The organism is Nostoc sp. (assembly GCF_036919895.1).
Lineage (GTDB): Bacteria > Cyanobacteriota > Cyanobacteriia > Cyanobacteriales > Nostocaceae > Nostoc.
Genome location: NZ_JBALBW010000115.1, coordinates 1 through 57671, shown reverse-complemented (window position 1 = coordinate 57671; position 57671 = coordinate 1). Strand labels below are relative to the sequence as shown.

Genomic DNA, 57671 nt, shown 5'->3' with positions numbered 1-57671 from the left:
CCACTAAATTATTCCTACCGTCCATCGATTGACGTTTTCTTCAAGAGTGTGGCTAAAAATTGGACTGGAAAGGGAGTTGGGGCGTTGCTGACGGGGATGGGTCGAGATGGCGCTCAAGGCTTAAAACGATTGCGTGAAGCAGGTTGGCACACTATTGCCCAAGACCGCAAAACTTGCGTTGTCTATGGTATGCCGAAAGTAGCAGTGGAATTAAAAGCTGCGGTGCAGGTTTTACCAGTTGAGGCGATCGCACCAGCCTGTATCAAGTTTTTATCATAGCATATTTACGGATAAATACTTAGATATCTAATTACTTGATTATACTATCTAGTTTCCTTGGTATTCACCTTGAATATCTTAGAGTAATCAGTCGCTCCAAACTGGACTAAATTATTAAAATACCTTTACGAAGTATTTCAAATTACCATCTATATCGTTCTACTAGTATATAATTGCAACATCATAAGTTAATTGACTTTATTTATTAGTTTGTCACTTTTTAAACAAACACCACTTAGAGGTGCTAAATGAACCTGCAAGAAACAGCACTCTTACAAATATCTCCAAAGACAGGAATATCATCACCAAAGTGGAGTGAACCACAAACCCCACAAAATGTGCCATTTATTCCAGATTCCAAAATATCCGCAGTCAGACTTTTGCTAATTGACGATCAGGTAATTATCAGCGAAGCCTTTCGTCGGATGATTGCGACAGAAACAGATATATCCCTTCACTACACAAGTAATCCAGCTAAAGCCATTCAAGATGCGATCGCCATAGAACCAACGACGATCTTTTTGGATATGATCATGCCAGATATCGATGGATTAATGCTACTGCGTTGGTTTCGCTCTCATCCAGTAACTCGTGATATTCCTATCGTCATGCTATCCAGTAAAGAAGAAGCAAAGTTGAAAGCTGATGCCTTTGCTGAGGGTGCAAATGACTACCTAATCAAGCTACCCGATGCAGTTGAATTAATTGCCCGCATTCGTTATCATTCCAAGGCATACAATAACCTCAAAGCACTCACGACAGCAACTGCTACTGCCAAACTTCAAGCACAACAATTAGAAAATACCTTACGAGAATTACAAACTACCCAAGTTCAATTAGTTCAAACTGAGAAAATGTCTAGCTTGGGTAGGATGGTTGCAGGTTTAGCCCATGAAATTAATAATCCTGTTAATTTTATTCATGGCAATTTTAATCATCTTAATAACCATGTAAATTGTCTTTTAAATTTAATCGAACTATATCAAGAAAAATATTCTGAATCCTTACCTACATTGGAAGATGAGTATGGTGATTTTAACTTGGATTTTATCATAGAGGATTTACCAAAAATTCTTTCATCCATGAGGATAGGAACCGATCGGATTCGTGACATTGTGCTGTCTCTCAGAAACTTTTCTCGACTCGATCAATCAGATAAAAAAGCTGTCAATATTCATGAAGGTATTGAAAGTACTTTATTACTTTTAAATCATCGCCTACATCCAAAAATTGAAATTATTAAAAAATATGGTAATCTTCCACCAGTTCAATGTTATCCAGCCCAACTAAACCAAGTATTCATGAATATCCTTAGTAATGGCATTGATGCTTTACTAGAGTTAGATAATCAGATCCAAAGGCAAATTGTGATTAAGACTGAAGTAACTGAATTGGAAACAGTCATAATAACATTTAAAGATAACGGTAATGGAATAGATTCTGAGATTCAAAGCAAGATATTTGATCCTTTTTTTACAACCAAACCTATCAACAAAGGAACAGGATTAGGTTTAGCAATTAGCCATCAAATTATTGAGAAACATCATGGCAATATCCAGCTAAAGTCTGAACTTACTTATGGAACGGAATTTGCGATTGAAATTCCAATAGGATTACCTATTACTCATAAAAGCAACATTTAACTCCTCGGTTTTATTGAATTGTCATTGGGTTATTGGTCATTGGTACTATTAAATAAAATTCAAAACTTCATCCCCTATATAGCTTCCCTCTCCAATATATCGGAGAAGGATTGAGGGTGAGGTAAGCCAGGGACATAAATTGTATGTTATTTAATTCTTATTCCTAAAGCGGTGAGCAGCTATCCCCGACACCCTTTTAAGAGACGGGATTCCCGCCGATTTTTGATTTATTATTGCTTACTGACTGCCGCCAAAAATTATAAGTTAAAAAATCCAAAATCCTTAGACGCGATCGCACTTGTTTACCGGAATCCATAATTTACATCATCGAATCTTAATGATGAATTATGAATCATTTGCTACCGCTTGCGTACATGGGATGAGTGACGCTAGTGTTAAAAGAAATCGTGCAAAGCTAAACCCTTATCCAAGAAGTCGAATAGGAAGCTAGAATGGCAATTCCAAATAAACAAGTAAAATCTAATACTGATATTTTAGATAATAGACGCACCCAAACTCGCATCCAGGTTCGCATTCCTAAAGACTTACACGAGGAACCAGTCATTTCACGGCTGGTTTCTCACTATGGGGTCATAGTCATTATTGCTGATGCTCAGGTAAGCGCAAACGTGCCACAATATAGCTGCTTCGATCTGGAACTGCGAGGTACTGTTTCTCAGATTGAAAGCGCCCTAACTTACCTGGATGAACTGGATTTAGAAGTTTTGCACCAATCCAGCCCTGAAGAAGATGGGTGGTAAATCTTAGTTAGGAGTTAGGAGTTAGAAGTTAAAAAATTCATAATTCGTAACTCCTAACTTTTAACTCTTAACTTTGTTTAAGCCATTTGATTTTCAATCGCCCACCGCGCTAGTTCAGTGCGGTTGTGAAGATTGGTTTTGCCCAACATATTGGACACATGGCTTTCAACTGTGCGCTGACTAACATTTAGTTCTTCAGCAATTTCCCGGTTAGCTAAACCCCTAGCGACAAACTGGACTACTTTCAGTTCAGTTGGGGTTAATTGCACATCGAAGGGAACCTGGATGCGGGAACCGTTTTCGCCTCCTTTAGCTTGGTGTTCTTTCCAACGGATAGTTTGTTTCAGCGAGGATTCAACTTGCGCTACGAGTTCTTCTGGTTCAAAGGGTTTGACCATATAAACATCAGCACCTTTATTCAGACCCTTAACTCGGTCTGCACTTTGTCCCTTAGCTGAAAGGAAAAGAACCGGAATCCAACTGGTGCGTTCGTTTTGCCGGACTTGTTCCACAAAAGTATATCCGTCCATTTCCGGCATCATCACGTCGCAGATAATCATGTCTGGAACATCTTGCTCTAAAATTTCCAGAGCTTCACGTCCATTTTCGGCGGTGATGACTTCGTATCCCCGGAATTCTAAGTAATCCTTCACCAGCAAGATGAGGTTAGGGTCATCATCAATCAATAGGAGTCGTTTGTGATCTTTCATGCTGGGCTCTTTCATAGCAGTGGCACTTGTCGCGCTTCGGTCCATCAAAGTCTTGAATATTTATCCTCTATGGTGGGTTATTTCGAGATATTGTCCTTTTTCCTACTTAACTTGCCTTTGCTGTCTCGAAACCTCAAAAATGCCGAGCACTTTCAAGAGACTAGTAGCTCGATAGCAAAAGTCCAGCAAGGATACGTATAGCAGTAGTATCTATAATGCGCTATTATATATCGCATTGAAAGTGGCGGGCAAAAAAACACTGATTAAATAATAATCCTTCTAACTCACAAGTAAGTATTGGCTTAAAGATGACCCTACCTCAAAACCAACCCGCACTTTCTTAAAGCTTACTGCTCTACCATATCCTTCGGTTGCCAAGCCTCTATGAGGTGTTCACAAGAAACTAGGGAAGTTTCTGGCAAAGGATGGTTTAAGAATGCATATTCTTCTACCACCTTATTGCCTATTAAGTGTTCTTGAACGATCCGCTCAATAACTTCCAATTTTGCTTGGCGATACCAGACACCATCAGGGTAAACCACTATTATGAGTCCAGAACAACAAACACGCAAGCAGTTGGCTTTAGTTCTATAGACGCATAAGGGATAATTCTGTTGCGGCTCATCAAGTTTTAACTCTTTAAGTCGCTCTTCTAAGTATTCCCTGGATTCCAGACTAGCTCGTTTTGAGCAGCAATTAGCAATTGTCTGGTCAGCGCAAATAAAAATGTGTCGCTGAATCTTTGCAAGTCCTAAACTTTCTGCACAATTACTCAGGAGCTTATCTTCTAGAGATTTAGTAGATTTAGGGATTTGATGGCTGGGCTGGATCACTGTATTGTTACTCATCGAGCGGCTCCCTGATTACAGTTCTATAACAATTTGCAAGGTTTGCAAATAAAGTTGACTGACAGAGGAATGGGGCATTGGGGAGGCAGTGCGGTCTTGTGGTTTCCCCAAGTGGAGCAACTGCCGTCATTGGGAATTGGGAAAACTCTTCACTACTCCCGACTCCCGACTCCCTTTGACCATATAAAAATATACGGAGCTTACAGGACAGAACCCGCAGAGTAAAAATAATTAGGCATTTATACTTAAGTACACTAACGCTCTCCTAGTTCGGGAACCCGTACTAAAGGAATTCTTGCCATTGGATGCCAATTTTCGGTAGATTAGCACTCAGGGGTTGAGAGTGCTAATCTCTGGAGAAAATAATTATGGCAGCCTTATCTTTAAGCGTTTCTACAGTTAAACCTTTGAGCGATCGCGTTTTCGTAAAAGTGAACGCCTCAGAGGAAAAGACCGCAGGTGGTCTGTATTTGCCCGATACCGCCAAGGAAAAGCCCCAGGTAGGGGAAGTTGTTGCCCTTGGTCCTGGCAAGCGTAACGACGACGGTAGCCGTCAGGAATTGGAAATTAAAGTCGGCGATAAAGTGCTGTACTCCAAGTACGCTGGCACTGATATCAAGCTCGGCACCGAAGAATATGTACTGCTTTCTGAAAAAGATATTTTAGCAGTCGTTATCTAATTGTCATTAGTCACTGGTCATTAGTCATTAGCCAATGACAAATGACAAAAGACAAAAAACAAAAAACAAATGACAAAGGACAAATAATATGGCAAAGCGCATTATCTACAACGAAAACGCCCGTCGCGCCTTAGAACGAGGCATTGACATCCTGGCTGAGGCTGTAGCTGTCACCCTTGGCCCCAAAGGTCGTAACGTAGTTCTAGAAAAGAAATTTGGCGCACCGCAAATCGTCAATGACGGTGTAACGATCGCTAAAGAAATCGAATTAGAAGACCATATTGAAAACACTGGTGTAGCTTTGATTCGTCAAGCTGCTTCTAAGACCAATGATGCTGCGGGCGATGGCACTACCACCGCTACCGTTTTAGCTCATGCGATCGTCAAAGAAGGCTTGCGGAACGTTGCCGCTGGTGCTAACGCAATTTCCCTGAAGCGTGGTATTGACAAAGCTACTGCCTTTTTGGTAGACAAAATCAAAGAACACGCCCGTCCAGTGGAAGATTCCAAAGCCATTGCCCAAGTTGGTGCGATCTCGGCTGGTAATGACGAAGAAGTCGGTCAGATGATTGCCCAAGCAATGGACAAGGTGGGTAAGGAAGGCGTAATTTCCCTAGAAGAAGGGAAATCTATGTTCACCGAGTTGGAAATCACTGAAGGGATGCGCTTTGACAAAGGCTACATCTCTCCTTATTTCGCTACCGACCCTGAGCGGATGGAAGCGGTTTTTGATGAACCTTTCATACTGCTGACCGATAAGAAAATCGCTTTGGTACAAGACCTCGTACCAGTTTTAGAGCAAGTAGCTCGTGCTGGTCGTCCTTTGGTGATTATCGCTGAAGATATTGAAAAAGAAGCTTTGGCAACCTTAGTAGTAAACCGTTTGCGCGGTGTACTCAACGTGGCTGCTGTTAAGGCTCCTGGTTTTGGCGATCGCCGCAAAGCACTATTAGAAGACATCGCTGTTTTAACTGGTGGTCAACTAATTACCGAAGATGCTGGTTTGAAGCTAGATAACACCAAGCTAGATAGCCTGGGTAAAGCTCGCCGGATCACCATTACCAAGGACAGCACTACAATTGTTGCCGAAGGTAACGAAGCTGCTGTTAAGGCTCGTGTCGAACAGATTCGTCGTCAAATAGATGAAACCGAATCTTCTTACGACAAAGAGAAACTACAAGAGCGTCTTGCTAAACTATCTGGTGGTGTGGCTGTAGTGAAAGTTGGTGCAGCAACCGAAACCGAAATGAAAGACAAGAAACTGCGCCTAGAAGACGCTATCAACGCCACTAAAGCTGCTGTGGAAGAAGGTATTGTTCCTGGTGGTGGTACAACTCTGGCTCACCTTGCTCCTGAATTGGAAGTTTGGGCAAAGAGCAATCTTAAAGATGAAGAGTTGATTGGTGCTTTGATTGTCGTTCGCGCCTTACCTGCACCTCTGAAGCGAATTGCTGAAAACGCCGGTCAGAATGGTGCTGTTATAGCTGAACGCGTGAAAGAGAAAGAATTTAATGTTGGCTATAATGCTGCGACAAACGAATTCGTCGATTTGTTAGCTGCTGGTATTGTTGACCCTGCTAAGGTGACTCGTTCTGCTCTGCAAAACGCTGCTTCCATCGCTGGTATGGTGTTGACAACCGAATGTATTATAGTTGACAAGCCGGAACCTAAAGATGGCGCTCCTGCTGGCGGTGGCGCTGGTGGTGGCGACTTCGATTACTAATACGTAGTTACATAATTTGTTAAAACGGCTGCTTCCTTTGTGGAGGCGGCTGTTTTTTTTATGTCAAGATTCAGGTGTTTCAAACGAGAAAATAACGAAATGGAAGATTACCAAGCCGCTTTTATGCAGCGTCACCTTGATACTGAAATATTATGTAGAAAGGAATCGGAAAGAAGAGTAGCCGCTATGCACTTTGGAGGTGTAACCATTGAATGTTTATTAAAAGCAATGATTTTTGCTACCTTACCAAAGGGTGCAACTCAGGAATGGAAGACAGATTCTACTAATCCTGGGCATACTATTACTAATCCGGGACATAATTACATGGAAGCATTAAAGCGGCACAATCGACTTAAATCTAGAATTGATAATTATCCTGAAGTGCAAAAATGGCTTACTGAAGTGGAAAATCCAAATAGCCAAAATTTTATAACTATGCGTTATTGTGGCCTTGAGCCTGATGATGAAAGTTATAAACGCTGGTTAAAAGCTTATCGGAGTCTCAAGAGGTGGTTACAAAAGCAAGCTACTCAACTTTAAAGAGGTGTTCAAATGCAGGAAAGTTGGCAGGTTTTGCTAAAGCAGGAAATTGTAAACCAATATGTGCATAATTCACAAGAATGGGTTGATTTAAATATTTCTACATCAGGTTTATTGAATTTGACTATTGTCAGCGATCGCTTTATTAATTTATCTATCCCTCAGAGGAAAGAACAAAGTTTTAATTTACTTAAATCACAAGTTCCTCATTTATCTCCTGGGTTTATTTCCTTATATACGCGTCAAGAAGCAGATTCACTAAATCTTTCAGCACCACAGGCTTTTAATACAGCTTCAGTAAAAACTTGGCAAGATTTAGCAATTCAAGCAGCAAATCCGCAAAATCAACCTCAACTTCCGCAGCGTGAACCCAGTTTACCCAGAACCGTAACCTTTTATTCCTTTAAAGGAGGAGTAGGACGCACTACAGCATTAACTCATGTTGCTTGGATTTTGGCGATGCGAGGACGTAAAGTTGTAGCTGTGGATTTAGATTTAGAAGCACCTGGTTTGAGTACAGCATTCTACCTCAAGCCTCAACCAGAATATGGAATTGTTGACTATTTTTATGAGCGTTCCTATTTACCAGAAGGAATAGAACCAAGTATTTCAATCGCAGAAATATTTGGTGAAGTGAGAATACCTAACGCCACAGGGAGATTATTTGTTGTTCCTGCTGGTTCTCTCAATCTTGATTATGTTTCTAAGGTTGATGATCTTCATGCTACAACTGTTATTGATGGAGATCAAAGTCTTTGGTCTGTTTTCAAAAGTGAAATTTACGAACAATTAAAACCTGATATTCTCTTAATTGATTCGAGAACCGGAATTAATCAATGGGGAGCTTTATCATTAATCGAAGCTGCTGACAAAGCAATCATTTTTCTTTTTCCTAATGAGCAAAACAAACAGGGCATAGAAGTACTTTTAGAATCGCTTCAAAGCCTGAAAGAATTGTCGATTAATTTTGTTTTTTCTCCTGTACCTGATGTTAGTAAAAAAAGCTTGTCTAAAATAAAAAAAATTAATAAATCTTTGTTTGAAAGAATAAAAACAGTAAATAATAATGAAGAAAATATAGATAATTATCAATCAGAAATAGAAGAACCTTTAGTAGTTCCTTACCTGTCGCTAATTGCTTTGGCTGACAACTATCCTGTCCCAGCTATACTAGATTACTATAATAAAATTGCCAATTTGATTGATGAAGAAACTGATGAACTCCAACGCAAAAATATTTTAACTAACTCAGAAAAACGCTGGACTATTATTGAAAGCCTACAATTTCCTGAAGTAAATGCTGCTGATACAGAACATTTGGGTCTAATATTTCAGCGTACCACTGATTTTGAAAAATTCTTAGATGATACTACCTGTTTAATAAGAGGACGAAAAGGAACAGGTAAAACTGCTCTGTATTCACTTTTTTTAAAACACAAAAGCGTTGGTCAAAAACTTGCTCATGGACGATTGGATAATACTGTATTTTTGTCAGCACATGGTAGATTTAAGGAAAGCCGTCCCTCTCGTGATGAATTCCAAGTCATTCATCGACATTTGCAGCAAAATGATGGAACATGGGAATCTTTTTGGAGAGCTTATTTACTGCTGAGATGTCATCAAGAAAAATTATTTAAATTCCCTAAAGATAACAAGTTTAGCGAATTGAAAGAAATTATTAATAAGTTACCTAAAGAAGGATGGCAGTATGAATATACCCAAGCTTTGCTACAATTATCTACTGATTATAATTTGCGACTTATCGTCAAAGATGTCATAAATATAATTAATCAAGAAGCCCAAAATAAATCTCAAAAACTGTGGTTTCTTTACGATGATTTAGATGAAGACTTTCGTCAGGCAGGAGAAGTAAGACAACAAGCAATCACTGGCTTATTTCAATTGATTCAGTCTTGTGATGCCAACAGATTAACAGCAATTAGGTTTAAAGTTTTCTTAAGAGAAGATATATGGAATCGCTTAATTTTTGACAACAGAAGTCATTTCAATGGACGCGATATTCTTTTACAGTGGACTAGGGTTGATTTTTTACGATTAGCACTGCGCCAAGTAATACAATCTCAAGATTTCAAGAACTTAGTTGACAAATTTTCTCCTATTGCTGTTGAAAGTATTGATCAAGCTAGTGAAGAATTGATTGATAAAGCTTTAGAATTACTTTGGGGAAGTCGTCGCAGAACAGGAGACAAAGCTAAATATGTATCCAGATGGGTTTATGAAAGATTAACAGACTCAAGTGGTACTACCTTTCCTCGAAGTTTAAGCATATTATTAGAAGGAGCAAAAGAACAAGAATTAAGTTATAAAGGAAAATCATCAATTCAACCACCTACTGATCGTTTACTGCGAAGTAAATCTTTAGAATTCGGGTTGAAAAAAGCATCAGAAAAACGCTGTGATGAAATCCAAGAGGAATATCCTGATTTGGCTAAATTTTTTGAATCTCTCAGGCAGAAATCAGCCCTTTTAACTAAAGATGAATTACATACTATATGGCAAGATTCAGCACATGATATTGCAGATTTTGAAGAATTTGCTTCTTCTTTAAGTGAAATTGGCATTATTGAATGGCGCGAAAAAGAAAAACGCTATAAGGTTGCTGATATCTATGTATATGGTTTTGAAATGGATCGTAGAGGCGCGGTATGAAAATATTTTTAACTTTATATCGCCGGTTGTATAGAAATTCTGGCGGGTTTGCGGTTTGACAAAGATTTGGTTCGTAAACTTTTGCGGGAGGATATTATGAAAGGGTCTGTAATTTATCAAGATATCGTTCAAGAAGAAGCGTTTAAATTAATTCGTCGTCAGCTTAAACGGCGTTTTGGTGATATTGATGGATCATTCATTAGTTGAGCAGGTTAGGAATTTATCTGCTGAACAGTTGGAAAATTTGGGATAGGCGTTGTTTGATTTTTCAGAAGTCGCAGATTTGGTAGTTTGGGTAGAGCAACAAAACTGAGAAAAATAAGATAGGTATTAAACTATAAAATTTCGGCATAAACGCCTTCAGGTAACTTTTCAATGTGGATGTTTAGCAATCTTTCTATTATTGTATGTAGATGTTACTATTTGGAGTGGTTTAATTCTTATCCTATCGCTTTTCTGAACTAGAGCGATTCTTACGGCGGTAAACTACACACACTCTTCTAGTTTTAGATAAAATCCATAACCCAAGTTAATCCTCAAACAACCACTATTAACCCAAGTTTATATTGAGCGATCGCTAATATTATTGAGCTTGAATTATACTTTTTCAACCCCAGCTTGTTCGCTTACATCTGCATTCCTTTATATTAAAAAAATATCCCCCACCTCAGATTCAAAAAGCAGGGGTTTTCTTAAAACTACTTAACTGAAACGGCATCAACATCGATAGTGCTTGGAGTGGTAGTAGAAGCCTCAGTAGTATTAGGTGCTTCAGTGCCTACATCACCCTTACGAGCTTTCCAGCCTTCAATCACCAGTCCAGACACTTCACCAACTAGCAGAGTCAAAAGGAAAACATCATCAATCTGTCCCGCAACGGGTATAAAATCTGGGACAATATCAATTGGACTGACCAAATAGACTAACGTTCCTAAAATTACCCACCAACGGTACTTCGGGTTACGAAGCACATTGCGATACCAGGTGTAAAGTGATTGGATTGAAAATTTCATATTTTTAAGCTCCAGTTATTTTTAATTTTGACAAATTATCCTAAAAACTCCCGGTGGGAATAACCGTCATAGTTAGTCTGGATGACGCTACTCGTAATTTTCCACCAAATACCTACTCTGTAATTATCCACAAGAGTATAGGTTTGCAAGGGTTTCACTGATTCGGGCTGTAAATTTTATTTTTGCTGTGCTGTAGTAAGCTAATGAGCATTTAAGTTGGATAAAAGCAGGGCTGAAGCCCTTACTACGAGCGAATCATTCTGGAAAAATGAATGACGATTAGCTTAGTAATTTCCTAACAACAAATAAATTGTATGGATGTTGATTGTTTATTTTACAGGGGAATCCTTTACAGGGTTAGAAGACAGGGTAGAAGAACGCACCGCCGAACTCAAAAGCGCTTTGAGTGAATTGCAGTACACTCAAGCACAAATGGTTCAAAGTGAAAAAATGTCTAGTCTGGGTCAACTGGTGGCAGGTGTGGCATATAAAATCAACAAACCGGTGAACTTTATTCATGGCAATATTACCTACCTACAATTGCCACCCAGCACCAAGTTTGTCCAGCAGTCTAAGTCAAATACGCAATACTTACAGTGTCTTTTTAGCTTTTCGATAAATTTATATTTTGGAAGTCCCTCATTTTGCATTAATCTCTAGAATTAAAATGCTTTAGCACATTTGCTCTAGTTATGGAGGGAGGAAACTTAAACAGTGGATATTTTAGATTTATTTTATAAGGGCGGGCCAGCGATGTGGCCTTTGCTTGTCCTATCGGTTCTGTCTTTTAGTGTGATTTTTGAGCGTCTGTGGTTCTGGCTGCGAATTTTGACTCAGGAAAAGCAAATAGTCGATCGCATTCTGGATGCTGCCCAAGATAATTGGCAAGCAGCTGCGGATATTGCCAAACAAGCAAGCCATCAACCTGTCGGACGTTTTCTCTATGCCCCCTTACGTTTTCCAAAAACTGATGTGGAAACCTTTCGACTAGCACTTGAGGCTACAGCAGAAGATGAATTGGCTGGAATGCGGCGGGGTGAAAAGCTTTTAGAAGCCGTGATTGCCCTCGCGCCACTGCTGGGATTGTTGGGCACGGTTTTGGGTTTAATCAAAGCTCTGCGAGCAATTCGGATTGGTGATTTGGGAACTGAATCGACAGCTGGGGTAACTACTGGTATTGGTGAATCCCTAATTGCTACGGCAACTGGGCTAATAGTTGCCATTATTAGTTTGGTATTCTATCGCCTATTTCAAAGTTTTGTAGTTAACCAAATCAAAGTTTTTCGGAAGGCAGGGAATGAAATGGAATTACTCTACCGCCAATCCCCCCCTGATTTTAGTAATAGTACATCAGCAATTGTGCGAGAAAATTTAACTCCGCCCCGCAAGCCAGTAAAGACTAGGTTGCCTGAACCTCCTGAACCGCCAAATGCAGCTAATTAGTCAATAATTCAACCTCCGAACCAAGCGTTTAAATTCCGAAAATGAAAGTTAATCTACATACCCCAATTGAAGAAGTTCAAATTCAAATCATTCCTTTAATTGATGTTGTTTTTTGTATCCTGACGTTTTTTTTATTAGCGGCATTGCAATTTACGCGGCAACAGGCAATAAATGTTGATTTGCCCAAAGCCAGCCCTAGTACAGTATCTGGAATAACATCACAGAGTGGAAGTTTGATTGTAACTATCGATGCCGTTGGCAATACTTACATAGAAAAACAGCCTGTAAAACGTGACGATTTGGGAGCGAGGTTAAAACAGTATCTCCAAGGAAACCCCAGTGCTGTTGTGGTGCTGAATGCTTCGCGGACAGCAACTTATAATGATGTGATTGAGACATTGGATTTGTTACGGCAAGTAGGAGGCGATCGCGTTTCTTTGGGAATTATTCCTGGCCCATCTCAACTACCCACAAACTCACTCAACCAGCCTAATATTCCCTCTTTCCCAATCAATCCTGAAGGCAATCTTAGCCCTAAATTTCCTTTAGCACCTAATTCTGTACCCTTACCTGGCCTAAGTCAGCCTCCAACTGGACAAGGTATCAGTCCTATCAATCCTGGTATTTCTAACCCACCAGCATCCAAAGCGCCTGTAGCACCCAAACAAACCCAACCTCCTTTGAAAAGATGAAATAGCAAGTATGGGGGGATTGGACACAAAAGGCAGAGGAGCAGTTCTTGCCGGGTGCAAGGGGAAGAATTAAAAATTACTTTTTTCCCTTCTGCTCCCTGTTTCCTTGCCCTCCCACTTCTTCCTTATTCCCTCTGAAGCTTTTTCTCAATCCTAAAGATATCTAAAACAAAATTCGGTTAGCGATCAAACTTCTGCTAATTTACAAATAATTGGTTGAGCTTTAAAGATTTTTACACCGATAAACTGAAGTAATTTATCACCAATTGCCATTCACGTTTCAGGGGTTGTGGCATGAATATCGTTACGCTTTTAATTGTTTGGCTAGTAACAGCTATTAGCCTGTTGATAATTAGTAAATTACCTTTAGGAGTTGAAATTGATACTCCTGGTAAAGCCTTCCTTTCTGCCGCAGTGCTTGGTATTGTGACGGCAATAGTCAGACCGATTTTAAGGCTCATTTTTGCAGTCCCCAATTTACTCACATTGGACTTACTATCCAGCATTTTCACATTTATGATTGCCGTAGTTTGTTTTAGTATTGCTGCTTGGTTAGTAGAGGGCTTTCGCTTACGTTACGGTATTTGGAGTGCTGTTATTGGGGCATTTACGCTGACTATAGTTAACAGCTTAATCTACAGATTATTGGGCGTTTAAAATTAATAGTGACGAGTTAGGAGTTAGGAGTTATTAACAACTCATCACTCCTAACTAACATCTCCTAACTATTCGTTGGAACTTGGGGGAGCAACGGGGGTAGCTGATTGTTGTTTGCGTTGTTCGCGTTTTTTGCGATCGGCTGAGAGCATATCTGCCATCACCACTAGGGCTTGCGCCATCTTGTCTAGGTTAGAACGGTATAACTCCAAATCCTTGTTGAGTTTGTCATTAGATACGTGCAAGCCAGCTGCGATCGCTTTTAGCGCCTCAGTTAGTTGCTTTTCGTCTTTGACTAATTCGGGATCGGACTGTTCCAATAACGAAAATACACCAATTGCGAACAAACGGCTGTATTTAAAGTTAGGATTATTGGCGATCGCTTGCAGTTGTGTTTGTAAGTCAGCATCTCGATCTAAGTAAGTCGTTTGGCCTAGCCACCCAATTAAATCTTTAACTGGCAAACCTTTAGCTACAGCTTGCAATCTTTCCGCATCCTGTCGATAGTGTTGCGGATCTTGTTCTATAGCCCGACATAGGGCATTAAAAATCGATTCTTGATCTCGTTCTGGTTGATAGCCTTGCATGAAGCGGTCAAAAGTCGTGACGACACCCAAGGCATAAATTGGATTGTAGCTAAAATCGATATTTACTGAAAGTAGATGCATTTCTACCATCAATTCTTCTACCACCCGACGATAAATAGTGTTAATCGGACGGGTGTGAAGATTGTAAAAAGTTCGTTTTGTATCAGAGACAGTACGGACGTTATTCACAAAGAAAATGTTAAGGGCGACGTATCTTTATTTTCACGCTTAAAGGCTACTTTGCCAAGTTTAGCTTTTGACTGGTGACGGTTTCATTTACAATATAAACAAATCAAAAGTATTTTATGAGCTAGTAGCCATAGGGAATAAGACCCTTCCCTCTAAAAAAACTAGCCAAAATTTTTATCTATAAATGATTTATTTATCGCATTTATGAACTTCTCGCCACAGTTAATTGCTTTAGGTGAGTACCTAGCAGGTGAATTTGATAATCAGGAACAAGCCATAGGGGAACCAGTTTGGTATGTCCATCTCCGAATGTGGCAAAGGCCAGTGAATTTGTTCACAGAAGATAGCATCACCCTGTTTGCCGAACAAGCTAATGCGATTAACCTAGATAAACCTTACCGCCAGAGAATTATGCGGTTGCGTCAGGGCAGCAACTCTGACACATCTCTGGAAGTACAATATTACATGCCTCAAGATCCAGATGCATTAAGAGGTGCAGGCAATAACCCTGCTCTGTTAAACACACTGACACCCGAACAATTAGATTTACTACCAGGTTGTATCCTAACAGTAGCTCAGGAAACACTAGCTGGCGATCGCTATAAGTTTACCGCTACCCCAGCACCAGAGACTCGTTGCAGCTTTACTTATCTTGGTAATAGCGTCTATGTTTCCTTGGGTTTTGAAGCCACTGCGGCGGAATTTCACAGCTATGACAAAGGAATCGATCCAGCAACTGGAAAAGCAACTTGGGGAGCGATTATGGGCCCTTATCGCTACACCAAGCGAAATCAGTTTAAAATAAGATAAACTTATGCTCCATGAGTTACGAGTTATGAAGTGTCAATTAACTCCTCACTGTTAACTCCCAACCCTTTTTTAGCTAGCGATGCTACGAGGTACGCCTTCTAGAGCTTCCTCTTCTGTTTCAAAGATTTCAAAGACAGTATCCATCATCGTCACTTCAAACACGAGTTTGGCTTCTGGATGTACATTGCAAATGCGGAAACTGCCCTTGACTTTATCAGCATCGCGCATCCCGGCTACCAAAGACGTTAGACCAGAACTATCAATAAAATTTACCTGAGCCAGATTCACAACTACATGGCGGCTGAGTTTAGAAATACACTCTTGTAATTTCAGGCGAAATTGCCAAGCAGTGGTAATGTCTAGGCGACCTGCTGGTGTCAGGACAATAACGGTATTTCCGTCTTGGGTTGTATAAGTTTTTTGGTCTATCTGAATCACTAAAGCCCTCCCCGTGGCATTCCTTTTAAGATTAGCTAGTTACACAGAATTGTCTAATGCTGTCACTTGAGATTAACAAGCCATAGCTAAAATTGTCACCTTTTTCTGCTAAGTGCTTAACTTTAGTAGTTTAACTCACTAAAACAGTACTGAGTAGCAATTAAAAATGGGGGAGTGGGGAGTGGGGGAAGAACTCCTAACTCCTAACTCCTAACACAGCACTATTAACTGGGTGTCCAGTTGATCCAATCTTGAGGCTTGAGGAAGGTTTCATACAACTCGGCTTCAGGGGTATTGGGTTCCGGTTTATAGCCGTATTCCCAACGGACTAGGGGAGGTAAGGACATGAGAATTGATTCGGTACGTCCGTTGGTTTGCAGACCAAAAATAGTACCTCTGTCATAAACCAAGTTAAATTCTACATACCGTCCCCGGCGGTAGAGTTGAAAATTCCGTTGGCGATCGCCATACTCTATCCCATGTCGCCGTTCTACAATGGGTACGTAGGCTGGTAAAAATGCTCTACCACAGTCTTGGACAAAGGCAAACAAATCTTCCCAATTGCGGGTTTCTGGGGTTCCCACTTGATTGCTATGAATAGCCGCGTCTCCATTGGGATTTGGCCCGCGATATAAAGCGCCTTGACCATCTTGGTAATCAAAAAACAGACCACCTACGCCCCGTGTCTCATCACGATGCTTGAGGTAAAAATATTCATCACACCAGGGCTTAAACACAGAGTAATAGTCTGGGTGATGTCTGTCACAAGCTTGTTTCAATGTTTTGTGTAAATGTGCCGCATCTTCAGCAAAAGGGTAATAAGGTGTCAAGTCAAGACCACCACCAAACCACCACACAGGCCCCGCTTCAAAGTAGCGATAATTTAGATGAATTGTAGGCACATAGGGATTGTGAGGATGTAATACCATTGAAGTTCCCGTGGCATAAAAGCCATGACCTGCGGCTTCAGGGCGTTGGGTTAAAATTGAGGCTGGCAAATGGGAACCCCAAACTTCAGAAAAATTTACACCAGCTTGTTCAAATATTGCACCTTCTCGCAGCACGCGCGATCGCCCTCCACCCCCTTCAGGGCGTTCCCAACTATCTTCGTTAAACTTAGCCACACCATCTAGTTTTGCCAATGATTCGGTAATTTCGTCTTGCAGTTGTTTCATAAACTGACTGACTCTAATCTGAGCGTCAGGTGCTGGCAAAGACTTGGATGATTCTGCTGCTACAGTTGGTGTTTGCGAGTTGGTCAACATAGATTCCCGAACCTAAATTACAATTTATTTCCAGAAAGCCACAAATTTCTTATCTTAAAATTTGGGGGAAACACGCGCCAACAATCAAGCTCTATTTGCCCAACCCGCTTTTTATTACTGGTTAAGCATTTATCCGATTGATAGGCATCACTAGAGTTATTTTCCCTCAAATGCGTATAGGCTTGTATATTGACTGAGTTTTTTTTGTTAATTTTTACTATTTCGCTCATTTAGTATTCCAGGAACTGAGCGTAGTTGCACAGGATACCAGAGTTACTAGAAAGTGTCTAGAGAGGGGGAGGATTAGGAAAATGCAAGATTGGTTATCCAAATTCATCCACCGCAAACGTCGTCGGTTTTGCGCTTCTCTGGTGCGGACGTATAGAGAGATAAGTTCTGCTTCTGTAGATGAATTGTGGCAAAAAGTCGCTGACTTAACAGATGTTTCCTGGCATCCACTACTTAAGAGTACTAACGTACCCTACGGATTAGTACCCAAACCAGGATTGATTTTTCACGCAGTAACGCGCTTTTCACCGATTCCCATCCGTCTCTTTGTGGAGCGCGTCAATCCTAGAGAAATGCTGAGTATCCGAGTGCTGGCGATTCCTGGGATAGAGGAACGGATAACTTATCAAGTAGAGTCAACGGTTTGTGGTACTTGTCTGTTTTATTCTGTAACACTACGTGGATGGTTATCGCCCTTAATTTGGTCTTTATCCCGTCCTTATGTAGACCGCGTAGCACGGTCTTTAATCGAGGCAGTTGAAAAGACGGCATTGCCAACGGTATCTAGGAAGAAAAAAACCATTGATGACAGTTGTTTTGATTTTTAGGCAAGTGCCCAATGCCCAAAGAAAGTTAAGATTCTATATAGGTAATAATGCCATTTACTAAATTTTATTACGGCATTGACAGTGAAACCACTAAGCTGACCTTACTTAAGAAAGTATCCAGTTGATAACTAAGTTCGCCACAAGTGTATTTATTCATTTTGAATTTTGAATTTTTATGTACGATGTCCTCGATTCTCGCTCTGTCTTAGAAATTTTGCGACCAGTAGAAGATCCAGAACTCCGCAAAAGTCTGGTGGAACTGAATATGATTCGTAACGTCAAAATTGACGATGGTAAGGTTAGTTTCACTTTGGTGTTGACCACTCCTGCTTGTCCTTTACGTGAATTTATCGTTGAAGACTGTCAGAAAGCTGTCAAAAAGCTCCCAGGTGTTACAGATGTCAGCATAGAAGTAACCGCAGAAACACCGCAACAAAAAAGTTTGCCAGACCGCACTGGCATTTCTGGTGTCAAAAATATTATTGCTGTTTCCAGTGGTAAAGGTGGCGTTGGTAAAAGTACGGTGGCGGTAAATGTCGCAGTGGCTCTAGCTCAAACTGGGGCGAAAGTAGGTTTGTTAGATGCTGATATTTACGGCCCCAATGACCCCACCATGCTGGGTCTGGCTGATGCCAAAATTAATGTGCGTTCCACTGAAACAGGTGACATCCTAGAACCTGCTTTTAACCACGGTGTCAAATTAGTTTCAATGGGCTTCTTGATTGACCGAGATCAACCAGTAATTTGGCGGGGGCCTATGCTCAATGGTGTAATTCGCCAGTTTCTTTATCAAGTGGAATGGGGAGAACTTGATTATCTAATTGTAGATATGCCACCGGGAACCGGAGATGCTCAGTTAACTTTGACTCAAGCAGTGCCAATGGCAGGGGCGGTAATTGTCACCACGCCGCAAAATGTAGCCCTGTTAGATTCTCGCAAGGGATTGCGGATGTTCCAGCAGATGAATGTCCCGGTATTGGGAATCGTGGAAAATATGAGCTATTTTATCCCCCCCGATCAACCAGATAAGCAGTATGACATCTTTGGTTCTGGTGGTGGCTCTAAAACAGCCACCGAATTAGGAGTGCCACTGTTAGGGTGCGTACCGCTAGAGATTTCCACACGAGTTGGTGGTGACAGTGGTGTGCCGATAGTTGTTGGCGATCCAGATTCAGCTTCGGCAAAAGCATTAACCGCGATCGCTCTTACCATTGCTGGTAAAGTATCAGTTGCTGCCCTGACATAATAAATTTTAATTTCTATCTACTTCCTGGGCTATAGCTTGGGAATACTAAGGACTGGGTATTAGGGAATGGGGAAGTAGGGGGAAGGATAACTATTGATTTTTCCCAATTCCCAATCCCCAATGCCTAATCCCAACAATTAAAGCTAACGTCTAAATTGACACAATGTTGTTAAAACGATCGCTCCCCAAAATTCGCTGGAAGTCTTGGGTCAAGCCCTGGCAGAATGTAGATTGGCTCCTATTTTTTTTGCCAGTTGCTATCAGTATCTTTGGTGGCACCATGATTCTCAGTACGGAACTGAAGCAGCCAGTCACGGACTGGTGGTGGCACTGGATGGTAGCGGGTATCGGCGTGCTTATAGCCCTATTTTTATCTCGCATCCGTTACGAACTCTTGATGCAGTGGCACTGGGTAACATACTCACTAACGAATTTCAGCTTAATTGCTGTGATGATTGCTGGTACTAGTGCTAAAGGGGCACAAAGGTGGATTAGTATCGCCGGCTTTAACGTACAACCCTCAGAATTTGCCAAAATCGGCATGATTATCACCTTAGCGGCTTTGCTACACAGGCAGACTGCTTCTAGCATCGAAGGTGTTTTCCGCGTTCTGGCAATCACTGCCATCCCTTGGGGATTAGTATTTTTGCAGCCAGATTTAGCAACATCACTGGTCTTTGGTGCGATCGTCTTAGGAATGCTTTACTGGGCAAATGCTAACCCAGGCTGGTTAATTCTGATGATTTCTCCTGTGGTTGCTGCCATTTTGTTTAGTATATCTTGGCCTTATTCAGAGCCGATAGTTTTATTCAAAGAACTATCTTTTGGCCCATTAGGGCTAATTTGGTCTGCTGCGATGGCTATTGTGGGCTGGCAAACTCTGCCCTGGCGGAGATTTGGTTTTGGTGCTATCAGTGCATGGACTCTCAATATACTCGGTGGCGAATTAGGAGTCTTTGCTTGGAACCATATTTTAAAACCGTATCAAAAAGATCGGCTAACTGTATTCATGGATCCCGATCACGATCCACTCGGTGCTGGGTATCACTTAATCCAATCTCGTATTGCCATTGGTGCTGGTGAAATTTGGGGATGGGGTTTGTTCAAGGGGCCAATGACACAACTAAATTTCGTACCTGAACAGCATACAGACTTTATTTTCTCCGCAGTGGGCGAAGAATTCGGTTTTGTTGGTTGTTTGTTAGTGCTGTTTGTCTTCGGCTTAATTTGCCTCCGTCTACTGCATGTCGCCCAAACCGCCAAAGAGAACTTTGGTTCTTTGTTGGCTATTGGCGTTTTATCCATGATCGTGTTTCAAGTGATTGTGAACGTTGGCATGACTGTAGGTTTAGCGCCTGTGGCCGGAATTCCCCTACCCTGGATGAGTTATGGGCGTTCTGCTATGCTGACTAACTTCATTTCCTTGGGAATCGTAGAATCGGTAGCAAATTTTCGCCAAAAGCAGAAGTATTATTGATTCGTCATTAGTCATTTGTCCTTTGCTAATGACCAATGACAAATGACTAATGACTAATGACTATTAAGAAGTATTAAGCTATTAAAAGGAAACAAGCGAGGCTAAAAACATGATTCTGCCTGGAGCAACTGTTCGCGTCAAAAATCCCGCAGATACGTACTATCGCTACGAAGGACTCGTGCAACGACTGACTGATGGCAAAGTAGCCGTATTATTTGAAGGTGGTAACTGGGATAAATTAGTTACCTTTCGCCTGAGTGAATTGGAACTCGTAGAGACCATAGCCGGACGGAAAAAAGCTAAATAAGATTAGTCATTAGTCATTTGTCCTTTGTCCTTTGGCAAAAACTAATGACTAATGACCAATGATTAATGACTAAATTACCATGCGCCTTCCCCTACCACAGTTTACCACTGGCGATCGCCATCCCAACCACATTGCGGAGGTGATTGAGACTACTAGTACCGAGTTTCTAGCTCAGTGTTTGGAACCAGAAGATTTGACCTTTCCCTCCATGCCACCCTTTGGTAGTTGGGTTTGTTCTGTAGATGAAGAATCTGGAAATCAAGTTTACGGCGTGGTATATTATGCCACAACAATGCCTATAGATTCTGTACACCGAGCGAGAGCTTTGGGGTTGTCATTGCAAGACTTACGCGAGGAACAACCCCAAATATTTGCCATGCTGAGAACAGAATTTCGCGCTGCGATCGTGGGATTTGAACAATCTTCCCAGAATCGAGGTTATAACCAAAGAATATATCAGTATCTACCACCCCGTCCTCCGCAAATTCATCAAGCTGTTTATCGGTGCGAACCAGAAGCGATCGTTAAATTTACTGAAGAACTAGATTTTTTGCGGACACTACTTTGTATTAACGGTGCGCCAGTCGAGTCTTTAACCGCAGCTGCCATTCGAGATGTATACCAGTTACGCAAAGCTGACCGAGAATGGCTGATTAAAGCTGGACGTAATCTAAGCGTGCTACTTAAAGATGACTACGATCGCTTGCGGTTTATTTTAAGTCAAATCCATCCGTAGGTAGTTGGTTCTTGGACAATTGCCTAGTTAGGGTAAGTTATTAATATTTTTATCGATTTTTCGTCAGGTGGCTTCTGCATTGATTTATATTATCAGGCGATCGCCCCCAAGGTAGTCGCAATTTTATCATAGCTCCTTCAATTCCTACCTATGGAACTCATATCACAAGTTCTTGTTCTGGAACCAACTTCCCAAGTTCTTGGCAAGGAACCAATTGTTCCTTTTGCTATTTTGCTGGTGGTTATTTTAGTTATACCCATCATGTTTGAGCGGCTAAGATTACCAGGATTAGTGGGTTTGGTATTCTCAGGGCTAGTACTTGGGCCTTCCGGCTGGAATTTATTTCAATCTGACTCGCCGATGATTAACCTGTTATCAGACATTGGGTTAATTTATTTGCTGTTTGTCGCAGGACTAGAAATCGATCTAGAAAAGTTTCATCGGCAAAAAAGTCGTGCCTTTGGATTTGCTAGCCTGACTTTTAGTGTCCCCCTAGTGATGGGAACCTTAGTTGGGCTGATTTTAGGTTATAGCTGGAATACTTCCATCTTAATTGGCTCTTTATTCGCTTCCTATACCCTTTTGGCATATCCGATAATCAGCCGTTTGGGAGTAGTAAACAACGAAGCTGTTACTGTAACTATTGGAGCTAAGGTTTTTACAGATGTTGGCTCAGTGCTAATCTTAGCCGTTTGTGTAGGTGTTGCTCATGCTGGAGCATTCAGCTTTGCTAAACTACTTACCTTGTCGGGTTGGTTAATTATTTACTCTGTTGCTGTTGTGACAGGTTTTGATTGGGCAGGTAAGGAGTTTTTCAAGCGGTCTGGAGATGACGAAGGAAACAAGTTTTTATTTGTGTTGCTTTCTGTGTTTTTGGCAGCAGTGGGCGCTCAATTGATTGGGATAGAAAAAATTGTTGGTGCTTTTTTAGCGGGTTTGGCGGTAAATGAAGCGGTAGGTGAAGGCCCAGTCAAAGAAAAGGTGGTATTTATTGGCAGTGTGCTGTTTATTCCCATTTTCTTTGTTGACCTTGGCTTACTGATCGATTTACCCACCTTTGCTAACAACCTGGACACGCTCAAGTTAACGCTGTTGATGATAGTCGGTTTGATTGTCAGTAAATTGATTGCAGCTTTGTTGACAAAACTAGTTTACCGCTACAAGTGGCAAGAAACGTTAACCATCTGGTCGCTATCACTTCCCCAGGTTGGTACAACTTTAGCAGCTACCTTAGTGGGATATCACGCTGGATTGCTGCCACCAGAAGTATTAAACAGTGTCATTGTCTTAATGGTTGTCACATCAACTTTGGGGCCATTGATGACCAGTCGAATCGCTGTTGGTTTGAATTCCTTACCAACGGAAGATTCTGCACCACCTCTTCCTGACCAGAATGCACCAGAGATAGGTAGTGCTTTTACTATAGTCGTACCTGTCTATAATCCTCATACCGAACAGCATTTGATTGAAATGGCGGTCTTATTAGCCCGTCAATCTCAGGGAAAAATTATACCCCTTGCGATCGCAACTGCTGCGGCTCAAATGGATGCACCCCAGTTAGAAGCGTCTCTACAACGCAGTGAACAGTTATTGACGAAAGCCACGGCACACAGTCGATTATTAGGTGTTACCGCAGAACCAATGCTGCGAATTGATGATGCCTTTGCTCAAGGAATTAGCCGAGCCGCTCGCGAACAAAAGGCTAATTTAATTGTCATGGGTTGGGGCAAACGGACTGGGTTACGAGCGCGTTTATTTGGCAATGTGATTGATGGAGTACTTTGGGCATCCCATTGTCCAGTAGCAGTAACACGTCTAGTAGAATCACCGAAAAAAATTCAGCGCATCTTAGTACCAGTAGAAAATTTAACAGCACCGACATTACACCCTGTGCAATTTGCCCAAATGCTGGCAGAGGCAAATCAGAGTCACATTACTGTGCTAAATGTGTGCGATCGCCGCACCAGTTCCAGTAAAATTGCCTGGAGGCGATCGCATCTCTCCCTAATGGTATCTAATTTAGCTTTGGCTAATGCCCCAGAAATTCAAATTATCGCTCATGAAAATGTTGCCCAAGCAATTTTGCAGGCTGCACGATTATATGATTTAGTCGTTTTACCTTTTATCCGTAATCGTACTAGTCCTGGAGGGTTAGCTATTAGCGATGTTACAACCCAGTTAGCCAGACAACTCACCTGCTCCATTGTCATACTTGGAGAACCGCAGCGCACTCAAAGCACAAATATAGTTATGTCTAACACGGTTACTAGCATTACGTCTGCTGTATGATTTAGGGCAGATTTTAGTCTATCTGAGTCAACTGGGGCTGGCGATCCGCATTCACAAAAAGCTTTGTAACAAATGAATCGACTGTAGGGATATCTGGATATTCCTACAGTCCATTCTCCGCGGCTTCCAGAAGAGAACACCAGTAACCATAAAAATATTTTATGTTATTGAAGATTTGATGAACTTTGAGTCGAAGACTGACAATATTGAGACTAAGTTTGTTATTTTGCTAGTTAAATTGTTAAATAAGCAGGTAAAAACATCACAAAGTTATAACTGTACAAAAATAAGTAAATTCAACAATACTTTTTGATTAAACTTGTTCTTTTTTCAGTTCTGTATTTTTGTCCCCAAGCTGGGTAATCTAAAAGTAAGTGCAATAGCTACTGAAAATATTTGTAAGTAACTGGGAAACTATGAGAATTTTGGTGACGGGCGGTGCTGGGTTTATTGGTTCCCATCTCATCGACCGATTAATGACCGAGGGGCATGAATTAATATGCTTGGATAATTTTTACACTGGTCACAAACGGAACATCCTTAAATGGTTAGGTAATCCGTACTTTGAACTGATCCGCCATGATATTACCGAACCAATTCGGTTAGAAGTGGATCAAATTTATCATTTGGCTTGTCCAGCTTCACCAGTCCATTACCAGTACAACCCAGTTAAAACCGTTAAAACTAACGTCATGGGAACCCTGAATATGTTGGGGCTAGCTAAACGTGTGAAAGCTAGGTTTTTCTTGGCTTCAACGAGTGAAGTATACGGAGATCCAGAAGTTCATCCCCAAGTTGAAGAGTATCGGGGTAGCGTTAATCCCATCGGGATCCGTTCATGCTACGACGAAGGTAAAAGAATTGCTGAGACTTTAGCATTTGATTATTACAGACAAAATAAAGTTGATATTCGAGTTGTTCGGATATTTAACACCTACGGCCCGAGAATGTTAGAAAACGATGGTCGGGTGGTGAGCAACTTTATAGTTCAAGCCTTGCGGGGTAATCCTTTAACCGTGTATGGGGATGGTTCGCAAACTCGTAGTTTCTGCTATGTTTCCGACTTGGTAGAAGGATTCATCCGCCTGATGAATAGCGACTATATTGGCCCAATGAATTTGGGAAATCCTGGTGAGTACACGATTTTACAGTTGGCCCAAGCTGTGCAAAATATGATCAATCCAGATGCAAAGATTAAATTCGAGGCATTACCTTCGGACGATCCCCGCCGTCGCCAGCCTGATATCACCAAAGCAAAAACTTGGTTAAATTGGGAACCTACCATTCCTCTGCAAGAGGGGTTAAAACTGACAATAGAAGATTTCCGCGATCGCATTCAAGGCGATGGCAATAATTCAACCAACTAAGTAGCGCCTAGCATCGCTCTGAATTTTCATGCAAGCTCACCCGCTCGGTAGCTGGTATGCTTAGTGGCTGAGTTTACTAACAGCGTGTTAAGTGTCGTATTGATAACTTCTTTTTGAAGACTACACCCAAAAAAATTAGGGAGTTTAAAGAATGCGTGTTTGCGTGATTGGTACTGGTTACGTTGGTTTAGTCACAGGTGCTTGCTTGGCTCATATTGGGCATGATGTAATTTGCGTAGACAACAACGAAGAAAAAGTTAAGTTAATGAAGTCTGGACAGTCCCCAATTTTTGAGCCGGGACTCTCAGAAATTATGCAGTCTGCCATTCAAACCGAGAAGATTCATTTTACAAGCGATCTTGCTGCTGGAGTTACCCACGGAGAAATTCTGTTTATTGCTGTGGGAACGCCACCTTTACCCACTGGTGAAAGTGATACTCGTTATGTCGAAGCTGTAGCCCGTGGGATTGGAGAAAATCTCAACGGTGGTTATAAGGTGATAGTGAATAAATCTACAGTCCCCATTGGCTCAGGTGACTGGGTGCGGATGCTTGTTCTAGATGGTGTTGCAGAGCAGCAGAAAGCATTAGTACCCGCAGGTGGAGTACCGAGCGATCAGAAATTACCTGAGTTTGTAGCCGAGTTTGATGTGGTAAGCAATCCAGAATTTTTGCGCGAAGGTTCAGCAGTTCACGACACCTTCAACCCCGATCGCATTGTACTAGGAGGCAATAGTCAAAGAGCAGTAGCCTTGATGCAACAACTGTATGCCCCAATTGTGGAACGCAAGTTTGCTGAGGATCAATCTTTACCCCCAGTGCCAATTTTGACGACAGACCTGAGTTCGGCGGAGATGATTAAATACGCCGCCAATGCCTTCTTAGCCACCAAGATTAGTTTTATTAACGAAGTTGCGAATATTTGCGATCGCGTCGGTGCTGATGTCACCGAAGTAGCTAAAGGCATCGGTCTAGACTCCCGCATTGGTAACAAGTTTTTACAAGCTGGTATCGGTTGGGGTGGTTCTTGTTTTCCCAAAGATGTTTCGGCTCTGATTCACACTGCTGAGGATTATGGCTATGAAGCCCAGCTAATGAAAGCTGCTGTTAGTGTCAACGAACGCCAACGCTTGATTGCTTTAGAGAAACTCCAACAAGTTTTGAAAATTCTCAAAGGCAAAACAGTCGGACTACTCGGACTGACCTTCAAGCCAGATACCGACGACTTGCGCGATGCTCCAGCCCTGATTTTAATTGAGCAGCTAAACCGACTGGGAGCGAAAGTCAAAGCCTACGATCCTATTATTTCCCAAACAGGTATGCGTCATGGGCTTTCTGGTGTGCTAGTAGAAACTGATGCCGAAAGACTAGCTGATGGCTGCGATGCTTTAGTACTTGTCACCGAATGGCAGCAGTTCAGCACTCTTGACTATGTGAAGATGGCAAAATTAATGGCTCACCCCGTTATCATCGACGGTCGTAACTTCCTCGACCCTGAAGCAATGATCCGCGCTGGATTCCAATATGTAGGCGTGGGAAGGTAGAGAGTAGAGACACGATTAATCGCGTCTCTACAGGAGTTAGGAGTGATAAGTAAAAATTAATTACAACCTATAATCAATAACTCCTAACTTCCTTCAAAACTTAAAGATTTAAATTACCGCCTAGATGATTCTGGGCGGTATTTAATTTGTATAAAGCTTCATACAAAGCTGTTCAGGAAAACTTTACTTTGAATTTTTGTGTGTTTTTTTCTCATCGAGCGCTATTTGGAATACGTTCAACTTCGGCATATCCACTGAAAATAAGTTTTTGACCTTCAGTTTCTAATCGGTTGAGTCGCATTTTCACTCCATCAAGGTCAAAACGATCCAAATCGACCATATTATCTAAAATTTCTACCAGCGCCACGCTCAAGGTTTGGGAAATTTCCCGTTGTGCTTCTGGCACTTGGTCAAGTTGAATTTTCGGATCTTTGAAGGAAACTCGTCGCCGCCTTTCAATGCCTAAAGCTAGGCTCATGTTCAGGGGAACGAGTTCGCCATTGTTTAAATCTGCTTTTGCTACAAGCTGTAAGCGATTTCCTGGCAATAGCTGTACCTGAACTTCCGTAAAGGAAACTGGTTCACCGCCAGATAATTCTGTCAGGGATGGTACGGAGAGGTTTAGCAGGCGCTTTTTAACCAGTTCCGCGCTAAAGGCTTGGTTGATGCCCGCTTCTGATAAAATTACTTGAGCGATCGCTTGAGTGGGTTGCTTAAGGCTGAGTTTGCCACTTAAAACCGAACCGAAGTCAATGGCCACCGCATCGGTTTCAAAAGACATCTCCTCTACCGCGAAATCTTTCCGAATCACCAAGCCACGACCGTTCATTTTGAAGCTATCAATGCTGCCTTGCAACAGTTTGCTGGAGGGGTAGCAGCGCACAAAGACTTCTACTGACTCGCTTTGGGTAAACAGGTGGCGAATCGTTTGGCTGGCGACCGTATTGAGCATCCGCTCACCCCAATCAGTGCCTTTAGGATCTTGTAAACCAGTAAGTCCGCCGAACATGTGGTTTTTAGTCTCTAGAAGTTCTTTGTACTTTTGTAACAAACTATGAAGAATCCAGCAAGCGATCCCGTGATTAATTGTGCTGATGGGTAGGAGTTGGATAGCTGATGGTAAATAGCTAAATGTGTCAAATATTACCGATTCTACCGTATTTTGTTCACAATTCGTGAAGACACTGTTTATGTGCTTTATGTGCCTCATAGCTCACAAGCACTCCTCATAGATGATGAAGATGATGAAGTTGATTAGGAAGAATTTTGATAAGGTGACTGATTGAAAGAGGCGATCGCCAGTTCGCTATAGTGACGCATTTACTTTAAACTATGGAAATGAATGCAAATGGTTTTTAGAATATGTGTAGAGCTTCTAGATCAGCGTAGGTTTGAGAAGAAACAGTGACACAAGCCAAAACACATCGATCCATTGCAGTGAATATTCCACCAACGCTAACACTTACAGTCACCCACGAGCAGTTAGTTGAGTTGGCGATCGCTAACCGAGATTTACAACTAGAACGAACTGTTACAGGAGAGCTAGTTGTTATGGCTCCAACTGGAGGTACTACAGGAAATAGGAATTTAGATATCGAAGGACAACTATGGTTCTGGAACCGTCAAACAAGACTTGGTAAAACATTTAACTCTTCGACTGGTTTTCACCTCCCTAACGGAGCCGATCGCTCTCCCGATGCAGCTTGGGTAGTTCAAAACAGATGGGACGCACTCACTCCAGAACAGCAAGATGGATTTGTCCCTCTTTGTCCTGATTTTTTACTGGAACTGCGTTCTAAAAATGACAATATGAAACCCCTACGAGCCAAAATGAGAGAATATATAGAAAATGGAGCTTGTTTAGGTTGGCTAATTGACCGAAAAAACAAAAAAGTGGAGATTTATAGGCAAGGCCAGTCTGTAGAAGTTATGGATAATCCCGTAACCTTGTCAGGTGAAGATATCTTGCCTGGGTTTATCCTAGATTTGACCGAGGTTTGGAAATGATTTTGAATGCTATGGTCTCTTATGAAGCGATCGCAACCTCTATGCAAAAATGCGATCGCCTCTCTGCTAATCAAAGCTGCACGATCAAACCTCGAACTGCATCAGATTTTCAAACGGATGCTGATTTTTCCATCGGTAAGCATTAAAATCTCTGAAATCTATCGACAAAATTCTTCCATGTCCCAAGTGTTCTGCTAAAACGACCAGCGAAGCATCAGCAAGATCCATTGGTAAGTTCCTATATTTTTCCATCAGTTCACAAATACGTTTACCATGATGGGGTTGCAAATCAAAAACCGTAAATACCCCTAAAAATAAGTTATTAATGAAACTTACTTGGGCGCGATCGCCCATTCTTGTTAAGAGTAGATAGCAAGTTTCTGTAACGACAGGCCAAGTCGTAATCAGAGGTTCGTTGAGATTGGCAAGTACCATTATTGCTTGAGTGTGGTACGAGTCATGACGATTTGCCAATGCTAACCAAAAGCCAGTATCAACGATGATCATACTTAGCTTTTAAGCCATCTTTCAAAATTGATTTGTAATTTACAGATATATTGGGATCTGCCTCACCGCAACCAATAAAGCCTGTTTCGGTGAGCATTGAGAAAGGATTCCTTTGCTGCTGCTGAAGTTGTTGATAGTACAATTCCAAGGCAGACTTAATCACATCTGTTACAGCCTGATTAGTCTGTTGTTGAATATAGGCTAGTTTGTCAGCATACTCATCATCTAATCGAGCATTGATTCGCATAGTTCTGCTCTCTTGTCATACGATTGTATGACAAGACTAACATATCTGCGACCTCGTCAATAACTTTCGGCGCAGATTATCCAACGCTGCATTTGCACTTACATGACGAATTAAAGCTCGACCTCGCACTGTACCAAACTGATACTCAAAACTTGTCACTTCATCCTTTGGCCCAGCTAAACCAACGTAAACTAAACCCACCGGCTTTGTATCTGTCCCTCCGGTTGGGCCAGCAATACCAGTGATACTCAATCCCCAAGTTGTTGCAAGTCGGGTTTTCACCCCAACTGCCATTTGCTCTGCAATGATCGCACTTACCGCCCCAAATTTATCTAAATCTTCTGGGTTAACCCCCAGCAGCTTAACCTTCACCGAATTATCATAAGAAATTACTCCACCCCAAAAGTAATCAGAACTTCCAGAAATCTCGGTTAACATTTGCCCTAAACCGCCACCGGTGCAAGATTCTGCCACCGAAAGCGTTTCTTTTGATGCCCGCAACAACTGACCGACCACGGAAGCCGGAGTATCATTATTAACGCCGTAAAAATCTAGTCCAGCAATTTCTTTAAGTTGTTTCTCAATGGGCGCAATTAGGGCTTCTGCGGCTGCTTCTGAATTTGCTTTCGCAGAAACTCGCAATCTGACTTCCCCCTTACCTGCATAAGGGGCTACTGTGGGGTTTGGCAATTTCAAATAGGAAGCAACTTTTTCCGCCAAAGCAGATTCACCAATCCCCCAAAACTTTAAACTCCGGCTGTAAATAATGTCTTTACCCCAACCTTGACTTTTGAGAAATGGGACGGCTGTTTCTTCCCACATCGGGTACATTTCACTGGGAACGCCGGGAAAGGTGAAAATCGTGATTTCAGGACGGGGTTGCCAAATAATGCCGGGTGCTGTTCCAGTGGGGTTGGGGAGAATTTCTGCACCTTGGGGAATCAAAGCTTGTTTGCGGTTACTGGGTGACATAACCCGATCGCGTTGGGCGAATTTCTGGGTTATGTCTTCGATGATTTCTGGGTGTTCTACCAAGGGAACTTTAAAAAAATCAGCGATGGTTTCGCAGGTGAGGTCATCTGGTGTTGGGCCGAGTCCACCAGTGAAAATGAGAATTTGCGCTCTGGAAATAGCAATTTCTATAACTTGCTTCAACCGTTCTGGATTATCCCCAACCACTGTTTGATAGTAGTGGGGGATACCTAGCTGCGCTAATTGTTGCGCCAAAAATTGAGCATTGCCGTTGAGGATATCTCCTAAGAGCAGTTCAGTACCAACACAAATAATTTCTGCACTCATTGGAATTGGGAATGGGGGATTGGGGATTGGGAATTGGGAATTGGGGATTGGGGATTGGGAATTGGGGATTGGGAATTGGGGATTGGGAATTGGGGATTGGGAATTGGGGATTGGGGATTGGGAATTGGGGATTGGGAATTGGGGATTGGGAATTGGGGATTGGGTGGGGATTGGGAAGAAGAACTATTTACCAATGCCCCATGCCCCATGCCCAATTATGCTAGTGCTGGTACTGGAATTTCCAGGTGAGGATATAAGGGGAAGCGATCGCACAATGCTGCTACCCGTTGCCGACAATCTTGGGTTACTATGTCGGAATCTGGGGAAAGTAGGCGATCGCTAATAATATTTGCAATCTCGGTAAATTCTGCGACTCCCAAGCCCCGCGTGGTCATTGCGGGCGAACCTAACCTCAAACCACTGGTAACAAATGGCGATTGTGGATCGAAGGGAATAGTATTTTTGTTAGCAGTAATATTCACAGTACTAACTAGCTGATCCGCTTGCTTACCAGTTAGATTTACAGAGCGTAAATCCACGAGGAGTAAATGGTTATCAGTGCCATTTGACACTATCTTTAAACCCCGATTTTGTAGTTGTTCTGCCAAAGCACGAGCATTTTCAATCACTTGGGCAGAATAGGTTTTAAACTCAGGCTTTAGGGCTTCTCCAAAAGCCACTGCTTTACCAGCAATGACGTGTTCCAATGGCCCGCCCTGACTGCCAGGAAAAACAGATTTATCTAGCTTTTTACCTAATTCTGCGTCGCTGGTCAAAATTAAGCCACCTCTAGGGCCGCGCAGAGTTTTATGGGTAGTTGTTGTGACTACATGACAATGAGGAATGGGATCGGGATGAAGACCAGTAGCAACTAAACCAGCGATATGAGCAATATCGGCAAGTAAGTAAGCGCCAATTTCATCAGCAATACTACGGAACTTTTGAAAATCAATGATCCGGGAATAAGCTGAATAACCACAAATTAAGAGCTTAGGACGCTCCCTCAGCGCCAGCTCCCGAATTTGATCGTAGTCAAGTTGTTCTGTTTGTTGATTGACACCGTAGTGGCTAACTTGAAACCACTTACCTGAGAAATTTACAGGTGAACCGTGGGTGAGATGTCCCCCATGAGACAAATCCATCCCCATAATTTTGTCCCCTGGTTGCAGCAGCGACAGGAACACGGCAAAATTGGCTTGTGCGCCAGAATGGGGTTGGACATTCGCATGAGCAGCACCAAATATCTGTTTAGCGCGATCGATCGCTATTTGCTCGATTTTGTCGATATATTCACAACCGCCATAGTAGCGTTTACCAGGTAATCCCTCGGCATATTTATTTGTTAATACCGAACCTTGAGCCGCCAGTACCGCCGCGGAGGTAAAGTTTTCACTAGCAATCAACTCCAAGTGATCTCGCTGACGCTGTAGTTCGTCGTTGATTAACTCCGCGATCGCTGGATCGGTGGAGGAAAGAAAGTCTGAGTTAGTTTTAGTCACTTCAATTATCCTTATGGAAATTTGTACAACGGCTGATTTTGTTTAGGTGCAGCACCTAACAGTTCTACAGAGGCGATTAATCGTCTCCGTATTCTAGAGTTTTTTTTGTGCCAACTTATTTATTATTAGGCGCAAGCTTGATTAATGCATTAATTATAATAACCTTGCTTTTTGAAGCTGCGCTAATTGACACTCCCCACCTTATGAGTACATTGAAGGTGGGGATTCTACATTCACAGTCAGAACTTGCCCTAGCAGATTTTCACCAACTAGCGTAGAGGTTCCGACTCCTGTAGCGTTACTTTCCTTGTGTCCCAAGGTAGCTTTTGCAAGATTCAGAATATTTTTTGCAGCGTTAACATCCCTTTGCAACTCACATCCACAACTACATTTATGCGTGCGAGTTGAAAGAGATTTTTTAACAATTGTCCCGCAATCACTACATTTTTGAGATGTCATTCTAGGATTAACGGCAACAACAGTATTGTTAAATTTAACCGCGAAATATTCTAACCAATGACGGAAAAGACCCCAAGAGACATCATTAATACTCTTGGCTAGACAGTGATTTTTTACCATGTTCTTAACACTTAAGTCTTCATAGGCTACTAAGGCGTTAGCCTTGCTTGCGTTGCGTCCTAGTCTCTTAGAATGCTCATTACGTTGCCTACTTACTCTTAAATGTTTTCGAGCATATCTCTGTCTTGCTATCCGTCGTTGATTTTTTCCTTTCTCCTTTTTATAGATTTGACGCCCGGCGTGTTTAATTGACTTTTCAGCTTTCCTCAAAAATCTGGGATTTTCTTCATGATGTCCATTGGAGTCGGAGTAAAAATACTCTAATCCCACATCAAGACCGATCTCAGCATCATCTATTCTTGGTTCTAAAGTGACTTCTATATCCAAACAGAATTGAACGTAAAAGCCATCTGCACGTTTAACAATTCTGACTCGCTTAATCGACTTGACAGGATATGCATGAATATCCCACTTCCCCAACAACTTGAGTTGACCAATACATTTTTTATCGGTAAAGGTGATTTGTCTTTTAGTCTGATGTAAAAACCATCCACAAGTCTTATACTCAACCGAACGGTTATCATGCTGAAACCTGGGATAACCCTTTTTACCGACCTTGCCTTTTTTACAATTGTCGTAAAACCGAGCAATTGCTGTCCACGCCCTTTCAGTTGCAGACTGACAAGCCATTGAATTTAATTCTTCGGCAAATACAAACTCTTTACGCAGTGCTGTAGAGTAATTATTTAAAGCTATTTTATTAATTTTTGATTCTCTATGTGAGTCCATCCAATAGCGGATAGCTTTATTCCTGATGAATTGAGTTGTACGAATAGCTTCTTCCATAGCAGCCGCCTGTTTTTTATTGACTACTGCCTTGTACTCTAATACTAACACTGCGTTATCACCTCCTTGCTTATTTTTACTATACTCTGATTGTAGAGTATATTCTGGAGTATATAAAGTGGTTAGACAAAGAAAAATGCAGTTTAATATTAGTGAAGAGGAATATCAAATCATCAAGGAATACTCGGAGAAGAAACAACTGTCTATGGCTGAAATTCTTAGAGATTATATTAAAACCCTCGCATCAATTAATAAGAAATAGCGATCTTCCTCATACATCTGTCCTCTGTATTACCTTCGGTAAAAATCAATTACAGATGCAATCGTCAATTGCCGCCTTACATCCCCTGAGCTATAGACGGATGGGTATTACGGCGTTCAGATAAAACTGCTAGGCGTAGCCCGTCGGAGACATCGCTCTTCCATCGGTCCGGTTTGGCAATTAACTGTCGGGAATACAACGCTTGTAGAACATGACTGCGAACTTCTACCCTAGAAAACTTAAGCAGTCAGGATTTTTGACAAATGAAAAATTGTTTCAAACTTACCTTTGACAGTGGACAAACAGCATTAGCGATTCGAGTCGATCGACAAGCCGAATTACCAGATGCTCTTGAGCGAATCGGGCTTGGCGGTTCGCATTCTATTTTAGTAGTGGTAGGGGGTGCAAGTAAAATCAGTGAAGCTGACTTTCTCCGCATTAAACGTTTATTTACGGAAGTTTTAGCCCCCATCGCCGAAAGTTTGGGAGCTTATGTGGTGGATGGAGGTACGGATGTGGGAATCATGCAACTCATGGGTCAGGCTCGTACCCAGATAGGTGCTAAGTTTGCTTTGATTGGTGTAACACCCGAAAACAAAGTGGCTTTACCTAATCAACAAGAACTTACTGCTGATTCGACACCGTTAGAGCAAAATCATACTCATTTTGTAATGGTTCCTGGCGATAATTGGGGCGACGAGTCTCCTTGGATATCTCGCGTTGCAACTGTGCTGGCTAATAACGCACCTTCGCTGACTATACTTTTAAACGGTGGTGAAATTACCTTTGAGGATGCGTTTTATAGCATTAAGACTGGAAGGTTAGTTGTTGCGATCGCTGGTAGTGGTAGAACCGCAGATATCCTTGCAGATGCCTTGCGTGGAGAGGCTACTGATGAACGAGCCAAAAAGTTAGCTAAATCTGGTATATTACAATACGTCAACTTAATCGATATAGAGAAAGGAGTTGAAAATATAAGCAAAATCATTAAAGATTTGCTTTCTAATTAGGAGTAAATAATGGCAAAAAAAAGATAGTTATCAGTAATTTTGAATTTTAGATTTTGGATTGAAGGAAAAATCCCAAATCCAAAATCTAAAATTAGCTGAGGTAATTAACCACCCTTGGGTGCAGCATCTCCAGGCCCTGCGGTGACAATTACTAGATTTTCTGGCTTAATTAAATCCTCAATTACCTTTTGGATCTGAGCCATAGTGACTGCTTGAATCTGCTGGGGAAAATCTCGGATTTCCGATCGCGAAAGTCCCAAGACAGAATTATCCAAAATGATGCTTGATACATCACTCGGATTAGCTAAATCCACAGGGTAGCTATTAGTAATTGAGCGTTTTGCCGTATTCAATTCAGCTTCAGTTACTCCTTGCTCGCGCAACTGTTTAAGTAAACCGAGAGTACTGGCGATCGCTTTTTGGGTATCAAGAGGAGCAGTCTGCATCTGAATCAAGAACGGGCCGGGATTGATTCCGGCAGCAAAAGCACTATAGATACCGTAGGTTAGACCAAGGCGATCGCGCACTTCTGTACCCAAGCGGCTCGATAAGGTATCACCACCCAAAATCTGATTCAGTATCACTGCTGCATAATAACGCGAGTCTTTCCGAGAAATGCCGTTGTAGCCGATGTAAGTAACTGCCTCTGCTTTACCAGGAATTACTTTGTTTAAACGTGTCAAAGTTTTTGGGAATGGCACGGATGATATTTTTAGCACAGGTGGCTTACCTGTGACTTGCCATTTGTCAAACGCCTGATTCAACAAAGTTTTTACCTTAACTGGATCGAAGTCTCCAACTATTGCGATCGTTGTGCCATCTGGTCGGTAGTGTGTCTGGTAGAAGCCAAGTAAATCATCACGAGTAATGCTCTTTAAGCTATCGAAGGTGGGAAAGCTATGGAATGGATGATTTTCTGGGTAAATTGCCTGCTGGAATACCTGTCGGCTCAGTCCTCTGGGGTCATCTAGCTGGACTTTGAGACTTGTTAATGCCCTCTGACGACTCAGTTCTAACTGTTCGGCGGGGAAAGTGGCATTTTGTAACACATCTGCCAGAGTTTGAATCAATATCGGCAGGTTCGCAGAAAGTCCCTCACCGCTAATGTTAACTCCCTCGCGGCTGGTACTGAAGTTCAAACCGGCTCCCCGGTCTTCTAAGGTTTTTGCTAGGGTAAGAGCATTTTTAGTCTTTGTCCCATTCATCAAGTTAGCCGCAGTCAGATTTGCTAATCCAGCTTTTTGATTGCCGTCAAATTCAGTACCAGCGTTAATTTGTCCACTTAGGTTAATGGTGGGGAGGCTGCGATCGCCTAACAACAGAACCCGCAAACCATTATTCAAGGTAAACTCTTCTGGTAGTGATTGTTTGGCCGAATCTGTAGTTGATGTGGCAGGTGGAAGATATTTAGCCAGTTCTGCCGGATCTACAGGTTTACCGGGGCTGAAATTTTCCACCGTGCGCCCAGAACCACCAGTAGAAGTCCCTGGTTTCCCATCTGGTTGAGTTGGCTCAAAGAAGCCGATGGTTTGTTTAGCTGGATTTAGGTAAGTTTTGGCAACTTGCTGTACTTGGGCTGGGGTGACTTTAGCGATCGCAGCCAGATACTTTTCAATAAAATGATAATCACCTGCGATCGTTTGGTTATATGCCAGTTGGGTAGCTTGACTTGTAATATCTTGATTACCCAAGATATACGAGGCTTGCAGTTGCGTCTTCGCCCGGTTCAATTCTTCTGTGGTGACTGGCTGCTGTTGTAATTTTCCTAAAGATTCTTGAAGCACCTGGGCAATTTTACTTAACTCTTGACCCGGAGCCGCCGTAGCACTAATATCATACCAACCTGGTTCAATGAGTTCGGCAGCACCACCACTTACTGAACTAGCGAGTCCAGATTCTACCAAAGCTTGATAAAGCCTAGAGCTACGTCCACCTGTGAGAATGGCATCCATCACATCAATTGCCGGCACATCAGGATGCTTGATATCTGGTAAAGGATACACAGCTTGCAGTAGTGCCGCACTTCCAGGTTGTTTCAAAACAATGGGTGCTTTTTTAGTAGTAGAGGCAACTGGAGAAGACGGGGCGACCTTTGCCCGTGTTCTTTTTTCTTCGTTTCCTCGTTTTGCCAACTTCCCATAAGTTTCTTTAACAATTTTGAGTACAGGTTCTGTGGCAAAATCCCCCGTAATCACCAACGTGGCATTGTCTGGGCTGTAGTAGGTTTGGTAATAATTCCGCACCTGTTCCACCGTGAATTTTTCTACATCAGCTTTTGTGCCTCCCACAGATAAGCCATAAGCTCTCGTAGGGAAAGCATCTCGCATCACTGCCCGATCTAAGCGATAGCCTGGTGAATTTTCGTACCCCTGTAACTCAGAGATTACCACCCGCTTTTCACTCTTTAGTTGCTCAGTTCCAATTAAAGAGTTTTCCATGCGATCGGCTTCCAGTGTCAACAATGCTTCGAGTCTGTCTCGTTGCACTGTGCCAAAATAAGCTGTTTCGTCATAACTTGTAAAAGCATTAAACTGACTACCCAAGGCACTAAACAACCTGCCAAACTGCACAGGACGGTCAGTTGTCCCCTTGAACATCAGATGTTCTAGCTGGTGAGAAAGGCCATTTTCTCCCTTAACCTCGTTACGGGAACCAACTTTATACCAAACTTGCACGCTGACCACTGGAGCAGTATGGACTTCTTTGGTTAGCACCGTTAAACCGTTGTCCAATACCGTTTTTTTTACGCCTTGGGTTAATGAGGCAGCAGATACGGGTACAACTGCTGTCGGTGTTGCAGCATTGGTGAAATTGCCCGAAAACGGCACGATAGTTAGGAGCAGACTGAGAAAAAAACCTATAAACATATATGAACGTAGCTTCATAAGCAATGCCAAATGCCAAATTTCTAATTTTGAAGAAAAATTCAGAATCAATTAGTAGGGGACTCGCTACCCCAGTGCTATCCGCCAGCCATACAGAATTCATTTTGACTCCTGAATTCTGTTTTGACAAAACAAAACCTTAGTACCACTTTGTGTAAATCAGAAGACTTACATTCTCGGCTTTTTTATCATTTTTAATGGTAGCCTTATTTTTTCTATGCCGTAATAGTCGGTTTTCAAGTTTACCTATTTGCAACACGCTTACGAGCAATATTCCACAGGTTTATAAACTGAAGCCCTATGGATATATAGCGTTTCTTAATCACATGAGTTACATCATAGCCCCCTCATCGCTTGAGGGGAGGGGGTTGGGGGTGGGGGTGGGGTTCTTGTACCTCACTCAACTGAGAACCGCTATAAGGAAATTTGACTTTTAATAGCTATTACTGCAATTTGGGGAGAATTATAGGGAACCATATAACTGTAGCTTTCACTCCTGCTTTCTCAGGTAATTCTTTTATGGCTAATAGTTTATCTCTAAAAATCCCACTCCCGACACCAATGAAAGAAGCTTCTTTAGAAACAACTGGTAATCATCTAAATATTAAATACCTCAAGCTTGTTAATCATACTGGTAGTGGAAGAAAACAATGGTCTTACGAATATGAAAAATACGGAAAAGAAAAATATTGTAAAGGTGATAGCTTCCCTTTGCATTGGGCAATGAACGAAGACAAAAAGAAAGGATTGAGCGAGGAGGAAATTAATAAGATATTGGCACGAAAAGAAAAGGATGCAAATAGAGCAGTTCAGGGCTATCGCATTCTCTTGTGCCAAAATAATTATAATCATGGTCATCGCGTAACTCATGTGGTGGAAACAGTTATTTCCACTGCTGAGAAGACAGATGAGATGTGGACACGCCTAGTTCAGGTAATTTGGGTTGCACAACACCCTTGGGAGAAATATGCACCACAGACAAAAAATGTAATTGGCGACTTTTTATTCAAAGGTGGTAACTTAATCAGTGCTAATGCTCCCTCAATTGTTCTGAATTTAGATGCACTGAAATAATTTGAGCTTATGGAAATAATCTAGTACAGCGCAGCGGAAATAAACCACCCATTCTAAATCAATGAAACCCTTACGGTATAATAATTACGAATTACGAATTACGAATTACGAATTACGAATTACGCCGTGTTGTACTAGTGCGTTACACTGCGTTAACGCACCCTACAAATAAATAAACCCTTAAACTTCTACATTCAAAGCACGCACCAAAAAAGCCCATTTATCTGCGGCTTCTTCGATAATTTTAGCTGTGGGTTTACCTGCACCATGCCCTGCCTTAGTCTCAATTCTAATTAGCGTTGGTGCATCACCTGCGTGAGCCTCTTGCAAAGCGGCGGCAAATTTGAAACTATGAGCAGGGACAACGCGATCGTCATGATCGGCTGTGGTAATTAAGGTTGCTGGGTAAGCTGTATCTGGTTTGATGTTGTGGAGTGGCGAATAAGCATACAGCGCTGGAAACTCTTCGGAATTATCTGCTGAACCATATTCGGAAGTCCAAGCCCAACCGATGGTAAATTTGTGAAACCGCAACATATCCATCACACCGACGGCGGGGATTGCTGCACCAAATAAATCGGGGCGCTGTGTGATGCAAGCACCAACTAATAAGCCACCATTACTACCACCTGCGATCGCTAGCTTATCTGTCTTAGTATACTTATTTGCAATCAACCACTCAGCAGCGCCAATAAAGTCATCAAAGACATTCTGCTTTTTATCCTTCATTCCTGCTTGATGCCATTCTTCGCCGTATTCTCCACCGCCGCGTAGATTGGGCATAGCATAGATACCACCCATTTCCATCCACACCAACAGACTCACCGAAAAGCCAGGTGTCATTGAGTTATTAAAACCACCATAGGCATAGAGATAAGTGGGGTTATTTCCATCTAATTTAATACCCTTTTTGTGGGTAATAAACATTGGTATTCTAGTACCATCTTTGCTCTGATAAAAAACTTGTTTTGTCTCGTAATTATCTGGATTAAAATCTACCTGTGGCTGGCGAAAAACGGTACTTTTACCACTTATCATATCGTAGCGATAGATAGTTCCTGGTGTAGTGAAGCTAGCGTAACTATAAAACGTTTCGGTATCATGACGTTTCCCAGCAAAACCTCCGGCTGAACCCAGTCCAGGTAATTCTACCTCACGAATAAACGCACCTTTGAGGTCAAAGATTTTAATTTGGCTATGAGCATCTTTGAGGTAATCAGCAACAAATTGGTTATTGAGTATGCCTACACTTTCCAAGGTTTCTGCTGATTGGGGAATGATTTCTTGCCAATTTTCTGGTGCAGGGTTTTTAGTGTCAATGGCAATAACTCTTCCTCGTGGTGCGTTTAAATCGGTGCGGAAATAAAAGACGCTATCATCATTATCAACAAAGCTATAATCTGCCTCAAACTGGTTAATTAATTCTACAACTTCAGCATTAGGGTTAGTTAAATCTTTGAAAAAAACTAAATTTTTGGAGTCAGTACCCAGCCAAATAGAAATTATTAGATAGTGTCCATCTTCAGTAACACCACCACCAAAACCCCATTCTTTTTGGTCAGGACGATGATAAATTAGTATATCTTCTGACTGAGATGTTCCTAGTTGATGATAGTAGAGCTTTTGATAATAGTTAACATCTTCTAATTGAGTTTTTTCATTCGGTTCATCGTAGCGACTGTAGAAAAAACCTTGATGATCGTGTGTCCACGATGCACCAGAAAATTTAATCCACTTTAGATGATCTTGTAGGTCTTCACCAGTTTCAACATCGCGTACTTTCCACTCTTGCCAATCCGAACCAGATGTGGATAGACCGTAAGCTAAAAGTTTACCATCTTCGCTAATAGATAATCCTGAAAGAGCAACAGTGCCGTCTTCTGAGAGTTTATTAGGGTCAAGTAAAACTTTGGGTTCGCCGTCGAGAGTTTTCAGAGTGTAGAGGACACTTTGGTTTTGTAGTCCGTCATTTTTAAAATAAAAGTAACGTTCGCCTTCTTGAAAAGGGATACCATATTTTTCATAATCCCAAAGTTTGGTAAGGCGCTGTTTAATTTTTTCTCTGGCAGGAATTTCGCTCAAGTAGCCAAAGGTAATTTTATTTTGGGCTTCAATCCAAGTCCTTGTTTCTTCAGAGTCAGGATCTTCTAACCAACGATAAGGATCTGCGACTGAAGTACCGTGATAGTTATCGACTTGATTGCTTTTGTGGCTGGATGGGTAGGTGAAGAGTTTTTTAGAGGAGGGCATAATCTCACGTCGAAAGTGCTTCTTTACATACTACAAAAGCTGACCAAATCTGCGGGAAAATTCTAAGGAAAAAGAGTAGCTGCTGGTTTACTACTAAGCACAATAAAGACCTAACCCCCAGCCCTTCCCTACAAGGCTACCGTGTATACACAAGTCCTAAAAACCTAGCTTGATGACGCTTTCCTCATTCTCATATACAGCATGGGAATGAGAGAAATAGCATTGTCAGTCGATGCAATGTGATTGTTAGTCGATACAATGCCATTGTCAGTCGATACAATGCCATTGTCAGTCGATACAATGCCATTGTCAATTGATGCAATGTGATTGTTAGTCGATACAATGCCATTGTTAGTTGATGCAATGCCATTGTTAGTCGATACAATGCCATTGTTAGTTGATGCAATGCCATTGTTAGTCGATACAATGCCATTGTATGGTCAAGAGACTTATGTTTACACCGTAGCCCTACAAGGGAAGGGGAGTAAGATTCAAAGAACAGCAGGGTTTAGTAGACTACTTGCCACCAACCCAAGGCTGGTCCAATAAAACGGATAGTTGCCCATCCTACAACCATAAGGCCAATGCCTATCCAGGCACCACGAGTTGTCCAAGTGACAAATTGTTCGCCTTGAGTTTTTGTGATGGGAACCCAAGGCAAGATGCGAGTTTCTTGACCGTATGTTTCCCCTTGTGTGGTTTTACGACGCTTTGCTTCACCCATAATCAGCAACTCAAATTTTATTTAGGTTCTAAATTTATCTTGCCAGGAATCATGGCTATAGACAATTAGGGCATTGGGCATGGGTCATTGGGCATTGGGCATGGGGCATTAGCAAATTACTTTAAGCAGAATTTTCTTCATCGGTGTTAGTAAATAGACTGGGGTCGAGATAGTTAATGCGGGCGAGAGGACTTAAGGCGGTGAGAATTTGAGCGCCGTAGCTACGGTTAACTACACGACTATCAAGTAATGCAACAATGCCTTGACTTTCTCGGACTGGCGCGATCGCTCTTTGTAATTCACTTAAGGCTGTCGGCAATAAATATAAACGAAACCAATCTTGATGCGATCGCTTATAAAGTGCTACCCTACCAGCTACAAGCGGATTTTCTAAAGATGGTAGAGGTAAAGTAGCAATAATTAACAGATGGGGTGCTGGCAAAACTCGCTGATGTTCTCGCCAAAATTCCCAACCGCTAATTAAAATACCATTTTCATCTAAACAAGTTTTTTCTACCTGCACCCGCGAACCAAATTCTGAAGCCAAAATTGTCGCCACTTGAGCCTTGAGTGGTACATCTCCCACCAAGACAACTGTTAATCCTGGTGCTGTAGCACTAAGACAAACCAGTGTGCGGACTTTGTGAATAAATGCCGCTTGAAATTCTGGCGTGTTGGGTAGAGGCAATTTATAGGGTACATACAGCTGAATTGCTTCGGCTTGACTCTCTGAAGAAAACTTTAGACAAGTTAAATCGTCCAAACCAAGGCGCTGTCGAAAAAGAGGAGCCTCTGTTTCTGGTTCTATGGCACTGCCAATTAAAACTACTGGTTGTCGCTGCCACAAGGGTGAGAGGATTTCTCTTAATTCCATTGGGGCGTAGTGCAAAGAAAATAAACCTTGCCGATGGGCAATAGTCGCCCAGAAGAGGGGAGGGGGGGCAGGGGGAAGCAGGGGGAGCAGGGGAGGCAGGGGGGAAAAGATTTTCGTTAAGGGTTTGTAATTGCTGCCAGAAATGTTTCCAAGTATCTGGGAGGTTTGCTGGATCTAAAGCAGCATAAAGACGGCTTAAAATCTCTATTTCTGGCTGGGAAATTAGGTAGCACTCATAAGGATTAACAGGATGCTGAAAAAGTTCGTGTGTTAGTTGTATCCGTGCTTCGCTAATTGCCTCAGCTTGATTTGGACAAGCCAGTATGAGTTCATCCCAATCATGGGGTTGAATATCTTGGGTAAGTCGATCGCGCACCCAATCTTCGAGATCGTCTACCCCATCAATAATTGTCGGGATGCCTTCGGGAAAGCGATCGCCACCAGCAAATTGTCCTCTTAACCAAGCTTCTGGAGAGGTTAACAGTAGCCCTTGGAACTCAGCATCAGGCCAAGCATCACCTGTTCTAATCGATTTATTGGCTGGTAGCCATTGCTGTAAACGAGGAATTTCCACCCGCAGTAGAAGTTGTTGCACTGCTTCTTGAGCAACAATAATTACAGGGCCATGCCACATTAGGGCTGATGCTACAAAACTAGTACGATATCGCCCTTGATAGCCACAAACCGCTCCTACTTGAATTAGGGCGCTACGTCCCAGGCGCAAGGCGCGTGCTACCAACCGTGCCATCGTCAAATGATGGGGCCAGGAAGGGAACCCCGCTTGCGATCGCAAAAAGTTATGTAGTGACAAATGAACTTCTGCCTCAATCACACGCTTTTAATTCCATACAAAGTGACTTTTATCTTCCAATTACCCCATTTCTATTATGTTGTCATTGGTCATTGGTCATTTGTTTTTGACCAATGACCAATGACCAATGACCAATGACCAATTACCCACTACCCTGAATTATGCCAACTTACACAGGAATTTCCAGCGAAGCTTTCAGGCATCCACTAGATCGCCAAGCCGAGCAAGCTTTACGCAATTTACCGGGATTTGATTTAATCGCTCGTAAATTTGTGGAATTTATCTACGAACGCCCTCAATTAGTCTATCTAATGGGTAACTCCATCCAAGTCGGGCCGCGTCAATATTCCACTATTTACCAGATGTTTCGGGAATGCGTCCGAGATTTGGACATTTACCCAGAACCTGCACTGTTTGTCTCGCAAGATCCCCAAGCAAATAGCTATGCCTTGGGGCAAGAAAATCCTTACATAGTCATAAATACAGGGATACTCGACTTACTAGACGAAACTGAGATTCGGGCGGTGCTAGCCCATGAACTGGGGCATATTAAATGTGGTCATACTATTTTAATTCAAATGGCGATGTGGGCGATGAGTGCTGCTTCCGCCTTGGGAGAATTGACCTTCGGCATTGGTAATTTTGTAACACAAGGCTTGATTTACGCCTTTTTTGAGTGGCGGCGTAAAGCTGAGTTATCATCAGATCGCGCCGCGCTACTGGTGATGGATGACTTGAATCCTGTGATGTCAACGATGATGAAACTCTCTGGCGGGAGTAAAAAATATGCCAATGAATGTAGTTTACAAGAGTTTATCAAGCAGTCAGAAAATTATCAGGCGCTTGATGAGGATGGACTGAATCAGATATATAAATTCTTGATTTACAATGGCGCTCAGGGTACGATGTTGAGCCATCCTTTCCCAGTGGAACGGCTGCATTACTTACGGGCGTGGGCAGTATCCGAAGAATATCAGCAAATTCGCCGAGGAAATTATCAGCGATCGCCAGCTTCAGGATCGGTAAATGTTTCAGCAGAATCTTCCGCAAATGAAACAGATAATTTGCGCCATCAAATTGAAGAATTACAACGGGAAATCAACAGAATGAGAAGACCTGATAATAATTCGTAATTCGTAATTTAAGGAGTAATCACCGTAGGGCGGGGACTGGCATTAGTAAATAGTGCCTGCCCTACTTAATATTGATGCAAGATGTGAGTTTTACCGCATTAACGTACTTTTGGGGGTAGGATAAATTCAATATTCAAAATTAGAGACTTAAAAACTGCTTAACTATATCTGAGCGTTAAATGAGATGTAGGCATTTATCAATATGGCAATTCACTTGACAAAACGGCTCTCTGTGTTCGCTGCTATTCTAAGTATTGTCCTTTCCATGCCGGGAATTGCCTTAGCTGTACCGGTTCAACTACATACTAATTCTGGTGTCATTTTCGCCCAAATTCCTAAAACAGCAAGCTACTCCACCTCGTCAGAGATTAACCTAACTCCCTTGCAAAGACAAGAACTCCAGGCTGTGCGTCAGAGAAGAAATAGGGAAATTGAGGCAGTATTAAACACATCACAACGTATCCAACTTAATCACAATCTCCGGGCTGGTAATAATATGAATCAAGCCCTACAAAATTTAAATTTGCAACCAGAACAACAAGACTTGGTAAAGGCGATCGTGCAATTTACCAACTTGAAAATGAAAGCTGTTTCATCTAAACATTCGCTAAAAATAGTAGAGAAATAAAGGTTTAACTTGTAGAGTAAAATTTTGAGCTTTTGTCAGAGAGGATATCAATAATATTTTCTCTGTCATAGTTTTGGATAAACTACACCAAGAAACGTGAGATTTAGTGTCTCTACGGGATTTTGATGATTTAATGGGCAACTTACGCTAGCGATGCCTACGGCGGGCTGCGCCAACGCTTGAGATAATCAGATACACATAGGGTTGTCGCTGCCTGTAGGGGATTTTAGTGCAAATATCTCTTCCTCTCAACTTTTGCAGCATCTATAATTAATCTTGCCCTATTTAGTTCGTTACCATGTCGGAAGAAGATATCCGAGCCGCAAGGCTGGAGAAAGTAGAACAACTCAAGCAGCTAGGGACTAACCCTTATGCCTATCGTTGGGAATCTACCCATCATGCAGCGCAGTTGCAAGAGCAATTTGCCGATTTAGCCAGTGGTGAAGAAGTTGATTTAGAAGTTGCGATCGCTGGGCGCATTATGGCGCGTCGCGTTTTCGGTAAACTGGCTTTCTTCACTTTACAAGATGAAACTGGCACAATTCAGCTTTATTTAGATAAAAACCGCATCCAAGAAAGCATGGCAGATATTGATGCTGATGCTTTCAATCATTTAAAACAACTCACAGATGCAGGTGACATTCTGGGAGCCAAAGGTACTATTAAACGGACTGAAAAGGGCGAGTTATCTGTCTACGTTAAACAATATACTATCCTGACTAAATCCCTGTTGCCCCTACCCGACAAATGGCATGGATTAACGGATGTTGCGAAGCGCTACCGTCAGCGTTACGTTGACTTGATTGTTAACCCAGAAGTGCGCCAAACCTTCCGCCGTCGCGCTCAAATTACAGCTGGGATTCGCCGTTATTTGGAAGAACGGGATTTTCTCGAAATTGAAACGCCAGTTTTGCAAAGTGAAGCTGGAGGTGCAGATGCACGTCCATTTATCACCCACCACAACACTTTAGAAATGGAATTGTATCTGCGAATTGCCACAGAACTCCATCTTAAGCGGTTGATTGTAGGTGGTTTTGAAAAGGTGTTTGAATTGGGACGGATTTTCCGTAACGAGGGAATTTCAACTCGACACAATCCCGAATTTACGACAATTGAACTTTACCAAGCCTACGCCGATTACAACGATATGATGGCGCTGACTGAGGGAATTATTACCACTGTCGCCCAAGATGTAATTGGTACATTGCAAATTACCTACCAAGGAGAACCTATAGATTTAACTCCACCTTGGCGACGGGTAACAATGCACGATTTAGTTAAAGAATTTACCGGCTTGGATTTCAATTCTTTTCAAACATTAGAAGAAGCAAAAACAGCAAGTAAAAATGCTAATATTCCTGGTGTAGATGAAGCCAAATCAATTGGTAAGTTACTAAATTTAGCTTTTGAAGAAAAGGTAGAAGCTAATTTAATTCAACCTACCTTTGTAATTGATTACCCTGTAGAAATTTCGCCCCTAGCAAAACCCCATCGTTCTCAACCTGGTTTGGTGGAAAGATTTGAGTTATTTATCGTCGGGCGAGAAACTGGAAACAGCTTCTCAGAACTTACAGATCCCATCGATCAAAGAGAACGCCTAGAAGCCCAAGCTGAAAGAAAAGCTGCTGGTGACTTAGAAGCCCAAGGTGTAGATGAAGACTTTTTGACAGCCCTTGAATACGGTATGCCACCTACAGGTGGTTTAGGAATTGGGATCGATCGCTTAGTAATGTTATTAACTGATTCTGCCAGCATTCGGGATGTAATTGCCTTTCCTCTACTCAAGCCAGAAGGCAGCGTTATTAAGCAATATAGCTATGAGCCAAAAACTCAAACACTGACTATTGAATTTGACAGTGGAAGTGTTTACGAGTATTTCAAAGTCTCTCCTAGTGTCAAAGAAGACTTAGATAATGCTCCGTCTAAAGGTCAATACTTTAACAAGTTTATTAAAGGAAAATTTAAATTTGAACAATTGAGTTGACCGATTCAAGCATATATAGCAAGGGACTGGGGACTAGGGACTGGCAACTGGGTGAAAATTTTTTTTGTGTCTAAGTTTCATCATCTTTTGATGTTGATGTCCTAACCACCTTGGCTGTTGCTATAATCTGAATTCTTCATTTGATACTGAAATAACCGCAAAATCTAGCTGTCACAACCAGGTTTTGCGGTTATTCAACAAACCCATGACTACATGGGATACCCAATAGAGTAATTGCAGAAATTGGGACAAACTGTTGGTTTAGCCACCCCAGATTTTCTCTAAAACTGCGTTTGGTGAGATATCCGCCGTTTTTCCTGTGGGGGATGCAATAGCCAAAAATTTATCGTTTTTCGGCAGCAACTTAGCTGCATCGGTGGGCCCAAATAGGGCGATGGTATAGGTTTTAACTGCAACACTTAGTTGTAGTGCTGGACTATCAGTAGACAACATCAAATTTGCTCCGGCGATTATAGCAGTTAACTTGCCAATATCATCTGGGGCAGTCACCTTGATATTTGGAGAAGACCCCAAAAGCGATCGCACAAACTGCTCGTCGTCAGTCCCCTTAATCACCACCACAGGCAGTTCAGGCTGCTTGTCTTGGAAGCCTTGAATAATTTGATGCCAACTTTCCACAGGGTAGATTTTATCCAGTTCTTTTGCCTGGGATAAATAACCAGAACCGCCATGAATCAGGATATAACCTGTTTCATGTACGCCTAAGCGTTTCTGTTCCTTTTGTGCCCACTCAATATCTGGTTTTGGCACATTTACTGCTAACTCTGGGACAGGACTATTTATTTCCAATGGTTGCAGCAAATCGTGATATACTGCCGCCGCATACTGGGATGGTTTAAATGGCACAGCGTGGGTCAGAAAAACCGAACCCTTGCCTTTGTAGCCAATACGTATGGGAATTCCTGTCAACCAAAGTAAAAGACCTAGCAACCAAATTTGCTTCACAGCAATGACAACATCGTATTCGCGATCGCGAATTGTCCCCACCAAGTTACCCCAATCTGCCAGACTATTACGGTCGCGAAAATCAAAGTTCAGCACCTCGTGAACTGACTTGCTCACTCGGTAGGCAGCCTTTGACCGGGGTTCAACAACGACATCTATCTGAGCGTTAGGGTAATTGCGCTTCAGGTCATCTAGAGTCGGAAAGAAGAGAATTTGGTCGCCAATTCCGCCAGGTACAAGGGCTACTACTCGCATAATATTTATTGACGCTTACTCGCTCCCTATTTTAGGGGAAAATATATAGCTTAAAGATTGAGGAATTCTGTGTATTTACTAATTCCAGCTGCGGGAATCGGAAAAAGAATGGGTAGTAACCGCAATAAACTCTTGCTGAAAGTGCGATCGCAACCAATTATTGCCTGGACTCTCTTAGCCGCAGAAGCCGCCAATACAATCAGTTGGATCGGGATTATTTCTCAGCCTAGCGATTGGCCAGACTTCAGGGCAATTCTCACCGATTTGAAGCTGACTAAACCTGTGGAATTGATTCAAGGTGGCTCCACCCGTCAGCAATCTGTTTACAATGGCTTGCAGGCTTTGCCAGTAGCCGCAGAACAAGTGTTAATTCATGATGGGGCTAGATGTCTCGCCACACCAGATTTATTTAACTCTTGTGCCGAGGCCATTCGCCACTATCCCGGTTTAATTGCTGGTGTACCCGTCAAAGACACCATCAAAGTTGTCGATGAACAAGGCATAATTCAAGAAACACCCGACAGACGAAATTTGTGGGCTGCACAAACTCCCCAAGGATTTAATGTCAAGTTGTTGAAACAGTGCCACGCTGAAGGTGTCCGGCAAGGTTGGGAAGTAACTGACGATGCCGCTTTATTTGAAAAGTGCGGTATTGAAGTGCGAATTGTCGAGGGAGAGGAGACAAATTTGAAGGTGACTACTCCCCAAGATTTAGCGATCGCAGAATTTATTCTTACAAATAGAGGTGCTTGAGGGATTGGGGAAATAACTAATCCCCAATACTTTGACAATTTACGATATAATGCCACACACTTGTTGATTGTTAGTTGTCATGTACTAATGACCAATGACTAATAACCAATGACTAATGACTAAATGATTACAGCCACAGCGACGAAGATAGAAGCAATTCTCTATTTAAAGGGTAAACCCTTGTCGCTCGGCGAAATCGCCGAGTATGCCGCGTGCGATCGCGCCACTGTCAAAGAAGGCATGATTGAACTAATGGACAACTATGCCCACCGAGATAGCGCCCTAGAGGTAATAGAAACCCCAGATGGTTATAGTTTGCAACTAAGGTCTGACTTTCATGATTTAGTGCAAACGATGATCCCAGTAGAGTTGGGTGTAGGTGCATTACGGACTTTAGCAGCGATCGCCCTCAATAGTCCCATACTCCAGAGCGACTTGATTAACTTGCGCGGTTCGGGAGTATATCAACACGTTCCAGAACTCGTAGAACTTGGTTTCATCCGCAAACGCCGAGACAGCGATTCTCGCTCCTACTCACTCCAAGTAACCCCAAAATTTCATCAATATTTCCAAATAGAACAACTTCCGCAAATTCTTTCCAATAGCCAGAAGGAAGAACAACTAGAACTAGAACTAGAACTAGAACTAAAAGCTGTAGGCACTGGGGACTAGGGACTAGCGACTGGGACTAGAAAAATTACCCAATCCCCAATTCCCAATCCCAATTCCCAACGACTTATACCCGTGGTGAATGCGCTAGCCTTGTACTATGGTTTAGAGTAGAGTTAGCAATTAAGCTAAATAAAACTGCCAATGGTGTTTAATCCTGACTTTTTAAATGACAACTCTGAGGAACACCCTAATCAACTTCTTTCCGACCACTCTGAAGAATACCCCAATCAGTTACTCAAATATCTACAACATCAGTCTCCTGATGTTTTAGCGAGGATTGCTCAATCCGCCAGCCCCGAAATTAAACAAATTATCTCGCAAAATGTCCAAGGGCTAGTGGGAATGCTCCCCGCAGAAAATTTCAACGTCCAAATCACAACAGATCGGGATAACTTAGCTGGGCTTCTAGCGTCGGCCATGATGACAGGGTATTTTTTGCGCCAAATGGAACAAAGAATGCAGTTAGAGCATTTGTCTAATGGTCAGTAGTTATATAGTCAATAGTCAAACATTCTGGGACTATTGACTATATAATTTGTAATGACGCTCTCTACGAATTACGAATTATTCTGACTACTTCCTTTCAGGATAAGCTCCTGATTGTACCTTGAAGGTTTGAATTTTCCCGCTACGGTTAACTTCGATAGTTAAAATATCACCAACTTTGCTGGACTCTACCAGCTTTTGAACTTGGGCTGAGGTTTTAACTGCTTTACCGTTAACTTTTTGAATCACGTCTCCAGGAAGCAATCCTCCACTCTTGGCTGGAGAATCGCCTGTGACTCCTTTAATCACAATCCCAACATCCTGCTGAATGTTAAGTTGATTTTCTTGATTAATCTGCTGTTTCTTCATGGGAGAAAGGTCTGCCATTTCAATACCTAAGAAGGGATGTTCTACACGCCCTTTGGTAAAAAGTTCATTGGCAATGCGGGCGGCGGTTTCAATAGGGATAGCGAAACCGAGTCCTTGAGCATCAGCGCGGATGGCAGTATTAATACCAATAACTTCGCCTCGGGCGTTTAACAAGGGGCCACCAGAATTACCAGGGTTAATTGCGGCATCAGTTTGAATAAAGGTGACTCGCTTATCTGGGACACCAACTTGAGTGCTAGTGCGATCGGTAGCGCTGATGATGCCAATAGTGACAGTATTATCTAAACCTAGAGGATTGCCAATTGCGATCGCCCATTCTCCTGGTATTAAGTTTTGCGAATTACCCAGTTTCACAGTCGGTAAATGATTCGCTTTTATTTTTACCACTGCCACATCTGTTACAGAATCAACTCCTACCACCTTTCCCTCTAAACTTCGACCATCCTTGAGGGTGACTTGTACTGTATCCGTATCTGCTACTACATGAGCGTTAGTGAGTAATTCTCCATCTTCACTCAAAATAAATCCCGATCCCGTACCCCGCTCAATCCGTTCTTCGGGAATTGGTTGCTCATCCTCTCCAAAAAACCGCCGCAAGAGAGGATTTTTTAATGCGTCGGAGATGGGATTAGCGACTTTGCGAGTGGCATTAATTCGCACCACAGCCGGGCCGACTTTTTGCACTGCCGTCGCAATAAAATTCACATTACTATCGCCCCCACTAGCCCCAATTTGTGCGCTAGAAGGATTCGGAGTTACGGATTCTGGAGGCGAAGCCATTGTTACATTTTTTAACTGTTGGAAAGAGGGATTTTGTAGCAGGAGATAGCGACTGCCAAACAAACCTGCACCACAGCCGAACACCAGTAAGAACACATAAACGCCCAGTTGCTTTAAAGATAACTTCATAATCATTCTGCTTAAGGACAGCAATGCAGTTGCTAATTTCTAAGTGTAGTCAAGCTAACGATAAGTGGACAGATCAATTTACAAGGAATTAAGTATGGAGATTGGAGATTGGGAATTGGAGATTGCATATTAGGTAATCTTCCTAGTCCCCAGCTTTCTCATCTCCCCACTTCTCGCACTCTCATCTAAAATCTAAAGTTAATGCGCTATTGACTTGTATACATGACTTTACCCTTTCGTCAACTTTTTCTCTGTAGCTTAGTTAGCGCCTTGGGCCTAGTAAGCATACTGCCAAACTTGAACAGTGCTAATGCTGCTGTAGGTGGTTGCCCGATTCCAGCCCTATCTCGCTTCCAACGCCATAAAGTTGTCCGTGGCGAAACTTTGGAGAGTATAGCGCAGCGCTACAATCTCATTCCTACAAGTATTATTGGCATGAATCCAGCTTTGCAGAACGGTGCAATCGCAGCCGTTGGTAGTGTGCTTCAAATTCCTCCTTACAATGGGATTGTAGTTGAAGTACCTCGTGGTGAAACTTGGCGACAAGTGGCAGCACAATACAAAGTTCGTGCTGATAGCCTTTTTGAGGTGAATGGCTGCCAACAAAACCCCAGAATCGTGTTTGTTCCGGGGGTAAATTGGTCGCCCAATGGTGTTATAACTAAAGCCCCTTTAGTCAATGATGCCAGTACGCCAAACCGTGCATCTCTGTCTGGATATCCTTTAGCACAAGTGGCAAGTGTGGGATTAGCTTACGGATGGCAAATTAATCCTGCTACAGGTGAAGTTTTCTTCCATAGCGGTGTTGACTTATTAGCACCAGTTGGTAACAATGTGTTAGCGATCGCGCCTGGAACTGTAGCCTTTGCTAATGACCAAGGTTCTTATGGCAAGTTAGTCATTATTAACCACAGTGGCGGACTTCAAAGCCGCTACGCCCAGCTTGACAGCATCAAAGTTACTGTCGGTCAACAAGTAAAAAAAGGAGACTTACTGGGAACAGTAGGTATCAGTGGAAAACCAAGTTCCACTCAACCGCATCTCCATTTTGAAGTGCGTTCTAGCTCATCTCTAGGTTGGGTAGCGGAAGATCCAAAGGGTTATTTGAAGAAATGAGGGAAAACGAGAAGGAGAATAACCAATGTCCAATTCCCAATTCCCTATACCTAATTCCCAAATTCAATATTTTCGCTAGATTTTATAATGTGCATTCCTGCCTCTGCAAACCTTGCAAATGCTGCATCTGCCTGTTCTGTGTAGTCCACAATATCTGGAACAACAACGGGGGAAGTGCAATCTTCTAAAAGATAGATTTTTTGAGCAAGGGTAGCATCTACCAATTTTATTTCTGTTAATAAATCGTCAATTGTCCAAGCAACGCAATGACTTTTTGCTTGACCACCAATAATAACAGTATCAAATTCTAAAAGTTGCTTAATCAAACTGGTATTCTTTTGACCAAGTGGACGTTGTTCAAAATCTTCCAACACCTCTGGGCGCAAGATAGAATAGTTTTCTGTTAACGGATTTTCCCCTTTGATTTCAAATTGCGTTTGACTCTGACGAGCAATGCTATGAAAAAATATTGCTTCTTCCACTGATGAAACTAAAGCATGACCAATACCACCCAACATAGAATGATAAGGCCAAACTGTGAGGGGATATTTACCATCTTGACTGAGTTTTCTAATGTAATGATAAGCGTGTTTTTCTAATAAACTGTAATCCCCATTAGTAATACTGTCAGCAACTGCTGGGTTAACCTTCCAGAGACCTTGTTCGATGTCTGTTAGAGTGATATTTGTTGCTGCTGGAGTAGGGTGTTCTCCAACAGCATTCACCCAAAAAATGGGATGGAATATTTGCGTGGCTGTGTGGGTGTCTAGAGTTGGTACAATTTTTGTAATTACTCCCAAGTTGCGATAGATAAATTCAGACAATCTGACGTTATCATTCACAGCCGCATTCCCATATTTTCCACCTACAAATAATTCAAATCCTGGAATACAGAAAGTGTTTTGAACATCAATTAACAATAGACAAATACGGTTTTTATCTGAAGATGCTGGTTTGATGTCATATTGTTTTACCCAAGCTTCAGCTTCTGCGGCGATTTGCTGGTAAGGTACACGCCAAACTTCCCCTACTTTATCGGGGTTAAAATGTGGGGGAATTGGTAGTTGGGTTGTTGTTTGGGTGCTCATAATTTCAACCTCTCAACTCTATATTAAAATTTACGCACATTTGACAAATTTTTCTTTGAGCAAAGCACGGTTTCAGATGAGATCGTCGCATTAATATTTGTCCTTTAGCTTATAGATAAGACCATTTAAGCTTGACTTAATTCTTTTAATAAGTTATCCCGTTGCTGTCTGTTGTTTAAAGCGCTTTTGGAAATATCCACAAGCATAGCCTAAGCTTCTATAGCTTTCTTAGAATGTGGATGTTTTTTCTAGCATGGGCGTGAGTTAAACAATTTGGTGATAATTATAAGTTAGCTGGTAGTAGGTGCGAGGGCTTAATAGTATATTTGTATTACAAGATAACAGATTTAGCGTTAGGAGCGCTTCGTTAAACCTTCTTACAAAAAGCTACGCGATCGCTAACGCTACTCAGTTAGAATAATTTTTAATCTTTACCTGACTCAATTCTTCATTTTTTTCTACATAATCGTCCAAAAGAGCCACTAGCTGTGGCAATCTGGGAAACAGAGATTTATCAAATCTGATATTTTTACCCACTGCAAATTTACCTAATCAGGTTATGCAAACTCTGCCCATAGTAGATACTTCAAATACTACATCCAGTCAAGCTATCTTTGATACAACTATCAAGCGGCGTAAAACCCGTCCCGTAAAGGTAGGAAATGTCACCATTGGCGGTGGCTACCCCGTTGTAGTGCAGTCAATGATTAACGAAGATACCCTTGATATTGATGGTTCCGTGGCTGGTATTCGTCGTCTGCACGAAATTGGCTGCGAAATTGTCCGTGTCACAGTGCCAAGTATGGCTCATGCTAAAGCTTTAGCAGAAATTAAACAAAAATTAATAAAAACTTACCAAGACGTGCCAATTGTGGCTGATGTCCATCACAATGGACTAAAAATCGCTGTGGAAGTCGCCAAGCACATAGAAAAAGTGCGAATTAATCCGGGGTTGTATGTCTTTGAAAAGCCCAATGTCAATCGAACTGAGTATACTAAATCCGAATTTGACGAAATTGGCGAAAAAATCCGTGAAACTCTTGAACCTTTAGTAGTTTCTCTACGAGATCAAGGTAAATCAATGCGAATTGGGGTAAATCATGGTTCTCTAGCCGAGAGGATGCTATTTACCTACGGTGACACCCCAGAAGGAATGGTGGAATCTGCCATAGAATTCATTCGTATCTGTGAATCTTTGGATTTCCACAACTTAGTAATTTCGATGAAAGCCTCACGAGTCCCTGTGATGCTAGCCGCCTATCGCCTCATTGCCAAGCGCATGGATGAACTGGATATGGATTATCCACTACATTTAGGCGTTACCGAAGCTGGTGATGGCGAATACGGGCGAATTAAATCCACGGCTGGTATTGCAACCTTACTTGCTGATGGCATTGGCGATACAATTCGCGTGTCATTGACAGAAGCACCAGAAAAAGAAATTCCCGTTTGTTACAGCATTCTCCAAGCTTTGGGATTGCGAAAAACAATGGTGGAATATGTCGCTTGTCCTTCCTGCGGACGCACTTTGTTTAACCTAGAAGAAGTCCTGCACAAAGTCAGGGAAGCCACTAAACACCTAACTGGGTTGGATATAGCAGTTATGGGTTGCATTGTCAACGGCCCCGGTGAAATGGCAGATGCCGACTATGGTTATGTTGGCAAAACGCCTGGTTACATTTCCTTGTATCGTGGTCGAGAAGAAATTAAAAAAGTCCCAGAAGACAGAGGTGTGGAGGAATTAATTAACCTCATTAAGGCAGATGAACGCTGGGTAGAACCTTAAGGGGAGTAGGGTAGGGAGTAGGGGGTAGGGAGAGAAAGAATAACTAAATTAATACCCAATCCCCAATCCCCAATCCCCAATTCTTAAAACTTTTGTGTTGATAACGGCTAATGTTGCCGGATTGTCAAGTATTTTGTTTAAATTAAGAATGCATACTCGGTCTGTACAGTAGTAGCCTGTGTTAGATTGAGCATACTGACTATATATTTTCCCTCTGACGCAGCTGTCATTATGGTGATTACAAAAAGTAGGCTTGTTTTGGGTGCTACGGCAGTGACACTCTCCACGATCGCTGTTACTAGCCTTGGCATTCATTCGCGAGGTCAGGCTTTATTTAAAGCAAGTCCTAAAGAATTAGTAGATGAAGTTTGGCAAATTGTTCAACGCCAATATGTAGACGGTACTTTTAATCAGGTAGATTGGCAGGCTGTTCGTAAGGAGTATTTAAGCAAGTCCTACAGTAATCAGCAGGAAGCATATAAGTCCATTCGGGAAATGCTGAAAAAGTTACAAGATCCATACACCCGATTTATGGATCCAGAAGAATTTAAGAGTATGCAAGTAGATACTTCTGGAGAACTTACAGGGATCGGGATCACGATTAGTCAGGATGAAAAAACCAAGCAATTGGTTGTCATTGCGCCAATCGAAGATACACCAGCATTTAAAGCTGGTATTTTGGCAAAAGATTTCATCGTCAAAATCAACGATAAAAGTACCAAGGGAATGGATACTAATCAAGCAGTATCCCTAATTCGTGGTGAAGCCGGAACGCAAGTCAGCCTAACCATTCAACGCGACGGTCAGACAAAACAATTTAACATCAAACGGGCGCGGATTGAAATTCATCCAGTTAAATATTCCCAAAAGTCAACTCCAGCAGGTAATCTTGGCTACATTCGCTTGAACCAGTTCAGCGCTAATGCTGGTAAAGAAATGCAAACTGCTATCAAGGATTTAGAAAGCAAAAAGGTAGCTGGATATATTCTGGATCTCCGTGGTAATCCGGGTGGCTTACTGTTCTCCAGTGTAGACATTGCCCGAATGTGGATAAACAAAGGTAAGATTGTCTCTACCGTTGAGCGCCAAGGAGAGGCAGAAAAAGAAGAGGCGAATGGACGCGCCTTGACGAATAAACCTTTGGTGGTGCTGGTAGATAAAGGTTCAGCCAGTGCGAGCGAAATCCTTTCAGGGGCTTTGAAGGATAACAAGCGTGCTACTTTGGTTGGAACTCAAACCTTTGGTAAGGGACTAGTGCAATCGGTACGTCCCTTGGAAGATGGCTCAGGATTGGCGGTAACAATTGCTCATTACTATACTCCCAACGGTACAGATATTAATCATAAAGGTATTAATCCAGATGTGAAGGTAGAGTTGACTAAAAAGCAGATGGAGGAATTATGGCTCCATGAACGCGATAAACTTGCTACCCTAGCAGATCCACAATTCGCTAAAGCAGTGGAAGTTATAGGTAAAAAAATTGCTGCTAACGGCACAGCCACAGCAGAAAAATGAACAGTTAAGAATAAATTTAGGATTAGAGACACGATTAATCGCGTCTCTAATCCTACCTTAAACTGGTTGGCACTTTCCAGCCCTAATAAGTCCGACACGCCGAGCGATCGCTTCTCCTTCTGAACTAAAAGGCCCCCACTGTTCTATACTTTCTAGAATCTCTAGATTATCGTCCGCAACTTTGTCGCTGGGGACGATTTTGCAATTACCAGCAGAATGTTTGACAATATACCAAGTTTGTGGTTCATTCATGCTTGAAATAAAATATTTGTTTTTTACAGTAAAAATTTTACGACATAGAGAAAAGATTTTTGCACCTATGCGATCGCACCAAAGTTCAGCAATTCTCATTATGAGGATAATTATCGTTATCATTAAAAACTATGCAAAATTTCCAGTTTTAGATATGGTTTTTGTATCTCTTTAA

The 57671-nt window shown here is 42.1% G+C and carries 53 protein-coding genes and 2 pseudogenes (1 of these 55 running past the window's edge); 34 read left to right on the top strand and 21 right to left on the bottom strand.

Translation table 11 applies throughout. From position 1 onward, the window contains the following. From V7K55_RS23070 to V7K55_RS23060, 3 genes are all read left to right on the top strand, one after another. Window positions 1-279, top strand: the 3' end of a protein-coding gene (locus V7K55_RS23070) for a chemotaxis response regulator protein-glutamate methylesterase (protein ID WP_334834993.1). It extends 699 nt beyond the left edge of the window; only the last 279 of its 978 coding nucleotides appear in the window; the start codon falls outside the window, past its left edge; the stop codon is at window positions 277-279. Between the two features lie 248 nt (window positions 280-527). After that, window positions 528-1922: an ATP-binding protein gene (locus V7K55_RS23065; RefSeq protein WP_334834992.1), complete on the top strand. Its 1395-nt coding sequence runs from the start codon at window positions 528-530 to the stop codon at window positions 1920-1922. A 452-nt stretch (window positions 1923-2374) separates the two neighbouring features. Next, entirely contained in the window at window positions 2375-2683 is a 309-nt protein-coding gene (locus V7K55_RS23060; RefSeq protein ID WP_190892551.1) for an NIL domain-containing protein, read from the top strand. A 77-nt stretch (window positions 2684-2760) separates the two neighbouring features. Here the strand turns inward: V7K55_RS23060 and V7K55_RS23055 are convergent, their stop codons facing one another. Continuing rightward, the gene (locus V7K55_RS23055) at window positions 2761-3438 is read right to left on the bottom strand and encodes a response regulator transcription factor (protein WP_012407592.1); all 678 of its coding nucleotides are present in this window, start codon (window positions 3436-3438) and stop codon (window positions 2761-2763) included. 302 nt (window positions 3439-3740) lie between these two features. Then, window positions 3741-4241, bottom strand: coding sequence for a (2Fe-2S) ferredoxin domain-containing protein (locus V7K55_RS23050; protein WP_334834989.1), 501 nt, complete (start codon window positions 4239-4241; stop codon window positions 3741-3743). Between the two features lie 368 nt (window positions 4242-4609). Here V7K55_RS23050 and groES point away from each other — a divergent pair, with 368 nt between their 5' ends. The 5 genes from groES to V7K55_RS23025 all read left to right on the top strand — a co-directional run bounded on the left by groES (window position 4610) and on the right by V7K55_RS23025 (window position 10061). After that, on the top strand, window positions 4610-4921 hold the full coding sequence (groES, locus tag V7K55_RS23045) for a co-chaperone GroES (RefSeq protein ID WP_069071443.1): 312 nt from the start codon (window positions 4610-4612) through the stop codon (window positions 4919-4921). An 88-nt stretch (window positions 4922-5009) separates the two neighbouring features. Continuing rightward, window positions 5010-6644: a chaperonin GroEL gene (groL, locus tag V7K55_RS23040; RefSeq protein ID WP_334834988.1), complete on the top strand. Its 1635-nt coding sequence runs from the start codon at window positions 5010-5012 to the stop codon at window positions 6642-6644. A gap of 99 nt (window positions 6645-6743) precedes the next feature. Continuing rightward, a complete protein-coding gene (locus V7K55_RS23035; RefSeq protein WP_334834986.1) occupies window positions 6744-7184 on the top strand; it encodes a hypothetical protein in 441 nt (146 codons plus the stop codon). A gap of 12 nt (window positions 7185-7196) precedes the next feature. After that, window positions 7197-9854 (top strand): ParA family protein, encoded by a 2658-nt coding sequence (locus V7K55_RS23030; protein WP_334834984.1) that lies wholly within the window; start codon window positions 7197-7199, stop codon window positions 9852-9854. Window positions 9855-9950: 96 nt separating this feature from the next. After that, a complete protein-coding gene (locus V7K55_RS23025) occupies window positions 9951-10061 on the top strand; it encodes a DUF4351 domain-containing protein (RefSeq protein ID WP_334834983.1) in 111 nt (36 codons plus the stop codon). Window positions 10062-10552: 491 nt separating this feature from the next. Here V7K55_RS23025 and V7K55_RS23020 read toward each other — a convergent pair whose 3' ends face one another. Beyond that, window positions 10553-10867, bottom strand: a complete 315-nt coding sequence (locus V7K55_RS23020) for a YkvA family protein (RefSeq protein ID WP_334834981.1) — start codon at window positions 10865-10867, stop codon at window positions 10553-10555. A gap of 357 nt (window positions 10868-11224) precedes the next feature. Here V7K55_RS23020 and V7K55_RS23015 point away from each other — a divergent pair. The 4 genes and pseudogenes from V7K55_RS23015 to V7K55_RS23000 all read left to right on the top strand — a co-directional run. Beyond that, window positions 11225-11404 (top strand): annotated as a pseudogene (locus V7K55_RS23015) (hypothetical protein); the annotation flags it as partial. A 177-nt stretch (window positions 11405-11581) separates the two neighbouring features. Then, a complete protein-coding gene (locus V7K55_RS23010) occupies window positions 11582-12310 on the top strand; it encodes a MotA/TolQ/ExbB proton channel family protein (protein ID WP_334834980.1) in 729 nt (242 codons plus the stop codon). A 41-nt stretch (window positions 12311-12351) separates the two neighbouring features. Beyond that, entirely contained in the window at window positions 12352-13002 is a 651-nt protein-coding gene (locus V7K55_RS23005) for a biopolymer transporter ExbD (protein ID WP_334834978.1), read from the top strand. A 294-nt stretch (window positions 13003-13296) separates the two neighbouring features. After that, window positions 13297-13659, top strand: a complete 363-nt coding sequence (locus V7K55_RS23000; protein WP_334834977.1) for a phage holin family protein — start codon at window positions 13297-13299, stop codon at window positions 13657-13659. A gap of 68 nt (window positions 13660-13727) precedes the next feature. Here the strand turns inward: V7K55_RS23000 and psb29 are convergent, their stop codons facing one another. Beyond that, a complete protein-coding gene (psb29, locus tag V7K55_RS22995) occupies window positions 13728-14435 on the bottom strand; it encodes a photosystem II biogenesis protein Psp29 (RefSeq protein ID WP_334834976.1) in 708 nt (235 codons plus the stop codon). A 204-nt stretch (window positions 14436-14639) separates the two neighbouring features. Between psb29 and V7K55_RS22990 the strand changes: the two genes are divergently transcribed. Continuing rightward, window positions 14640-15245, top strand: a complete 606-nt coding sequence (locus V7K55_RS22990) for a chromophore lyase CpcT/CpeT (protein ID WP_334834975.1) — start codon at window positions 14640-14642, stop codon at window positions 15243-15245. A gap of 69 nt (window positions 15246-15314) precedes the next feature. Here V7K55_RS22990 and V7K55_RS22985 read toward each other — a convergent pair whose 3' ends face one another. After that, a complete protein-coding gene (locus tag V7K55_RS22985; protein WP_094328250.1) occupies window positions 15315-15683 on the bottom strand; it encodes an STAS domain-containing protein in 369 nt (122 codons plus the stop codon). A gap of 224 nt (window positions 15684-15907) precedes the next feature. Continuing rightward, the gene (gene hemF / locus V7K55_RS22980; protein WP_334834973.1) at window positions 15908-16948 is read right to left on the bottom strand and encodes an oxygen-dependent coproporphyrinogen oxidase; all 1041 of its coding nucleotides are present in this window, start codon (window positions 16946-16948) and stop codon (window positions 15908-15910) included. Between the two features lie 311 nt (window positions 16949-17259). Here hemF and V7K55_RS22975 point away from each other — a divergent pair, with 311 nt between their 5' ends. From V7K55_RS22975 to V7K55_RS22940, 8 genes are all read left to right on the top strand, one after another. Continuing rightward, entirely contained in the window at window positions 17260-17784 is a 525-nt protein-coding gene (locus V7K55_RS22975; protein ID WP_334834971.1) for an SRPBCC family protein, read from the top strand. Between the two features lie 175 nt (window positions 17785-17959). Next, on the top strand, window positions 17960-19030 hold the full coding sequence (locus V7K55_RS22970) for an Mrp/NBP35 family ATP-binding protein (protein WP_334834969.1): 1071 nt from the start codon (window positions 17960-17962) through the stop codon (window positions 19028-19030). Window positions 19031-19193: 163 nt separating this feature from the next. Further along, window positions 19194-20507, top strand: coding sequence for a rod shape-determining protein RodA (gene rodA / locus V7K55_RS22965; protein WP_334834968.1), 1314 nt, complete (start codon window positions 19194-19196; stop codon window positions 20505-20507). A 109-nt stretch (window positions 20508-20616) separates the two neighbouring features. Further along, window positions 20617-20814, top strand: coding sequence for an NAD(P)H dehydrogenase subunit NdhS (locus tag V7K55_RS22960; RefSeq protein ID WP_012411449.1), 198 nt, complete (start codon window positions 20617-20619; stop codon window positions 20812-20814). Window positions 20815-20893: 79 nt separating this feature from the next. Then, window positions 20894-21550 carry an HAS-barrel domain-containing protein gene (locus V7K55_RS22955; protein ID WP_334834967.1) on the top strand — a complete coding sequence of 219 codons (657 nt, stop codon included), beginning with the start codon at window positions 20894-20896 and terminating at the stop codon, window positions 21548-21550. Window positions 21551-21700: 150 nt separating this feature from the next. After that, the gene (locus V7K55_RS22950) at window positions 21701-23839 is read left to right on the top strand and encodes a cation:proton antiporter domain-containing protein (RefSeq protein WP_334834966.1); all 2139 of its coding nucleotides are present in this window, start codon (window positions 21701-21703) and stop codon (window positions 23837-23839) included. Between the two features lie 416 nt (window positions 23840-24255). Then, complete coding sequence (locus V7K55_RS22945; RefSeq protein ID WP_334834965.1) at window positions 24256-25206, top strand: UDP-glucuronic acid decarboxylase family protein; 951 nt, start codon at window positions 24256-24258, stop codon at window positions 25204-25206. A gap of 151 nt (window positions 25207-25357) precedes the next feature. Next, window positions 25358-26749 carry a UDP-glucose dehydrogenase family protein gene (locus V7K55_RS22940; protein ID WP_334834964.1) on the top strand — a complete coding sequence of 464 codons (1392 nt, stop codon included), beginning with the start codon at window positions 25358-25360 and terminating at the stop codon, window positions 26747-26749. 211 nt (window positions 26750-26960) lie between these two features. On the opposite strand, the gene V7K55_RS22935 is transcribed toward V7K55_RS22940, so the two are convergent. Then, the gene (locus V7K55_RS22935; RefSeq protein ID WP_334834999.1) at window positions 26961-27758 is read right to left on the bottom strand and encodes an LmeA family phospholipid-binding protein; all 798 of its coding nucleotides are present in this window, start codon (window positions 27756-27758) and stop codon (window positions 26961-26963) included. 395 nt (window positions 27759-28153) lie between these two features. On the opposite strand from V7K55_RS22935, the gene V7K55_RS22930 reads away from it, so the two are divergent. Next, window positions 28154-28756 carry a Uma2 family endonuclease gene (locus V7K55_RS22930; RefSeq protein WP_334834963.1) on the top strand — a complete coding sequence of 201 codons (603 nt, stop codon included), beginning with the start codon at window positions 28154-28156 and terminating at the stop codon, window positions 28754-28756. Window positions 28757-28840: 84 nt separating this feature from the next. Here V7K55_RS22930 and V7K55_RS22925 read toward each other — a convergent pair whose 3' ends face one another. Genes V7K55_RS22925 through V7K55_RS22915 form a run of 3 tightly spaced genes read right to left on the bottom strand, consistent with a single transcriptional unit; the run spans window position 28841 to window position 30809 of the window. After that, on the bottom strand, window positions 28841-29263 hold the full coding sequence (locus V7K55_RS22925) for a type II toxin-antitoxin system VapC family toxin (RefSeq protein ID WP_334834962.1): 423 nt from the start codon (window positions 29261-29263) through the stop codon (window positions 28841-28843). After that, entirely contained in the window at window positions 29250-29510 is a 261-nt protein-coding gene (locus V7K55_RS22920; RefSeq protein ID WP_334834961.1) for a CopG family transcriptional regulator, read from the bottom strand. The genes V7K55_RS22925 and V7K55_RS22920 overlap by 14 nt, the downstream gene beginning before the upstream one ends. A 36-nt stretch (window positions 29511-29546) precedes the next feature. Beyond that, window positions 29547-30809: a competence/damage-inducible protein A gene (locus V7K55_RS22915; RefSeq protein ID WP_334834960.1), complete on the bottom strand. Its 1263-nt coding sequence runs from the start codon at window positions 30807-30809 to the stop codon at window positions 29547-29549. A 33-nt stretch (window positions 30810-30842) separates the two neighbouring features. On the opposite strand from V7K55_RS22915, the gene V7K55_RS22910 reads away from it, so the two are divergent. Further along, complete coding sequence (locus V7K55_RS22910; RefSeq protein WP_334834959.1) at window positions 30843-31058, top strand: hypothetical protein; 216 nt, start codon at window positions 30843-30845, stop codon at window positions 31056-31058. Here the strand turns inward: V7K55_RS22910 and glyA are convergent. Then, window positions 31025-32308 carry a serine hydroxymethyltransferase gene (gene glyA / locus V7K55_RS22905; RefSeq protein ID WP_334834957.1) on the bottom strand — a complete coding sequence of 428 codons (1284 nt, stop codon included), beginning with the start codon at window positions 32306-32308 and terminating at the stop codon, window positions 31025-31027. The two genes, V7K55_RS22910 and glyA, sit on opposite strands and share 34 nt — an antisense overlap. Before the next feature lie 201 nt (window positions 32309-32509). Beyond that, window positions 32510-33724 (bottom strand): RNA-guided endonuclease InsQ/TnpB family protein, encoded by a 1215-nt coding sequence (locus V7K55_RS22900; RefSeq protein WP_334834956.1) that lies wholly within the window; start codon window positions 33722-33724, stop codon window positions 32510-32512. 474 nt (window positions 33725-34198) lie between these two features. Here V7K55_RS22900 and V7K55_RS22895 point away from each other — a divergent pair, with 474 nt between their 5' ends. Further along, on the top strand, window positions 34199-34945 hold the full coding sequence (locus tag V7K55_RS22895; protein WP_334834955.1) for a hypothetical protein: 747 nt from the start codon (window positions 34199-34201) through the stop codon (window positions 34943-34945). A 104-nt stretch (window positions 34946-35049) separates the two neighbouring features. On the opposite strand, the gene V7K55_RS22890 is transcribed toward V7K55_RS22895, so the two are convergent. Beyond that, window positions 35050-37830, bottom strand: a complete 2781-nt coding sequence (locus V7K55_RS22890; RefSeq protein WP_334834954.1) for an insulinase family protein — start codon at window positions 37828-37830, stop codon at window positions 35050-35052. A 519-nt stretch (window positions 37831-38349) separates the two neighbouring features. Between V7K55_RS22890 and V7K55_RS22885 the strand changes: the two genes are divergently transcribed. Further along, window positions 38350-38904, top strand: a complete 555-nt coding sequence (locus V7K55_RS22885) for a hypothetical protein (protein ID WP_334834953.1) — start codon at window positions 38350-38352, stop codon at window positions 38902-38904. Window positions 38905-39084: 180 nt separating this feature from the next. Here V7K55_RS22885 and V7K55_RS22880 read toward each other — a convergent pair whose 3' ends face one another. From V7K55_RS22880 to V7K55_RS22865, 4 genes and pseudogenes are all read right to left on the bottom strand, one after another. Next, entirely contained in the window at window positions 39085-41154 is a 2070-nt protein-coding gene (locus tag V7K55_RS22880) for a prolyl oligopeptidase family serine peptidase (protein WP_334834952.1), read from the bottom strand. 190 nt (window positions 41155-41344) lie between these two features. Next, complete coding sequence (locus V7K55_RS22875; protein WP_334834951.1) at window positions 41345-41587, bottom strand: hypothetical protein; 243 nt, start codon at window positions 41585-41587, stop codon at window positions 41345-41347. Window positions 41588-41662: 75 nt separating this feature from the next. Then, window positions 41663-41878, bottom strand: a complete 216-nt coding sequence (locus V7K55_RS22870; protein ID WP_334834950.1) for a DUF2839 domain-containing protein — start codon at window positions 41876-41878, stop codon at window positions 41663-41665. Between the two features lie 121 nt (window positions 41879-41999). Then, window positions 42000-43584 (bottom strand): annotated as a pseudogene (locus V7K55_RS22865) (ATP-dependent DNA helicase). A gap of 140 nt (window positions 43585-43724) precedes the next feature. Here V7K55_RS22865 and V7K55_RS22860 point away from each other — a divergent pair. From V7K55_RS22860 to lysS, 3 genes are all read left to right on the top strand, one after another. Next, the gene (locus V7K55_RS22860; protein WP_334834949.1) at window positions 43725-44696 is read left to right on the top strand and encodes a M48 family metallopeptidase; all 972 of its coding nucleotides are present in this window, start codon (window positions 43725-43727) and stop codon (window positions 44694-44696) included. Window positions 44697-44898: 202 nt separating this feature from the next. Next, window positions 44899-45324, top strand: coding sequence for a hypothetical protein (locus V7K55_RS22855; protein WP_334834948.1), 426 nt, complete (start codon window positions 44899-44901; stop codon window positions 45322-45324). 298 nt (window positions 45325-45622) lie between these two features. Further along, a complete protein-coding gene (gene lysS, locus V7K55_RS22850; RefSeq protein ID WP_334834947.1) occupies window positions 45623-47308 on the top strand; it encodes a lysine--tRNA ligase in 1686 nt (561 codons plus the stop codon). Between the two features lie 261 nt (window positions 47309-47569). Here the strand turns inward: lysS and V7K55_RS22845 are convergent, their stop codons facing one another. Next, entirely contained in the window at window positions 47570-48529 is a 960-nt protein-coding gene (locus V7K55_RS22845; protein WP_334834946.1) for a glycosyltransferase family 9 protein, read from the bottom strand. A gap of 69 nt (window positions 48530-48598) precedes the next feature. Between V7K55_RS22845 and ispD the strand changes: the two genes are divergently transcribed. From ispD to V7K55_RS22830, 3 genes are all read left to right on the top strand, one after another. Further along, window positions 48599-49282, top strand: coding sequence for a 2-C-methyl-D-erythritol 4-phosphate cytidylyltransferase (ispD, locus tag V7K55_RS22840; RefSeq protein WP_334834945.1), 684 nt, complete (start codon window positions 48599-48601; stop codon window positions 49280-49282). Between the two features lie 123 nt (window positions 49283-49405). Continuing rightward, on the top strand, window positions 49406-49954 hold the full coding sequence (gene scpB, locus V7K55_RS22835; protein ID WP_334834944.1) for an SMC-Scp complex subunit ScpB: 549 nt from the start codon (window positions 49406-49408) through the stop codon (window positions 49952-49954). 141 nt (window positions 49955-50095) lie between these two features. Then, the gene (locus V7K55_RS22830) at window positions 50096-50443 is read left to right on the top strand and encodes a DUF760 domain-containing protein (RefSeq protein ID WP_094333219.1); all 348 of its coding nucleotides are present in this window, start codon (window positions 50096-50098) and stop codon (window positions 50441-50443) included. Between the two features lie 84 nt (window positions 50444-50527). Here V7K55_RS22830 and V7K55_RS22825 read toward each other — a convergent pair whose 3' ends face one another. Further along, window positions 50528-51739, bottom strand: coding sequence for an HhoA/HhoB/HtrA family serine endopeptidase (locus V7K55_RS22825; protein WP_334834942.1), 1212 nt, complete (start codon window positions 51737-51739; stop codon window positions 50528-50530). Window positions 51740-51961: 222 nt separating this feature from the next. Between V7K55_RS22825 and V7K55_RS22820 the strand changes: the two genes are divergently transcribed. Beyond that, complete coding sequence (locus V7K55_RS22820) at window positions 51962-52855, top strand: LysM peptidoglycan-binding domain-containing M23 family metallopeptidase (protein WP_334834940.1); 894 nt, start codon at window positions 51962-51964, stop codon at window positions 52853-52855. 50 nt (window positions 52856-52905) lie between these two features. Here the strand turns inward: V7K55_RS22820 and V7K55_RS22815 are convergent, their stop codons facing one another. Continuing rightward, window positions 52906-53943 carry an isochorismatase gene (locus tag V7K55_RS22815; protein WP_334834939.1) on the bottom strand — a complete coding sequence of 346 codons (1038 nt, stop codon included), beginning with the start codon at window positions 53941-53943 and terminating at the stop codon, window positions 52906-52908. 559 nt (window positions 53944-54502) lie between these two features. On the opposite strand from V7K55_RS22815, the gene ispG reads away from it, so the two are divergent. Further along, window positions 54503-55729, top strand: a complete 1227-nt coding sequence (gene ispG / locus V7K55_RS22810) for a (E)-4-hydroxy-3-methylbut-2-enyl-diphosphate synthase (protein WP_334834938.1) — start codon at window positions 54503-54505, stop codon at window positions 55727-55729. A 231-nt stretch (window positions 55730-55960) separates the two neighbouring features. Continuing rightward, window positions 55961-57244 (top strand): carboxyl-terminal processing protease CtpC, encoded by a 1284-nt coding sequence (ctpC, locus tag V7K55_RS22805; protein ID WP_334834937.1) that lies wholly within the window; start codon window positions 55961-55963, stop codon window positions 57242-57244. A 57-nt stretch (window positions 57245-57301) separates the two neighbouring features. Here ctpC and V7K55_RS22800 read toward each other — a convergent pair whose 3' ends face one another. Then, a complete protein-coding gene (locus V7K55_RS22800) occupies window positions 57302-57496 on the bottom strand; it encodes a DDE transposase family protein (protein WP_334834935.1) in 195 nt (64 codons plus the stop codon). Window positions 57497-57671 lie beyond the last annotated feature (175 nt).

Excerpts from the sequence above, each read along its gene's own strand:
- V7K55_RS22890 (WP_334834954.1), bottom strand. The coding sequence starts at position 37,830 with ATGAAGCTACGTTCATATATGTTTATAGGTTTTTTTCTCAGTCTGCTC.
- ctpC (WP_334834937.1), top strand. The coding sequence starts at position 55,961 with ATGGTGATTACAAAAAGTAGGCTTGTTTTGGGTGCTACGGCAGTGACA.
- V7K55_RS23035 (WP_334834986.1), top strand. The coding sequence starts at position 6,744 with ATGGAAGATTACCAAGCCGCTTTTATGCAGCGTCACCTTGATACTGAA.
- V7K55_RS22915 (WP_334834960.1), bottom strand. The coding sequence starts at position 30,809 with ATGAGTGCAGAAATTATTTGTGTTGGTACTGAACTGCTCTTAGGAGAT.
- V7K55_RS22880 (WP_334834952.1), bottom strand. The coding sequence starts at position 41,154 with ATGCCCTCCTCTAAAAAACTCTTCACCTACCCATCCAGCCACAAAAGC.
- V7K55_RS23005 (WP_334834978.1), top strand. The coding sequence starts at position 12,352 with ATGAAAGTTAATCTACATACCCCAATTGAAGAAGTTCAAATTCAAATC.
- V7K55_RS23050 (WP_334834989.1), bottom strand. The coding sequence starts at position 4,241 with ATGAGTAACAATACAGTGATCCAGCCCAGCCATCAAATCCCTAAATCT.
- V7K55_RS22855 (WP_334834948.1), top strand. The coding sequence starts at position 44,899 with ATGGCAATTCACTTGACAAAACGGCTCTCTGTGTTCGCTGCTATTCTA.
- V7K55_RS22815 (WP_334834939.1), bottom strand. The coding sequence starts at position 53,943 with ATGAGCACCCAAACAACAACCCAACTACCAATTCCCCCACATTTTAAC.
- V7K55_RS22895 (WP_334834955.1), top strand. The coding sequence starts at position 34,199 with ATGAAAAATTGTTTCAAACTTACCTTTGACAGTGGACAAACAGCATTA.
- V7K55_RS22950 (WP_334834966.1), top strand. The coding sequence starts at position 21,701 with ATGGAACTCATATCACAAGTTCTTGTTCTGGAACCAACTTCCCAAGTT.
- V7K55_RS22825 (WP_334834942.1), bottom strand. The coding sequence starts at position 51,739 with ATGAAGTTATCTTTAAAGCAACTGGGCGTTTATGTGTTCTTACTGGTG.
- V7K55_RS22990 (WP_334834975.1), top strand. The coding sequence starts at position 14,640 with ATGAACTTCTCGCCACAGTTAATTGCTTTAGGTGAGTACCTAGCAGGT.
- V7K55_RS23065 (WP_334834992.1), top strand. The coding sequence starts at position 528 with ATGAACCTGCAAGAAACAGCACTCTTACAAATATCTCCAAAGACAGGA.
- V7K55_RS22920 (WP_334834961.1), bottom strand. The coding sequence starts at position 29,510 with ATGCGAATCAATGCTCGATTAGATGATGAGTATGCTGACAAACTAGCC.
- V7K55_RS22935 (WP_334834999.1), bottom strand. The coding sequence starts at position 27,758 with ATGTTCGGCGGACTTACTGGTTTACAAGATCCTAAAGGCACTGATTGG.
- V7K55_RS22925 (WP_334834962.1), bottom strand. The coding sequence starts at position 29,263 with ATGATCATCGTTGATACTGGCTTTTGGTTAGCATTGGCAAATCGTCAT.
- V7K55_RS22830 (WP_094333219.1), top strand. The coding sequence starts at position 50,096 with ATGGTGTTTAATCCTGACTTTTTAAATGACAACTCTGAGGAACACCCT.
- V7K55_RS22945 (WP_334834965.1), top strand. The coding sequence starts at position 24,256 with ATGAGAATTTTGGTGACGGGCGGTGCTGGGTTTATTGGTTCCCATCTC.
- groES (WP_069071443.1), top strand. The coding sequence starts at position 4,610 with ATGGCAGCCTTATCTTTAAGCGTTTCTACAGTTAAACCTTTGAGCGAT.
- hemF (WP_334834973.1), bottom strand. The coding sequence starts at position 16,948 with ATGTTGACCAACTCGCAAACACCAACTGTAGCAGCAGAATCATCCAAG.
- V7K55_RS22970 (WP_334834969.1), top strand. The coding sequence starts at position 17,960 with ATGTACGATGTCCTCGATTCTCGCTCTGTCTTAGAAATTTTGCGACCA.
- V7K55_RS22960 (WP_012411449.1), top strand. The coding sequence starts at position 20,617 with ATGATTCTGCCTGGAGCAACTGTTCGCGTCAAAAATCCCGCAGATACG.
- V7K55_RS22975 (WP_334834971.1), top strand. The coding sequence starts at position 17,260 with ATGCAAGATTGGTTATCCAAATTCATCCACCGCAAACGTCGTCGGTTT.
- V7K55_RS22820 (WP_334834940.1), top strand. The coding sequence starts at position 51,962 with ATGACTTTACCCTTTCGTCAACTTTTTCTCTGTAGCTTAGTTAGCGCC.
- lysS (WP_334834947.1), top strand. The coding sequence starts at position 45,623 with ATGTCGGAAGAAGATATCCGAGCCGCAAGGCTGGAGAAAGTAGAACAA.
- scpB (WP_334834944.1), top strand. The coding sequence starts at position 49,406 with ATGATTACAGCCACAGCGACGAAGATAGAAGCAATTCTCTATTTAAAG.
- rodA (WP_334834968.1), top strand. The coding sequence starts at position 19,194 with ATGTTGTTAAAACGATCGCTCCCCAAAATTCGCTGGAAGTCTTGGGTC.
- V7K55_RS22860 (WP_334834949.1), top strand. The coding sequence starts at position 43,725 with ATGCCAACTTACACAGGAATTTCCAGCGAAGCTTTCAGGCATCCACTA.
- V7K55_RS22875 (WP_334834951.1), bottom strand. The coding sequence starts at position 41,587 with ATGGCATTGTATCGACTAACAATGGCATTGCATCAACTAACAATGGCA.
- ispG (WP_334834938.1), top strand. The coding sequence starts at position 54,503 with ATGCAAACTCTGCCCATAGTAGATACTTCAAATACTACATCCAGTCAA.
- V7K55_RS23000 (WP_334834977.1), top strand. The coding sequence starts at position 13,297 with ATGAATATCGTTACGCTTTTAATTGTTTGGCTAGTAACAGCTATTAGC.
- V7K55_RS22845 (WP_334834946.1), bottom strand. The coding sequence starts at position 48,529 with ATGCGAGTAGTAGCCCTTGTACCTGGCGGAATTGGCGACCAAATTCTC.
- V7K55_RS22800 (WP_334834935.1), bottom strand. The coding sequence starts at position 57,496 with ATGAATGAACCACAAACTTGGTATATTGTCAAACATTCTGCTGGTAAT.
- V7K55_RS23030 (WP_334834984.1), top strand. The coding sequence starts at position 7,197 with ATGCAGGAAAGTTGGCAGGTTTTGCTAAAGCAGGAAATTGTAAACCAA.
- V7K55_RS23020 (WP_334834981.1), bottom strand. The coding sequence starts at position 10,867 with ATGAAATTTTCAATCCAATCACTTTACACCTGGTATCGCAATGTGCTT.
- groL (WP_334834988.1), top strand. The coding sequence starts at position 5,010 with ATGGCAAAGCGCATTATCTACAACGAAAACGCCCGTCGCGCCTTAGAA.
- V7K55_RS23060 (WP_190892551.1), top strand. The coding sequence starts at position 2,375 with ATGGCAATTCCAAATAAACAAGTAAAATCTAATACTGATATTTTAGAT.
- V7K55_RS23055 (WP_012407592.1), bottom strand. The coding sequence starts at position 3,438 with ATGGACCGAAGCGCGACAAGTGCCACTGCTATGAAAGAGCCCAGCATG.
- V7K55_RS22870 (WP_334834950.1), bottom strand. The coding sequence starts at position 41,878 with ATGGGTGAAGCAAAGCGTCGTAAAACCACACAAGGGGAAACATACGGT.
- V7K55_RS23025 (WP_334834983.1), top strand. The coding sequence starts at position 9,951 with ATGAAAGGGTCTGTAATTTATCAAGATATCGTTCAAGAAGAAGCGTTT.
- V7K55_RS22940 (WP_334834964.1), top strand. The coding sequence starts at position 25,358 with ATGCGTGTTTGCGTGATTGGTACTGGTTACGTTGGTTTAGTCACAGGT.
- V7K55_RS22885 (WP_334834953.1), top strand. The coding sequence starts at position 38,350 with ATGGCTAATAGTTTATCTCTAAAAATCCCACTCCCGACACCAATGAAA.
- V7K55_RS22955 (WP_334834967.1), top strand. The coding sequence starts at position 20,894 with ATGCGCCTTCCCCTACCACAGTTTACCACTGGCGATCGCCATCCCAAC.